Below are 56,390 nucleotides of genomic sequence, written 5' to 3'. Positions count from 1 at the left end.
CCCACTGGATCTTCGGTACCAACACCGACGGCAAGCGCGCCGCGCTCGAGGAATCGCTCGTCGGGCTGCAGGCCCGGTTCGACGAGGCCCGGCAGGCGTCGCAGGACATGCGGGATCTGCTGGAGGACAACCGGGAACGCGCGAAGGCCGCCGAGGCGTTGGCCGCGTACGGTTCGTGGACCGAGCTCAACTGGTGGTCGTCGCGTCGCGACGCCGACGAGTTGAACCAGCGCATCGAGGCCGTCCGCGGCAACCGGGTCGATCTCGCCGAACTCGAGGAGCAGGTCGACATCGCGCGCGCCGACTGGCGCGAGGCGGTCGCGCGGGTGGGCGCGATCAACGACCAACTGCGCCACATCGGTTCGGACTGGGACCGCTGGCTCGCCGAGCTCGAACAGTCCACCGACACCGATGCCATCAGCGACGACGACCGCGACTACCTCTCCGGAGTGCTGACCACCGTGCTCGAGGGCAGCGGCAAGGAACTGTCGATCGAGACCTACGGCGAGGTGCGGTCGGATCTGCGCAACGCCCTCGAAGCGGTGCAGGCCGACGCCAACGCCGATCGCGACAGTGCCGAGAACCGCATCGTGCGCGCCGCGGAGGCGTTCGTCCGGGAATGGCCCGCCGCCGCCAACAATCTGACGCCGACCATCGCCGGCGCGGAAGATCTGGTGTCGATCCACGCCGGGCTCATCGACCACGGGCTCGCCTCCACGCAGGAGCGGTTCCGACAGCTGATCACCACCGACATCTCACACTCGGTGTCGAACCTCTACAAGGAGATCGGCGACACCAACAAGCGGATCCGTCGCGGTATCGCGGAGGTCAACAGCGGACTGCGACGTGTCGACTTCAACACCGGCACCTATCTACAGATCGCGGTGCAGCACAACCCGACCGAGGAGGCCACCGAGTTCGCCCGCATCGTCGACGCGATGATGCGCGACGCCCCCGCGGCCCGCGCCGGCGACGGCGCGGTGTTGGCGCGGCAGTTCTATCGCATCAAGAACCTCATCATCGCGCTCACCGCCACCGACGCCGAGGGAAAACGCTGGTGCGACAACGTCCTCGACGTGCGCAACAGCTACTTCTTCTACGGCAAGGAGCTCGCGCGCCCGGCGGCCGGTGAGCCCGAGGACGACGATGCGCCGCCGGTGCACACCTACCGCAACACCGCGACGAACTCCGGTGGCGAGCAGGAGAAGCTGGTCGCGTTCTGTCTCGCAGCGGCACTGAGCTTCTCGTTGAGCAGTCCCGACGACCACCGGCCGGGTTTCGCGCCGCTCATGCTCGACGAGGCGTTCAGCAAGTCCGACGAGACGTTCAGCAGTCAGTCGCTGCGGGCGTTCGAGCAGTTCGGGTTCCAGCTGATCATCGCCGCACCGATCCGCATGGCCGGCATCGTCGAACAGTTCATCGGCCAGGTCATCCTGGTGGACAAGCGGATCGGCCCCGACGGCGCGCGATCGGACGCCCGCACCGCGACCTTCGGGGAGATCGCGACGGCACGGCAGCAGCGGTGATCGCGTGGTGACGTCGCCGGACCGGATCTCCCTCGAGCAGTGGAACCGCACCGTCCTGACCCGTCAGCATCTACTCGAGCGCGTCGACGACGACGCCGTGGAGGTGCTCGACCGCTGCGTGGGGCTGCAGTCGCAGGATCCGCGAGCGGCGTTCTTCGGACTGCATTCCCGGATCGTCGATTTCGATCCGGCTGAGCTCGACGGGCTGATGGTCGACCGCGAGGTGGTCCGGATGGCGTTGCTGCGCAGCACCGTGTTCTGTGTCGACGCAGAGGATGCACGCTGGATCCGTCCACTGGCACAACCGACACTGGACGCGGAACTGCGGACCAACCACCTGCGCAACATCGTCGCGGCCGACCCCGCCGCGGTGGCCGACCACGCACGCGAACTGTTGACCGACACCGAGATGTCCACCAAGGCACTGGGTGCCGCCCTCGTCGAGCGATTCCCCGGCGAATCGGCCCCGACCCTGTGCACGGTCGCCCGGTGCACCCTGCCGCTCGTCCAGGTCCCGCCGCGAGGACTGTTCGCCGGGAGCGGCGCCACCACCTACCGCCTCTTCGACGAGTGGGTGGGGCCCGGCGAGCCCGCCGTCACCGGCGCCGAGGCCGTGCACGACCTCATCCGGCTCTACCTGCGCGGCTTCGGGCCGTCGACGGTCGCGGGGATACAGAGCTGGTCAGGGCTCACCCGGCTCCGCGGGCCGATCGAGGCGATGGAACGCGACTGGGAACTCAACCGGCTGACCGGACCGGACGGGGAGGAACTGTTCGATCTCGACGGCCTCGACATCGCCTCGGCCGACGAGCCCGCGCCGGCCCGCCTGCTGGCCCCGTTCGACAACGTCGTGGTCGCCCAGGCCGATCGCCGCCGTGTCATCGACGAGGCCGTCTACAAGGCGATGGCCACCCCGAACGGTCGTATGCCGGGGTTCGCGATGGTCGACGGTCGGGTGGTCGGGTCGTGGCGTGTCGACGCCGCCGGTGCGGTGTCCGTCGAGTATCTCCTCGACGTTCCCGCGTCGCGGCGACGAGCGCTCGAGGGCGAGGCCGACGCGGTGTCGGAGTTCGTCCGGCAGCCCACCGACTAGCTCGCGACGACGCAGACCGTCAGGCGTTGGCCTCGCGGTGCAGCGCGGCCATCTCGGCGGCGAACATCTCGACGGGGCCCTCGGCCACGAGTCCGGGGGCCACGGTCGCGATCGGGAGCGGCGCCACCGGCGACGCGGGTGCACCCCACTCCTGCAACCATCCGGTGAGCTGTGCCGACGACACCGCGTAGACGATGCGTCCCAGTCCGACCCAAGCGTGCGCGGCGGCACACATCGGACAGTGCTCGCCGGAGGTGTAGACCGACGACCGGGCGCGCTCGTCGGGGGTGAGGTTCTCGACCGCCCAGAGTGCGATCGCCAGCTCCGGATGGCGCGTCGCGTCACCCCCACCGACCCGGTTGCGCTCGGCGAAGACCCGGCGTCCCTGCGCGTCGACCAGTACCGAACCGAACGGCTCGTCGCCCGTGGTCAGCGCTTCGCGGGCGAGCTCGACGCAGCGCCGCAGGTGTGCGAGGTCGTCCTCGGTGAGTGCCATGGTGTCAGCGTAGGCGGTCGACGGGCAGGCCCCCAGGCCTTGCATGCAACCTTGTATGCAAGGTGTTAGCGTCGTCGGCATGACCGCGAACACGGGACCGGTGGCCGCCGAGCGTGCGTACACCCACACCAAAGCGCAGATCATCAGCGGCGGTCTGGCCGGCGGGCAGTTGGTGAGCGAGGCCAAGATCGGCGCCGAACTGGGGATCAGTCGCACGCCCGTCCACGAGGCCTTCCTCCGCCTCGACGCCGAGCAGCTGATCGAACTGGTCTCCCGCAAGGGCGCGATCATCCGACCCATGACGCCGTCGGAGGCTTCCGACGTGCTCGCCATGCGACAGGGCATCGAATCCGCAGCGGCTGCACAGACATTCGCTACCGGTGGTCCCGGCGCCGAGATCCTCGAGCGCATCGAGGAGAACCTGCGTCGGCAGGAGGAGGCGGTCGACTCCGGTGATGTCCCGGCGTTCGTCGACGCCGACGACGACTTCCACGCCCTGCTGATCGAGGGTTCCCACAATCCGCTTGCCCGGCAGTTCTACGAGCAACTGAGGGCGCGGCAGCAACGCCTGCGCACGATGTATCTGCGCATCGACCCCGGAAACCTCGCGTCGTCGTACGCCGATCACCGCAGGCTGGCCGAGTGTTTCGTCGGCGGCGACCGCGACGGCTTCACCGCGGCACTCGTCGCCCACCTCGACCGCTACCAGGGGGCGATATGACCGTCGGTGCCCGTGACGCGGACGTCGATCCCGCGACCACTGCGACCGCGTCCCGCGGCAGGGCCTGGCTCCTCGTGTTCGGGACGCTGTTCGTGTGCGCGTGGTCGGGGAATCAGTTCAGTCCCATGCTTCTGCTGTACCGCGACACCGCCCACTACTCGGCGGCGACGGTCACGCTGTTCCTGGGCATCTACGTCGCGGGACTCGCCCCGGCGCTGGTGATCGCGGGCGCGGTGAGTGACCACGGCGGTCGCCGCGGACCGATGTCGTGTGCGGTGTTGTTCGGTGTCGCGGCCAGCGCACTGCTCGCGCTCGGCGAACTCGGATCGCTGCCGATCTGTCTCGGGCGGCTGTTCGCGGGCATGTCGGTCGGCACCGCCATGGCCGTCGGGACGAGCTGGCTCAAGGAACTGAGTCAGGGCCGATTCGATCCGTCGGCCGATGCCGGCGCCGGTGCGCGTCGCGCCTCGCTGGCCTTCACCCTGGGCTCGGCGCTGGGCGCCCTCGTCGCCGGCAGCATCGCCCAGTGGGGTCCGGTGCCCGAGGAGCTGCCCTACCTGATCCACATCGTGGTGGCCGTCCCGTTCCTCCTGCTGGTGCGCCGACCGCCGGAGACCGTGTTCGCCGGCGCTGTGCGACAACCACTCCGGGCGCGCATGACTGTGTCCTCGATGCGCAACCGCCGGTTCCTGCGGGTCGTCCTCGTGTGCGGGCCATGGCTGTTCGCGGCGTGCGCCCTGTCCTACGGGTATCTGCCGGTGTTGCTCGCCGACGCGACCGGCGGCCTGGGCCTCGCCTACGCCACCCTGCTGAGCGTCGTCGCACTCACCAGCGGCGCCCTCGTCCAACCCCTCGCCACACGTATCGACTCACCCACGAGTGCCCGCGGGATCGTCGTGTCGATGGCGACACTCGCCGTCGGACTCGTGGTCATGATCGCCGCCGTCGAGACCGGACAGGTCGTGGTCGGCGTGGCCGCCGCCGTCGTGTTCGGAATGGGTTTCGGCATCGGACTCGTCTCCGGGCTCCGCGAGGTCCAACGCATCGCGCCCGCCTCCGACCTGGCCCGCCTCACCGGAATCTTCTACGCCGTCGCCTATCTCGGCTTCGTCATCCCGACGATCCTCGCCGCGCTCACCCCGCCGTTCACGACGCTGTTCCTCCTCGGCGTCCTGCTCGCCGCGCTCGTGGTGTCGACGGCGGTCGTGGTCGCGTCCTACCGCAGGCACCTGCCGCGCAATGGTGCCGACGCGTCATCAACACTCGCCGGGTGAGTCCTCCGGCGAGGTGAGTCGGACGACTCGCGCCGGTGCCCCCACGGCGACCGCGTTGTCGGGGATGTCGGACAACACGACGCTGCCTGCGCCGATGACGGAGTTGCGGCCGATGGTGACACCGGCGCCGACGGTGACCGCAGCCGCCAACCATGAGTTCTCGCCTATGACGATCGGTGCCGCACGTTCCCATCCCTGACGGCGGCGAGCGTGGTCATCTATGGGGTGAAGGGCGGTGACCAGGTTCGCGCCCGGTCCGACTCGAACGTTCGCCTCGAGCGTGATCGCCGCGTCGTCCATGAAAAACGCGTTGCCGTTCACGAACACGTTGTCGCCCAGTCTGATGTTCGTGCCGTAGGTACAGCTGAACCTGGGGACGATCACGACTCCGTCCCCCACCGAACCTGTGATGAGTCGCATGACACGCTCTCGCCGGCCATCATCGGATCCGGGCGTGGCATTCCATTCGTCGACGAGATCGACACACCGTCGCCGTCGTTCGCGAAGGTGCTCGTCATCGAGGTACCACTCGCCACGCGCCAACCGGTCGGCCTGCTCACTCACGTCTGCGACCGTAGCCCGACCGCGTTCCGCGGAACGCGGTTCGGTCGAGTTGTCGGTGGGTGCCGATAGGGTTGTGGGAGTTGATAACCGCAGCTCGTCGGGGGTAACAGTGTCGGTCACAGCCATCGCGTCGAAACATTCGGATCCGTTCGATTCCGCCTCGCCGGACGGGTTGTCGGACGCGGAGTTGGCCGACAGGGTCGTCGGGTTCGCCTCGCAGATCGCCGCCTTGACCGCTCGCTTCGTCGAGTTGCTCCGCGAGTTCGACGATCGCGGCGTGTGGAGTGGTGTCGGGATCCGCTCCAGCGCGCACTGGCTGTCATGGAAGACCGGGATGTCGCTCCGCACGGCACAGGATCATCTGCGGATCGCCCACGCGCTGACCGATCTTCCCAGGGCGTCCGAGGCGTTCGCGGAGGGTCGCCTGTCGTACTCGAAAGTCCGCGCGATCACCCGTGTCGCGACCCCCGATCGTGAAGAAGAACTGGTGAATGTGGCGTTGTCGGCTACCGCGGCGCAGGTCGAACGACTGGTGCGGGGCATCGCGCACATCGACCGCGCCGAAGATGAGGCTGCAAGCGGTCGGATCGAATCATCGTCGCGGTGGAAGTGGAACGACGACGGGTCGTTGGCGGTGACGATGCGACTGTCCCCAGTCGACGGGGCCCGCTTCCTCGCCGGCGTCGTGCGTAGCGAATACGAAAGAACCCGCGTTACCGGTGATCCCGACCTCGACCTTCCTGCCGGCACCGAGGGCCTCGATACGGCAGCAGCGTCCCGAGATCTGTGGCGCGGAGTCCCCGCCGACATCTCCGCCGCGGTGGTCACCATGGCCGACACCGCGCGCACCGTCGTCGCGATGCCCGACTTCGCCCCAGGCGCGGAGATCGTCGTCCACACCGACGCAGATCACTCCGCCGATCCACATCTCGATACCGGACCCGCCATCGCCACGACCGAGGTCGACGAGGCCGCATGCGGTGGATCGACCCGGGAGATCGGCCACCAGCGATCTCGCAGCGGGAAACGCGGTGTAGCGCTGACATTCGGCCGTAGACGACGACTACCCACCAAAGCCCTACTGCGGGTGGTGCACGCCCGCGATCGCGGCTGCCGACACCCCGCCTGCGGACGCACCCGGCATCTCCACGCCCACCACGTCCGATTCTGGAGTCACGGCGGGACCACCGACCCCGACAACCTGATCCTGCTGTGCTCGATCCATCACCGCGCGCTCCACAACGGCGACTTCACGATTCGCGCACTCGGAAACCAAGAATTCAGCTTCCACCACCCCAGCGGCACCCCCATCGACACCGCACCCGAGACCCACGCCCCGGAAACGTGGCAACCGAACGCCTCGATCAGCAACACAGCCGTCGAACCCGTAGGCAGCGGAACCCTCGACCTCAGCTACACCCTCGAAGTGCTGTACGGCATCTGGGAATGGCGCGACGGCCAACACGTCGTCGCTGCCTGAACCGCGTTCCGCGGAACGCAGTCAGAACGTTCGAAGAAGCCGCATCCGGCTGATCATCCGGAAGGCGTCCGGGCGCGAGGCGACTGCCGAAGTGAGGAAGTCGTCGAGTGCATGTGCAGAGCAAAAGGTGACACACACGTCGCGGTCGGCGAGAACGTCGACGAGGTTTATGAAGCGCTGCTGGGCTTCCCGGTCAATCGCGCCGAACATCGGAACTCCGGTGACGGTCCAGTCGCCGTAAAGCGCTGACCACTCGATGTATTCGACGGTCGACAGTGGTGCGTCGCACACGTGGTCGAACGTGACCCGAAGGTGGCCGCCGCCTGCGGACACAACGGGAAAACGTCGGCCGGCCAGGTGCAGGTATGCATCGGCCGCCGCGGCATCGGCCGCGGCCGCAGACGAGACAATCCACCCGCCGGAGGCGAATCCGGAGCTGTGTGCGCGCCGACCGATGCGGTGGTCGACATTTCCGTCGAGGCGAGCGATAGCGAGATTCTCGGTGATCATGGCGATCCCGTCCTCCATGAGGTGGTGCCACACGGGGTTCGGGAGCAGGTCGTCAGGTTGGTAGTTCGACGTCACCAGGAGTGTGATCTGCTGCGTGAGAACATATTCGAGAACCCGAATGAGGAGTCGGGCGTCGCCGGGGTCGTGGATGTGCAACTCATCGAACACGAGGAGTCCGTGCGAACCGATGATGTCGTGGAGCGCTCGCCGGAGTGCCCCGGCGTCGCCTCGCTCTGCGTGGATACGCGCGTGTAAGAGGTGGAAAAATTCGTGCGAATGCACCCGCAGCTTCGGGGCGGCCGCGGCGTCGAACACCGCATCCACGATCCACGACTTGCCCCGCCCCACCGGCCCGTACACATAAGCACCGCGTGGTGTCGAACGATGTCTACGGCGTCGCCGCGGTCCCACGATGTCGGCGAGTTGCGCGACGAGCCGGTGCTGGTCGACGTCGAGAGTGAATCCATCGTTGTGAGCGGCCTTTGCGACCGCCGCGACGACCGGATCGTGCACCCTCGTCAGCCGGGGAGTTCGCCGGTGCGCGGGTTGCGCGCGGTGATGCAGTAGGGCCGCCCGGTCGGGTCGGCCATCACGGTCCAGTCGCCGTGTTCGGCGACGACCTCGGCGCCCCAGTCCTCGTGCCGGGCCACCTCCTCGGCGGGGTGGGTGCTGGCGAGGTCGACGTGACCGGCGATGGCCCCGGAATTGGTCGACTGCAACAGGATCCGCACCGCGAGGTGTTCCGGTCGGACGAGGTGCCGGAACTCGGGTCGGCCACTGCTGCCGCCGGCGACCTCCCATCCGGTCAGCGACTCCCAGAACGCGCACTCTCGATCGAATCGACGGGAGGGGATGTCGATCGACACCTGGTCGATGATGCTGATGGTGTCACCGGGCCAGCGGATGGGGCGCGACTTGCGGCTCTGTCCCTGCCACACCACCAGGCAGAACACGAATCCCGCCGGGGACGTCATGGTGATGCAGTCGTCGGCCCACGAGACGACGGCCGCCCCGATCTCCTGTGCGCCGGCGGCCGAGGCGACGATGTCGTCGACCGCGAGATCGAGGTGCACCCCGCCGACGCCGTGGTCGATCCGTTGGACCAGCAGATGCGAATCGCCGTGGAACGGCTCGAGAGAGGCGAACTGCCGCTTGTCGCCGCGCGGCGGGGAGACGGTGCTGCCGGCGATGGCGCGCCAGAAGGTGACCTCGTCACCGAACTCGTCGGCGGGGAAGTCGAGGACCAGCGACAGCCATCGCACCGAGGTGACCGCCATCAGCGCACCCGATGGCGAGAACGCCACCGCTCGAGGGTCGTGGCGTCGCCGGAGACCTCGATCTCGTCTCCGCGATTCCACAGTCCGAGGTAGAGGACGACGGCGGTGCCCCGCCACGTCGCCGTCGGCGACTCGGGCGCGCCGTCGGTGACGCTCAACGCCTCCGCCGACACCGACAGGGTCCAGGCGTGATCGGTGTCGGTGGTCTCGACACCGATCGTCAGCGGCTCACCGTCGTACAACTTCGACCGGCCGCGGGGGGCGAAGCGGACCAGCAACTCGTCGAGGCCGTCGGCGGCGAGGGCGGGATCGATGCCGACCGCGGCGGCCGTCGGGAGCGAACCGTCCTCGGCGGCAACGGCATCGACGGCGTGGATGGTGGTCTCGTGCGCCTGACGACGGGTCCAGAACTCCAGCGGGGTGCGGCCGGTGTCCATGAACACCCACGCGTCGACATCCGGATCGGCGGTCTCGAGGGTCGCGAGGAGTTCCCGTGCGCCCTCCACGAACCAGTCGGTGAGGTCGCTCGGTGCCACGCGGTCGAGCACGTCGGACTCCGAGGCGAACGGCGCCTCGGCGCCCAGGATCTGCGCCCGCGCCCACCGGTGCACCATCCCCTGGTGCGCCACCAGATCGGCGATCGTCCAGTCGGGGCAGGTCGGCACGAGGGCGGTGAGTCCGGCCGTGCGCGCAGACGCCGACAACCGGTGCGTCGCCGCGTCGATCACGGAACGGAACTCGTCGAGGGTCGGCCCACCGGACATGCCGATCAGTGTGGCACGCGAGGGCTCACAGCTGGGGGAGTACCTGTGCGGCCACGAGTTCGAGGTGGTCGAGATCGCCGAGATCGAGCGTCTGCAGATACATCCGGGTGACCCCGATGTCGGCGAACCCGCCGATGGTGTCGACGATCTCCGCCGGTGTCCCGGCGAGTCCGGAGGCGCGCAGGTCGTCGACGTCCCGTCCGATCGCCTCGGCGCGGCGGGCCACCTCGGCGTCGTCGCGACCACAGCACAGCACCTGCGCGGCCGAGTGCGCGATGGGCGCCGACCGCTCGACCGTCGCGCAGGCCTCGTCGATGCGGCGGTGCAGCGGCGCGGCGTCGGCGGCGGTCATGAACGGGGTGTTGAACTCGGCGGCGAACCGCGCCGCGAGCGCGGGGGTCCGCTTCTTGCCGGAGCCGCCGATGATGATCGGCGGGCCGGGCCGCTGCGTCGGCTTGGGAAGCGCGGGCGACTCGGTGAGCTGGTAGTGCTTGCCGTCGAAGGTGAACCGATCGCCGACCGGCGTCGCCCAGAGCCCGGTGACGATCGTCAGGTACTCCTCGAGGCGGTCGAACCTCTCGCCGAGCGCAGGGAACGGGATGCCGTAGGCGGAGTGCTCCTCGGCGTACCACCCCGCGCCGATGCCGAACTCGACGCGGCCTCCCGACATCGCGTCGACCTGCGCGACCGAGATGGCCGTCGGACCGGGGAGACGGAAGGTCGCCGAGGTGACCAGCGTGCCCAGGCGGATGGTGCTGGTCTCGCGGGCGATCCCGGCGAGGGTGATCCACGCATCGCTCGGACCGACCCCGTCGGGCACGTTCATCGCGAGGTAGTGGTCGGATCGGAAGAAGCCGGTGAAGCCGGCCGACTCGGCGGTGGTGGCCACCGCGAGCAGTTCGTCGTAGGTGGCACCCTGCTGCGGCTCGGTGAAAATGCACGTCTCCATCGCTCCAGCATGCCCCCTAGAGTGGCTGTCATGGACAGCACTGGCGGCAGCGGTTTCCCGGACACGGGCGGACACCGGCCATGACCGATCGGTGCCTGCCCCGGTTGCTGCGCCGACTGCGGCCGCCACAGGGCGACCGTGTCGCGGTGGTGCGACTCGAGGGTCACATCGGATCGGTGGGCGTGGGTCGCGGGGGCATCACCGCCGACGGTGTCGAGGGCGTGCTCAAGCGTGCGTTCACCGGCGATCGCGTGAAGGCGGTCGTGCTGGTGATCAACTCGCCCGGCGGCTCGCCCGCCCAGTCGGAGTACATCGCCGAACGGATCCGCCAGCTCGCCTCGGAGAACGGTGTCCGGGTGCTGGCGTTCTGTGAGGACGTCGCCGCATCGGGTGGCTACTGGATCGCCTGCGCGGCCGACGAGATCTTCGCCGCCCGGACCTCGATGGTCGGATCGATCGGGGTGGTGTCGTCGGGCTTCGGCGCGACCGAACTCATCGACCGCGTCGGCCTCGAACGCCGCATCTACACCGCGGGCGCGAACAAGGCCCGCCTCGACACCTTCTCCCCGGAGAAGGAGGAGGACGTGGCGTGGCTCGCCGGTATCCAGGGCGATCTGCACGCCGCGTTCATCGCCTGGGTGCGACAGCGTCGCGGCGCGAAACTGCAGGGCGACGACGCGACCCTGTTCAACGGTGACGTGTGGATCGGACGCAAGGCGGTCGACGTCGGGCTCGTCGACGCGGTCGGCGTGCTGCGGTCGGTGATCGCCGAGCGGTACCCCGACGCCGACGTCGAGGTGATCACGCCGCCCAAGCCGCTGCTCGCCCGCCTGACCGGCGGTCAGGTCGGTGTCGCAGCCGCCGTCGACGGGATGGTCGACGGCGTCGTGACCGGTGCGCTGTCCGCGGCCGAGACGAGGTCGCGCTGGTCGGCGTTCGGCCTGTGACCCGGTCGGCGGGCGGGCCTGTGAACAAGTACGCGCGTGCGGGAATTCATCCACAGGCGTCACCTTCCCGCGCAGGCCCGGGCACGTTCGCGACGACCCTCAAGTTGTGGATGAGGTTGTGGAAACTGTGGACAACCCCGCCTGGGACGCTTGTGAACGTGAGTCAGGTCACCTTTTCGGTCCATCTGCGCCTATTTCGTTCGCGGTCCTGAAGACCGGATTGCAGACTTCGCGCGCTCTGCCGCCGGTCGCGCCTGTGCACAGCCTGTGGACAAATTCGGTCGCGCCCGCCGTTCGGGCTCGACGTGCCACCATGGGACGCGTGGGTGCGCACCGGCGGTCGGGTTCTCGGATCGGCCTGTCGTGATCGATTTCTGCCCCCGCTGCCGTATCCAGGCACCGCACGACCCGCGTCGTTCGGGATGCCCTCGCTGCGGCGGAGCGCTCATGGTCCTCGACAGCCTCGATCAGATCCCGCCCCGCCCCGTGGCGGCCCCGGCGTCGCCCCGTCCCGATGCGCGCCCGGCGCCGACCGCACGGCGCAATCCCCGCGTCCGCTGGGAGGCCCGTCGGCCGCCCGAGGCGCGTCCCGCGCCCCGCCGTCCCCGACCGGTGGGACCCGGACCCACCCCCCGCTACGCGGCGCCGCCGCGCTGGGGACTCGTCGACGTCATCACCCCCGACGAGGAGCCGCGGCCGTCGCGCGCGGAGCGTCTCGCCGGATCGTTGTCGCCGCTGCTGCAGGCGACCGGATCGGTGCTGCTGATCGCGGCGGTCGCCGAGGCGTGGATCTACGCCCTACTCATCCGCAACCGCACCGCCCCGGTGGGTGCGACGACCGCCGGCTGGGCCTATGCCCTCACCTGGGCGCTCGGCGTCGTGTCGATCGTGATGGTGGTCGCGAGCCTGGTGTCGTTCATCGCCTGGCTGCGACAGCGCCGCTCCGAGGCGTTCGCCGCACATGACCGCCTCGATCCCCGACCGACCTGGCAACTGGTCGTCGGTTGCCTGGTCCCGGTCGTCAACGTCGTCGCGCCGGCGGTCTTCCTCCACGAACTCGCGCGATGCGGTCACGCGCTGCCCGCCGACCGCGTGCAGCGGGTCCTGCGTCTGTGGTGGGCGGCATGGGCCGCGCTGTCGGCGCTCGCGATCGCGACCCTGGCGATCCGCTATTCCTCGGACTCCATCCAGTGGGGCGCGAACGCGGTGCTCCTCACCGTTCTCTGCGATCTCGCCGGCGCGGCGTTCGCGATCGTGTCCTCGCGTCTGCTGGTCCGCGCCTTCGACGCCGATGCGCGCCCCGCACCGTCGAACCGGTGGCTCGCGGCATGAGCGGCCCGCAGCCCCTCCCCGGCGGGGACGAGCCCGGGGACCACGAGCCCTACGACCCCGAGGCGATCCCGCCCGACGCGCAGCTGACCGACGATCTCGCCGAGGTGTCGCGGATACGCAGGCAGCGTCGACCGGCCGTCGTCGCGCACCGCGGTGCGTCGGCCGATCGGCCCGAACACACCCTCGCCGCCTACGAGCTGGCGCTGGCGCAGGGCGCCGAGGGTCTCGAGTGCGATGTGCGGCTCACCCGCGACCACCAGCTCGTGTGCGTGCACGACCGCACCGTCGACCGCACGTCGTCGGGGACCGGTGTCGTGAGCGAGATGACGCTCGCGCAGCTGCGGGAACTCGACTTCGGCAGCTGGCATGCGCGCGGCGCGCCGGCGTCGGTGCTGACGCTGGCCGAACTGCTCACCCTCACCCTCGACTGGCCCGACCCGGTGCGGTTGTTCATCGAGACCAAACACCCGGTCCGGTACGGCGCACTCGTCGAACAACTGCTGCTGGCCGAACTGCACCGGTTCGGTGTCGCGGCGCCGGCGTCGGCCGATCACAGTCGCGCCGTGGTGATCTCGTTCTCCCCGGCGGCGGTGTGGCGTGTGCGACGCAACGCGCCGATGCTGCCGACCATCCTTCTCGGCGAGACCGCGCGGCTCCTCGGCGGCAGCGCGGCGACCGCTGTGGGCGCGACCGGGATCGGACCGTCGATCGTGACGCTGCGCGATCATCCCGACGCCGTCGACCGCGCCGCGGCGTCGGGACGGGCCACCTACTGCTGGACCGTCGACGAGTACGCCGACGTCACCCATTGCGCCCGCATCGGCGTCGATTTCCTCGCCACCAACCACCCCGGACGGGTGCGGGAGTGGCTGGAGCCGGGGCGGCGCTGAACCCCGCCTGCGCGGGGTAATAGATTCTGGACCCATGGCCAAGAAGAGCAAGCGCGGAACCGGACGTCCCGGCAGTGATCGAGCCGAGCGGGTCGCCGCCCGCAAGGCGCGGCAGGCGCAGGCCCTGGCCGCACCGGCCCGGCCCTTCGCGGGTCTCGCCGCCGAATGCGACATCGTCGCCCTCCGCGCGTTCGTCGCGTCGGCGACCGCCTCGGTCACCGTCCACGGTGAGGCGGGATCCAACGCGGTGTCGCTCGCGACGATCCTGCCCGGCGCGGTGCAGGCCCTGACCCGCGACCTGGGCGGCTCGGTCGAGGGCCTCGTGGCCCTGCAGACAGAGTTCGAGGGTTCCGACATCCCCGGCGAGCTCGCGCACGCCCTGCGCTGGGCGAGCCGCGCCGAGGCCGGTGCGCCCTACGAGCCGAGGCCCGAGGACACCGACGTCGACGGTGCAGAGGCAGACGGGGAGGCCGACCTCGCCGCCACCTTCGGCGCCGACACCACCCTCGACATCACGCTGCACGACGACTTCTCGTGGTGGTTCGCCGATTCCGCCGACATCTCGCCCGACATCGCCGCGATGATCGAGCAGGCGTCGGAGTCGATCCTGCCCACCGCGCGCATCGTCGGAGAGAACCTCTCCGGCGCGCCGTGGTGGGTCGACGCCGGCGAGCGGGCGCACGTCCGCTGGGTGCGGCCCGAGGCCGAGGACGACGTGATGACCGCGCTGGCGCGACTGCACGCGGCGGGCAAGCTCACCCTCGGTGAGGGATCGAAGTTCGCCGGGTCGTTCCGCACCCACGGTCTGCTGGTGCCGGTGTTCGACCTCGACAACGAGATGCACCACGAGGAGTGGACCGCCCCGTGCGCACGCTTCGAGGCCGACCTCGCCGACGCCTTGGCGCAGACCGGTGACCTGACCGGCGAACAACGCCGCTCGCGCGACGGCATCCGAGGCCGCCAGGTCACCCTGCGATGACCGGGAAGGCGTTGCGGCGCACGGTGACCCTGCAGAAGCGGGGCCCGGCCGCAGCGATCGTGCTGACCGACGACGAGGTCGCCTCGTTCGGCGGCACGAAGACACCGCCGGTGCGTTTCACGATCGGTGGCATCACCGTCGCCGGTCGTGTCGGGCGGATGGGCGGGGAGAACCTGCTGGGGCTGAACAAGGCCGTGCGTACCCAACTGGGGGTGGAGGCCGGCGACACCGTCGACGTCGCGATCGAACTCGACGACGGCCCGCGCGAGATCGAGATCCCGCCCGCGCTGGCAACGGCTCTCGACGCCGACCCTGCTGTGCGCGCGGCATTCGACGCGTTGGCGCCGTCGCGTCGCAAGGAGCACGCCCGCGCGGTCGCCGACGCCAAGCGCGACGAGACCCGGGACCGCCGGATCGCGGCGATCGTGGAGGGATTGCGGAGCAGCTGAGTCAGATCGCGCCGCCGGCGATCGACGGCGCGGTGGCGTCGGCCTCGGCCGCGACGTTGAGTTCGCGCTGCACGAAGGTCTCGAGGTCGAAGGTGTTGCCGTTGGCGCGCTCGGCGACGGTCTGCAGGGTGGTCATCACCGCGACCTCCTCGACCTGCTCCTTGAGGAACCACTGCATGAACTGCTCACCGAGGTAGTCGCCCTCGTCGCGCGCGGTCTTGGCCAGCGCGATGATCTGGTCGGTGACCGTCTGTTCCTGGTGCAGCGCCAGCTTGATCGGCTCACGGAAATCGCTGAAATGGCTTTGCGGAGCGGCGATCCCGGGGACCTCCACGGCCATGTCGCGGTCGAGGAAGTACTGGATGATCATCATCGCGTGGTTGCGTTCCTCGACCGACTGGCCGTAGAAGTGCTTGGCCAGCTGCGGGAGGTCCTCGTTGGCGTAGAACGAGGCGAGCGCGATGTACTGCTGCGACGCGGCGAACTCGTGGGCGATCTGCTCGGCGAGGAGCTGATGGAATGCGGACACGGGGCTCGCTGCTGAGCGTGTGGTGACGGACATGGCGACGAGACTAGGCTGTCCGATTTGCCCTGTCACCCAAGTTCGCCCTTACTGAGGATGCACTTCCCCGATCTCAGCTGATCGCACCGGTGTTGGTACTCAACAGGTTCTCGGGGATCGGTGAATCCTTCGCGATCAGGTCGAAGAAGGTCGTCGTGTCGTCGTCGGGGGCCAGGGCGTCGCCGTCGTCGGTGCTCTCCGAGCCGCCGGTGGGTGTGGTGGTCGTCACCGGACCGCCGCGCAGCGCCCACCCCAACATCGCGAGATTCCAGATGTGGTCGCCGTTGTCGACGGTGAGCGTCGAGACGGTTCCGCTCACGAAGGGGAACAACCGGAACGGGTTGGCGATGGTGGAGAAGCTCGCGGCCTTCGACATCAGTGCGGTGAGGAACTTGCGCTGGTTCACCACGCGTTCGAGGTCGGCGTTCGGGAACGCCCGCGTGCGGACCAACCCCAATGCCTGACGGCCGTTCAGATCCTGACAGCCCGCGCGCAGGTTGAGGCCCGCCTTGGGATCACGCAGCGGTTGGTCGAGGCAGATGTTCACCCCGCCCACCGAGTCGACGAGGGTGTCGAAGCCGCCGAAACCGATCTCCGCGTAGTGGTCGATGTGCACGCGGGTGAACGTCTCGATGGTCTGGACGAGCAGCTTCGGGCCGCCGAAGGTGAAGGCGGCGTTGATCTTGTGCGGCCCCTGACCGGGGATGGTGACGAAGAGATCGCGCGGGATGCTGACGATGGTCGCCTTCCCGCTGTTCGGGATGTGCACCAGCATCATGGTGTCGGTGCGGCCGAGGTCGCCGTCGACGTCGCCGGTGGTGAGGTTGCGCTTCTGCTGCTCGGTGAGACCGGCACGGGAATCAGAGCCCACGAGAAGCCAATTGGTGCCCGGGGTGTCGCGGACACGGTCGGGATAGGAGCCCAGTGCGTCGACCCGGTTGAGTTTCGAGTCGTAGTAGAACGTGAGTCCCACCAGTGCGACCACGATGACGAGCAGCAACGTGAGCAGGGTGCGGCCGATGCGTGGGCGACGCAGACGGCGCCGTCGGGGTGGTCGTGGAGGCGGGCCCGCCGCGCGCCCGGGTGGCCGGTTTCGTGGCGGACCGGGTGGGCCGGGTCGGTCGAGTCGGGGGTCGCGCCGGAATCCCTGGGCGTCGGCCGGCGTGCGACCGCGTGGCGGGGGAGGCGGGGGTGGTGCCGGCGCGCCTCGGCGTGGTGGGGCGTCGCGGAACGGTTCGGGTTTCTGGGGAGGCGCGTAGCCGTCCACACCCCGTGCGGGACCCGGACGGGGCGCGGCGGGCCGTGGGGGGTGGTCCGGTGTCTCCGACCAGGCGCGCGGCGGGCGTCGATCACCGCCGCCGTCGCCGCGTCGGGGCCCGCCCGGTTCGCGGGGCCGCCGGATGAAGGGCCCCTCCTGGTCGCTCACAGGCACGACTGTACGGAGCCGGGCGACGTCGGGGCGGTCACTGCAGCCAAGTGAGATGGTCCCGCAACAGTGCATATCCGACGAACGCGACGGTGTCGATGAGGGCGTGACCGATCACCAGCGGCCACGTGCGCGATGTCAGCTGGAAGAAGCGGCCGTAGACCAGGCCCATCACCACGTTGCCGAGACCGCCGCCGAAGCCCTGATAGAGGTGGTAGCTGCCCCGCAGCAGCGCCGAGGCCAGCAGAGACCGGTTCTCACCCCACCCGAGCTGCCGCAGCCGGGTGATCAGATAGGCGACCACCAGCACCTCCTCGGCGCCGGCGTTGCCGACGGCGGAGATCACCAGGACCGGGAGGCGCCACCACGTCTCGGTGAGGTCGCTGGGCAGCACCTGGGCGTTGACGCCCAGCTCGCGCGCCACCAGATAGAGGCCCAGACCCGGCAGTCCGATCCCGGCGGCGAGTGCCGCACCCCAGGCGACGTCGCGGCGTGTCGGACGGCGCGTGATGCCGGCTCGGTGCAGCGCGACGCCGCCGCGGTAGATGAGGTAGACCGCGAGCGCGGCGATCGCGAAGAGTTTTGTGGCGGCGAGGAGTTGGCGTGCGAGGTCGATGTAGTCGATCGTCGACGTCGACTGGTTGAGGGCGACCGTGCTGTTGCCGATGCCCCCCGACCGCAGCTCCGCCTCGAGCAGTGACAGCGCCGAGTACGCGCCGGAGAGCCCGAAGGTGAGGATGACGACGATGCTGATTTCGGCACCGATGAGCCGACGCTGCGTGCGGTCGGTGACCACCTCGACGTCGGCGGGTCGCGCCGGGGTCAGCAGCGTTCGGATGGGTGAGGGCACCTCGCCACGATAGAGACGCCGCCTGTGCTCAGTCGGTGATGCTGTTCAGGTAGGGGCAGCCGGCGAGCGCGCGCAGGGCCCGGGACAGGGCCATCACGTCGGTCACGGGGCGGTCGAACGACAGGCGGGTGTCGAGGTCGCCGGTCTCGCCCTCCACCCGGAAGCGGATGCCCCAGCGGTCGATGCCGAGCGGTCGCACACGACCGTTCCGCAGGTGTCGCGGCAGGCGGCGGACGAGTTGTTCGATGACGTCGGAGTGGTCGGAGTCGAGGTGGGCGATCCAGTCGGCCTCGTACTGCCAGAACGGGTCGGGCGTGGCGCGGGTCAGTTCGTCGGCGGCGACCGCGGCCGCGCCGGTCGACGTCGCGATGACGGCGCCGGTCAGTTGCAGACGCAGCATCGAGAACCCGTGGCCGAGGTCGAGCAGTTCGTCGGCGGGATGTTCGAGGGCGATCTCCATGGCGAGGTCGCGCTCGAGGTCGGCGGGCACCCGGTGCAGGACACCGTTGAGCCAGATCAGCGACCGCACGCGTTCGCGGAGTTCGATGGGTGCGCAGTCGGTGACCTCGATCATCGCCGGGACTCCGTCGGAGCCTGCCCGGGTGGCGGCCATGGCGTCGGTGTCGGAGCCGATGAGGACGAACGCCTGCCCGTCGAAGAGGTGCACCATCGTCACCGGCGACGGCTCGGCGCCTTCGATGGCGACCATCGCGGCGGTCACGTGCATGCACGCGGTGCGGATCGCCTCGGCGTCGGTCGGGCGGTCGGTCACGGTGGTTGCCATGGCGGATCCTCTTCTGGCGGGAGCTCGTCGAGACGTGGTTAAGGTAACCCTAACCTAAATCAGCGTCTCATGAGGAGCAGGGCGGCCGATCTCTCGAAACGCGACCCGTCACGCCGCCTCGAAGACCATGTCGTGCGGCCAGGTGATGTCAAAGCGCATGTTCGGCGCCGGAGTATCAGGTGGGTTCCGGTATCGCTCGAGAAGTTCGTCGAGACGGTGCAGGTGGTTGGCGCGGAGAGCATGGGGTGGGTCGGTGTTGCGTCGCCAGCCGTAGCGGCCTTTGTCGGGGCCGTCGGTGATCTTCTCTGTGGTCCACTGGTGCGGTTCAGTGCCGACGGTCCGGTTGTGGGGGCCGCATGCGGGTGCCATGTGGGTCGAGTCGGTGAGGCCGCCGTCGGCCCAGTCGTTTTCGGCGTGGTGCATTTCGGTGTGCGCGAACGGTGTTGGGCAGTCGTCTTTGCTGCAACCCTTGTACTTCCCGAAGGCCATCAACCGTTGCGACTGCGATGCCAGCCGACGAGACCGGCCGAAGAACAGCGGCTCGTCGGTGACGTCGCTGAACACGGCGAGGTGGGTCTGGGCGTTTGCGGCGAGCTTGACCACGTCGGAGATGGGCAGATCGCTGCCGGTGGCGGTGCGTGCGATTCCGGCGTGCTCACGCAGTTGAGCGTCGGTGATGGACACGATGATCTGCGGTGGCAGTCCGCGATGTGACCCGCCGAGGAGACCGCCGTTGACTGCGGCGTCGAGTAGAGCTTTCAGCGCATCGTGATTGCGTTGGGACTGCGAGCGGCAATCCCGATCGGCAGCGTCCCGCAGCAGGGCTGGATCCACATCGGAATGATCGCCGCGGGGTGACTGGTCGTCGTCCGGGTTGTTCATGCCGGGCGCCGCCCACTTGGCGAGTACGACGTCGAACAATGCGCGGGTGATCGGATCCAACGTGGCGGTGAGTTTCGACATCAGCTGCGAGTCCTGGCAGCCGAGATTCAGGTTCCGGTTCCGGGCACGATCGCGGTCGTCGGTGAGGGTCCCGTCGGGATCAAGGTGAGCGAGGATCCGCACGCCCGCGGCGGCGATCTCTTTCGGCGTCAGTGTGGTCGCGAACTCGGCCAGGGTCTGCTCGGCGAAGGCGCGGTGCTCGGGTTCGATCGCGGTGGGGATCTTGGCCATCACGTCGAGTACGGCGTGGACGTGGTCGGGGCCGATCGAACCGGCGGCGAGTTCCCGAGCGGTGTTCGGGCACACCGGTGGGAGCTTCTCGCCGGTCATCGCATGCATCGACTCGAGGGCCTGCACTTCTTTGAGACGTTTCTTCGGTTGCGTGACGCGCAGTTTCGTCTGTAGGAACTCGGTCAGGGTCACGCACCCGACAGTGCGGTGCGCGTCGCGGTCGGAGACCTCGAGGATGCGGCGGTTACCGGTGGACTGGAGTTGGCGGACAGCGGTTTCGTGGGTGATCGCCAGTTGTGCGACTGTCTCGTCGTCGTAGGCGTCTGAGGTCTCGTCGGCGATCTCTTTCACGAGGGATTGCAGGGCAGCGTATTTCGCAATGAGATCACTCACGAACGGCCCCTCCCCAGGTGGTTCTGTACATCCAGGTTAGCACGGATGTTCGAAACCTGGGAGGTTAAATTCAGTGAATAGTGTTGAACGCTGGTGTATTTCGCTGTTCTGATTGCGATTACTACCGCTGACGGTGCGGAAGCCGGTCGTCGAGTGTGCGTTGTCTCGTCGTCGGCTCACGCCGGGCGGTGAGCACACTCGACGCCCGTTTCCACACAGTCAGCACGACCACTCGCCCGGCCGCCTTCGCGCGGTCAGCGCAGCCCGTCCCGGTCGGTCGTACAGTCTTCCGGTTGCGGGCAACGACGTCGACTAGGCTCGTGATGTGTCCGACCTTCGTCCGCTGCTGCCCGAGCCTTCCGGCGCGGTCGCGTATTTCGGTCCGGCGGGGACGTTCACCGAGATGGCCCTCGATCGTCTGATGGACCGCGTCGGCTGGACCGATCCGGAGCGTTCCACGCAGTCGAGCCCGGGTGACGTGATCGAGGCCGTCCGGTCGGGTGCCGCAAGCCACGGGTGCGTCCCGATGGAGAGCTCCGTGGAGGGTGCGGTACCCGCGACGATGGACGCGCTCGCCGCCGGCGACGGCGTGCAGATTCTCGCCGAGACGGTTCTCGACATCGCCTTCACCGTCGCTGCCGCCCCCGGCCGGGCCGGTGACGACATCGCGACCATCGCCGCATATCCCGTGGCGGAGGGTCAGACCCGGGAGAGCCTGCGCCGACTGTTCCCGTCGGCGACGGTCATCCCGTCCTCGTCGAACGCCGCCGCGGCGGCCGATGTCGCGGCCGGTCGCGCCGACGCCGCGTTGACGACGGCTCTCGCCGCCCGTAACCACGGCCTCACCGCCCTCGCCGAGAACGTCGCCGACGCGGCCGACGCCACCACACGTTTCGTGCTGATCGGGCGACCGGCGCCCGTCCCGGCGCGCACCGGTCGCGACCGGACCGCGGTGATCCTGAACCTGCCCGACGTCCCGGGGTCGCTCGTGCGGGCGATGAGCGAATTCGCCACGCGCGACATCGATCTGATGCGAATCGAATCACGACCACGACGCCACTCGGCGGGTTACCACTTCTTCCTCGACGCCTCCGGACACATCGACGACCCTCTGATGGGACACGGGTTGGCAGGACTGCACGCCTTCGCCGAGAAGGTGACCTTCCTGGGGTCGTGGCCCGCCGAGCGTGCGACCGGCGCGGCGTCACCCGACCACTCCGACTCGCTGCGATGGGTCGAGGCGTTGCGCCGGGGTGAGCACTGATGGGGTCGTTGCACCTGGTGCGGCACGGGCAGACGACCTCCAATGTGATGGCGCGCCTCGACACCCGGCCCCCGGGCGCGGGTCTCACCGATTTCGGTGCGCGACAGGCTGTTCTGTTCGGACTCGAACGCCCCGACGCAGGTCCCGCCGCGCTCTACAGCTCGGTCGCACGGCGTGCTCGGGAGACCGCCGAACTCATCGGGACGGTGTGGGGGATCGAGGCCCGGTCCGTCGACGATCTGCACGAGGTGCAGGTGGGCGACCTCGAGGACCGCAACGACGACGACTCGGTGCGCGCGTTCCGTGACCTGATCGCCGACTGGTTCGCCGGTCACACCGATCGGCGGGTCGGCAACAGCGAGAGCCTCGACGACCTGCTGCGTCGGTACGTCCCGGTGATCGAATCACTGCGCGACGCCCACGCCGACGCGCCCGGCGACGTGTACGTGGTGAGTCATGGGGCCGCGATCCGACTGGTCGCGGCGCATCTCTGCGGCGTCGACCCGGAGTTCGCCCTCGAGCACGGATTACCCAACACCGGGTCGATCGAACTCCTCTGGCGCGACGACGCCTGGACCTGTGTCCATTGGGGTGGTGTAGACCCGGTCCGCCCGGTCGGCGCCGCCACCGTCGACCCGATGGGCTGAGCGCCGCCGATTCACGCTGCGGGTCTCAGCCCCACCCGTGGGCGTGCAACCAGGCGTCGTCGATGCCGAAGTGATGCGCGATCTCGTGGACGACCGTGATCGCGACCTCGGCGACCACCTGGTCGCGGTCGGTGCACATCGACAGCAGCGGCTCGCGGTAGATGGTGATGGTGTCGGGCAGGGCGCCGCCGTAGGTGGTGTCGCGCTGGGTGAGCGCGATGCCCTCGTAGAGCCCGAGCAGGTCGGGTTCGTCGGGGTGGTGGCCCTCCACGAGCACCACCACGTTGCTCATGGCGTCGGTGAGTTCGGTGGGGATGGTGTCGAGCGCGTCCGACACCAGCTCCTCGAACTCCCGATCGGACATCTCGACCGTCATCGCACGGGTCCGTTCGCGACTCGCAGGTTCATGGTCGTCAGCCCTCGGGGGCCGGGACCTCGGTCGGGTTGGGGGAGATGCCCTGCGGCAGCGGGACCGGGGTCGGGTTGAGCCGACCGGGCGGTTCCACCGGCGGCGGCACCGGCACCTTGCCGTTGATGAGGAGGTTGGGTTTGCCGTCGCCGACGAGAGTCGCGAATCCGCCACGGTCGGGCAGACCGACGTAGCAGACCGCGGTGCGACTGCCCGAGAGCCAACTGACCTGGCTGATCGTCGACCACTGCACGTTGAGCGTGGTGTCGGTGAACGCCTTCTGGGTGCCGAAGAACCCGGTCGTCATCTTGGGGCAGACACCCGAGAGGAAGCGGTTCTGGGTGGCGAGGTCGGGCCAGGGCTTGCCCGCGCCGGGGGCACCGAACTGCTCGGCCAGGCCCACGAGCCCGGTCACCTGGAACGCGTGCTGCTCGGCGCAGTTCACCGGATCGGTGGGTTGCCGCGACTGCAGGTTGATGCCGATGCAGGTGCCGATCGGCCACTGCGGCGCCTGGTCGAGATCGGCGACACGACCCAGGAACGGCTGCAGACGACCCGTGGAATCGGCCGCCTGGATGCCGCAGCGCAGGGTGCGTTCGCCGTCGTCCCACTGACGCTGCGAGGGGTAGAGCATGCCGACCGAGAAGCGCCCGTTCGGATCGAAACGACCGTTCAGGTACGAGTTCACCTGGTTCGGACAGTACTGCTCGCGCAGCGCGACGAACTGTTCGCGACTCGGCCAGGGCGCGGTGTCACCGAACTGATTCGCCGCGACAGCCGTCAGGTCGACGACCCCGGCCACCTCGAAGAAATGCGACCCGCCGCACCCGATGGCGGACGGGCGGCTCGGGTCGTTCTGCGGCCAGGTGAGGCACGTCCCGGGGGTCGAGCGGTTGAACGCGTTGGCCTGCGGGCCGCGGGCCTCGGCGCCGATCGCGGTCTGGTCGATCGATCCGGCGTCGGAGAACCCACCGATCGCCGCGACGATCGCCGCCGCGGCCAGGGCGCCCAGCACGACGGCCCCGAGCACGGTGCGCATCGGGTGCGCGGTCAGCCATCGGGTTCGACCTGTCGCCGGTCCGGCGGTCACCGTGTCCTGCGGTGCGCGGGCGTCCTCGGGCTCGGGGGCCAGATCGTGATCCGTTCCCTCGGGAGCGTCGTCAGGCGCGGCGTCACCGGTCGACTCGTTCTCGGCCGGATCCGTGTTGTCGAAGGGTTCCGGCGAGGTGTCGTCGGTCGACAGCTCGTCGTCGGGCCGCCCGTCGTCGGACGGGGTGTCGTCGGGGGCGGGGGGATCGGTGGGCGCAGACATCGACGTCCATCATGCCTGTCGCCGGGCGGCGTCCGGCCGATACCGTGGACCTCGATGTCTGCACCCGACGAACCGACCCCCGACCAGCGCGACGACGCCGACATCGCCGAGCTGGCGGGTCGCCTGTTCGACATGGCGCGTGGCGGGCACACCGCGCAGCTGGTCGAGTACGTACGCGCCGGCGTGCCCGCGAACCTGACGACCGGCACCGGCGACACCCTGGTGATGCTGGCCGCCTACCACGGGCACGCCGCGACGGTCGCCGCCCTCGTCGGTCTCGGCGCCGAGGTCGACCGCGCCAACGACAAGAACCAGACCCCGCTCGCCGGCGCGGTGTTCAAGGGGCACGACGACGTCGTCGAGACGCTTGTCGCCGCGGGCGCCGACCCCGACGCCGGCACCCCCACCGCCCGCGACGCCGCCGCGATGTTCGGCCGCGACGACTACACGGCGCGGTGGCGGTGATCGGGCACTGACCGGCGCAGGGTCAGCCAGTAGGGTTCTGCAGGTGATCGACCTGAAACTGCTCCGGGACGACCCCGACCTCGTCCGTACCTCCCAACGCAAGCGCGGGGAGGACCCCGCGCTCGTCGACACGCTGCTCGACGCCGATGTCACGCGCCGCTCCGCGATCGCCGACGCCGACGCGCTGCGCAACGAACAGAAGACGCTCGGCAAGTCGGTCGGCAAGGCCTCCGCCGACGAGAAGCCCGCACTGCTGGCCCGCGGCAAGGAGCTCGCGGAGAAGGTGAAGGCCGCCTCGACCGCGCAGTCCGAGGCCGAGGCCGTCGTGACCGCGACCCACCGGGCCATCGGCAATGTCGTCGCCGACGAGGCGCCGGCCGGCGGCGAGGACAACTACGTGGTGCTCGAACACGTCGGTGAACCGACCGCCATCGATAACCCGAAGGACCACCTCGAGATCGGTGAGTCGCTCGGCCTGCTCGACATGGAGCGCGGCGCGAAGGTGTCGGGCTCGCGGTTCTACTTCCTCACCGGGCAGGGCGCGCTGCTCCAGCTCGGACTGCTGCAGCTGGCGGCGCGGTTGGCGACCGCCAACGGGTTCACGATGATGATCCCGCCGGTGCTGGTGCGACCCGAGGTGATGGAGGGCACCGGTTTCCTCGGTGCGCACTCGGCCGAGATCTACCACCTCCCCGACGACGACCTCTACCTCGTCGGGACCTCCGAGGTGCCGATGGCCGGGTACCACATGAACGAGATCCTCGACCTGTCGAACGGGCCGAAACGCTATGCGGGATGGTCGAGTTGCTTCCGCCGCGAGGCCGGCAGCTACGGCAAGGACACCCGCGGGATCATCCGCGTCCACCAGTTCGACAAGGTGGAGGGCTTCGTCTACTGCAAGCCCTCCGACGCCGAGGCCGAGCACCAAAAGCTGCTGGGATGGCAGAAGGAGATGCTCGCCGCCATCGACGTGCCCTACCGCGTGATCGACACCGCCGCCGGTGATCTCGGATCGTCGGCCGCGCGGAAGTTCGACTGTGAGGCGTGGGTGCCCACCCAGGAGACCTACCGCGAGCTGACCTCGACGTCGAATTGCACGACCTATCAGGCCCGTCGACTCTCGGTGCGGTACCGCGACGAGAACGGCAAGCCGCAGACCGCCGCGACGCTCAACGGCACCCTGGCCACCACCCGGTGGATCGTCGCGATCCTCGAGAACCACCAGCAACCCGACGGCACCGTGCGACTGCCCGAGGCGCTCGCCGCGTCGGTCGGGACCGACGTCCTGCGTCCACCGAGCTGATCGCGTCCCCATGTTGATCGCCGGAGTCCTCGCAGCGCTGTTCGCGTCGATCGCCTACGGGGTGTCGTCGGTACTGCAGGCCCACGGTGCGCGCAGCAGCCACGACGCCGCGTTGGCCCGCGGCGAGACCGGTCTCTCGACCGAGTCCGGTGCGCCCACACTGCGATCGACCGTCATGGCGATGCTCACGGTCTACTTCATCGTCGGCACGGTGATGGACGTCGCGGGCTTCGTCGGCGGCGCGGTGTCGGCGCGGTTGGCGCCACTGTTCCTGTCGCAGACGATCATCAGCGCGAACCTCGTCATCACCGCCGTTCTCGGCATCTTCGTGCTCAAGATCCGGCTGCACACCCGCGACTGGGTGGCGATCGGTGTGGTGCTGCTCGCGCTGTGCGCGCTGGGGGTGTCGGCGAAGGAGAACCCCCGCCAGACGGAGTCGATGCTCTTCCACTGGGTGCTGCTCACGTTGACGGCCGCACTCGTCGTCGTCTCGATCGCTTTGGTGCGGTGGCTGGGATCGCGCGCGGCGATCGCGGCGGGTCTGGCCGCCGGTGCGCTGTTCGGCGCGGTCGCCATCTCGGTGCGCGTGCTCGACGGACTCGACCCGTTCTCCCTGTCGACGGTGTTCACCGACCCCGCGCTCTACGCGCTGGCCCTGGCCGGCGGCGGTGGCTTCTACCTGCACACCGTTGCGCTGCAACTGGGCTCGGTCAACGGCGCGACCGCGGCACTGGTCGTCGGCGAGACCGTGGTCCCCGGTGTGATCGGCGTGATCTTCCTCGGCGACGAAACCGTGAACGGTCTGGCGTGGCTCGCCGTGCTCGGGTTCATCGCCGCCGTCGTCGGTGCGGTCACCGTCGCCTGGTCGGGTGCCGTGGAGGCCTCGGCGCAGGCCGAGGCGGCGGAATAGCGCCTCCACTCCGGGGGTTGGACGGCATGCTGTCCCGCGTCATCGCCGAAGCCAGGAGTCGACTGCCATGCCTCTCGTCCACATCCACCTGATCGAGAACCGACGCACCGCCGAGCAGATCCGCACGCTCGCCGACACCGTGCAGGAGGTGTTGCTCGACCACTTCGCAGCCCCGCCGCGGGATCGCTATCAGCTCATCACCGAGCACAAGCCGGGCGGCATCATCGCCGAGGACACCGGACTCGGATTCGAACGCACCGACGACATCGTGCTCATCCAGATCGTGCAGCAGGGCCGCGACACCGATCAGAAGCAGGCGACCTACCGCGCTCTGGCCGACCGGCTGGGTGCCGAATGTGGCCTGGCCGGAACCGATCTCATCGTGTCGGTGGTCGAGAACACCCAGGCCGACTGGTCGTTCGGCAACGGGATCGCCCAGTTCATCACCGGCGACCTCTGATCGTCCGACGAGGTCAGGCACGCGCCCTGCGGCCGGCGGTGCGGGTCTGGCCGGGCGTCTCACCGATGACGCGGCGGTAGCGTCGCGAGAAATGGGCGTGATCGGTGAAACCGAGTTCGACTGCGAGCGTGGACAGATCGGTCTCGGGTTCGGCGTGGAGCCGGGTGGCCGCGTCCTGCATCCGCCGGCATTCGATGAGTTGTTTCGGGGTGAACCCGGTGTGCCGCCGCACCACACGCTCGACCGTCCGCACCGATGCGTGTACGGCGTCGGCGAGCGCGGTGGCGGTGGTGATGTCGGTGCGTTCCTCCGCGGACACCACTGCCGACGTGGCCAGGCGGCCGGCGTCGTCGACACGGTCGGCGAGCGGCGTGAGCCACTCCTCGAGTACCTCGCGCAGGAGGTCGCCATCACCGTCCCCCGTCATCACCTCGGCGAGTCGCGCCGACGGCGCGCCGTCGAAGGGGATGTCGGCACCGAGGAGTGCGGTGCCGGTGAGATCGGTGAGCAGCGGCGTCGCGGCCGGGCGGAACAACACCCCCACCGCCCATCCGACACCGCGCAGGGTGCGCTCGGTCACGTGGGGTTGCGGTCCGTAGAGGCCGGTGTGGTGGGCGCCGTGCACCTGGGGCCCGGCCTCGACGACGACGTTGACCGCCGGATAGTTGAGCACCCGTTGCGTCACGGGCATGTCGAGTCGCCACCGCACCACCCAGACATTGCGCACGAGGTCGGGCAGTCCGAGTGTGAAGCGGTCGAAGACGACGCCGGGTGATCCCGGGTTGAGGTGTCCCCGGGACGCGATCGCGTGGTGGATCTCGGGCGGTCCCATCGTCGGACAAGTCTGTCGCATACGTACAAGACCCGCCAGCTCTCGACGCCGACGATGAAAGCCATGATCACATCCGAGAGCACCCCAGCAGAGAAGACCACCGCCGCGACCGGCGACCACACCACCGACGGCCGCCCCCACGTCTACTCGTCGCTCACGCCCTTCATCGTGGTGAGCCCGGCGCGCGACGCGATCGAGTTCTACCGCAGTGTGTTCGGCGCGACCGTCGCGGGCGTCACCGACATCGACGGGTCCGTCGCGCACGCGGAATTGCAGTTCCCCGAGGGGCGACTGCAGCTCGGCGAGCCGAGCCCGACCTACGACCTCGCCGCTCCCACACCGGGTTCGCCGGCGATCTACTCCCTCGCCGTCTACGTCTCCGATGCCGACGCCGCCGTCACGCGGGCGGTCGACGCCGGAGCCACGGTGCGCGAGCAGCCCATGACGTTCGTCTCCGGTGACCGCTTCGCGTCGGTGCTCGACCCGTTCGGTGTGCGCTGGTCGGTGATGACCCGCGTCGAGGACCTCAGTCCGCAGGAGAGCGAACGACGCGTGGCGGACTGGGCCGCATCCCAGTCGGGCTCGTAGCCTGCGACGTCAGTCCAGGGCCGCCGCGATGAGCGTCGCGGCGGCGTCGCGTGCGTGTCGTGCCGCGGTCGGGTCGGCGACGATCGCCGAGGTCGTCTGCGCACCCTCGGCGAGCAAAACGAGCTGGCGGGCCAGGGCCGGTGTGGCGCCGGCCTTCTCCACCAGGTCGTCGACGTAGATCTGAAAGCTCTCCTTGTGGGCGCGCGCCGCTGCCGCGACCTCGGGCGACGATCCGCCGAGCTCGCCGAAGGCGTTGATGAAGGCGCAGCCGCGGAAGTCGTCGGTCACGAACCACTCGGCCAGGAAGTCGAACACCGCGAGCAGCTTCTCGCGCGGCGACGAGAGCGGGGCGGCCACGCGGTCGAGCCCCGACACCCACATCGCATGGCGGTGGTCGAGCACTGCCAGCACGATCGCGTCCTTCCCGGGGAAGTCGGCGTAGAGCCGTTTGAGGGAGACACCGGCCGACTCGCGCAGTTCGTCCATGCTGACCTGCTGGATCCCGCGCTCGTAGAACAGCCGGTCAGCGGCCTCGACGATGGCGGTCCTCGTGTCCATGACGGCAGTGTACTTGCCGTGAGAACGAGCGTTCTGTAGTGTAGGCGGTGTCGGAGAACGTTCGTTCTCTACGACCGTCGATCAGGACTTCGCCGAGGAGGCAGTCATGGGTTACATCACCACCACAGGTACCGAGAACTCCGCTCCGATCGAGCTCTACTACGAAGACCACGGCAACGGGCAGCCCGTCGTGCTGATCCACGGTTACCCGCTCGACGGGTCGTCGTGGGAGAGGCAGACCACCGCCCTCCTCGACGCCGGCTACCGCGTCATCACCTACGATCGGCGCGGGTTCGGCAAGTCGAGCAAGCCGACCATCGGCCACGACTACGACACCTACGCGGCCGACCTGAAGGCCGTCCTCGATCAGCTCGAACTGAACCAGGTCGTTCTGGTGGGCTTCTCGATGGGCACCGGCGAGGTGGGGCGCTACCTCGGCAAGTACGGCTCGTCGCGCGTGGCCAAGGCCGTGTTCCTCGGATCGCTCGAGCCCTACCTGCTGCAGACCGACGACAACCCGGCCGGCGTCCCGCAGAGCGTGTTCGACGGTCTCGCCGACGCGGTGAAGGCCGACCGCTACGCGTTCTTCACCGACTTCTTCACGAACTTCTTCAACGCCGACGACTACCTCGGCAACCGACTGAGCGAAGAGGCCCTCGCCGCGAACAAGCAGCTCGCCTACAACGCTTCGGCGTGGGCGTCGGTCGCGGCGCAGCCGACCTGGCTGACCGACTTCCGTGAGGACATCCCCAAGATCGACGTGCCGTCGCTGATCGTGCACGGGACCGCCGACAACATCCTGCCGATCGACTCCACGGGCCGGGAGTTCACCAAGGCGCTTCCCGACGCCGAGTACGTCGAGATCGAGGGCGCCCCGCACGGACTGCTGTGGACCCACCACGCCGAGGTCAACAAGATCCTGCTGGACTTCCTCGCCCAGTGAGAACCTTCCCTGCGAAGTAGCGGTTCGTCCGCACACCGGCCGCACTCGAGACCCGGGTGCGGCCGGTTCGCGTCGTGGCACATGTCATCGTGGGTGATGGCCCCACAGACGGTGACCGCGGCGACGCTGGGCGCGTGGGTGTTCACGGTGAACGGGACCCGGTGGGACTCGGTCGTCGAGATCGCGAGGGAGCGAGGCTCTCTCGCCACCCGCTGCGTCGCGGCGAACTACCGCAAGGACGTGATGGCCGCGGGCCAGCGCGCACTGCTGTGGGCGAGCGGGCCGGCGTCCGGCCCGCGACCGCGGGGCATCGCCGGACTCGGGTGGATCACCGGTCCGAGCGAGATCGACCCGGAGAACGATTCCGACCGGCCGTCGTGGCTCGCCCGCACCGACATCCGCCTCCTCCCCGACGCCGAGCGTGTCCGGGCGACCGACCTCGGTGAGATACCCGGCCTCGCCCACATGGAGATCCTGCGTCTCCCGCAGGCGAGCAACCCCTCGTGGGTCACCCGCGACGAGTTGGCACTGATCGAGCCACTGCTTCCGCGATGGCCGAGTATGCCCGGCCGCGGGCGATCCGCCCACGGTTGATGAGCCACGCGAAGAATGTTGCGTACGGCGAACTTTCGGCCTTTCGTTACTTTGCGTCGCTGAACTTTGTCGCCTGAACGAGTGAACAAATGACTGATTTGACAAAACAAAAGTGAAATCGACGTAACACGGCACGTCGAGGTCTAGCTTCACCCTCATCACTGGAAGTCTCGAGGGAGTTGTCGTGGGAATTCACAAGGCGTCGCGGGTGTCGAAGTCCGTCGGTAAGGCGGGCCTGGCGGGCACTGCTGCCGGTGCGGTCGTGACCACGGCAGCAGCCGCGGTTCTGATGGGGGCGGGAGTCGGATCGGACCCGACGTCGTTGACGGTGGCGGCGGGTGCGAACGCGTCTGTCGACCATGCTCTGAGTCGTGTCCACGCCGAGGGTGTGGTGCTGACGGGCAAGACGTTGCAGATGTTGTCGTCGTTGCCGACGGGGTCGTCGGTGGTGGTGCCGAATCAGTCTCCGGTGCAGAGTGGTTCGACGGGTGTGAACGGTTCGTCGTCGGTGCCGCCGTTGTCAGGGCAGGGGTCGTCGCCGGTGCAGTTGTTCGTTCCGACGGGCGGTGCGGGCGGTTCGGGTCCGGTGTCGCAGGCGTCGGTGTCGCGGTTCAGCATGTTCTCTCCGGATACGACGTGGACGCCGTTGCGTACGACGGCGGGTTCGTCGTCGACGGCGTATGCGTTCGTACCGGCGGCGGGGACCGATCCTGCTGCGGGTTTGGGGATGTTGATCCGGGTGTTCATCGGTGATGGCGCTGATGCTCCAGCGGATTGTGTTGCGGCGGCGTGCAATGGCGGTAACGGTGGACTGTTGTTCGGCAACGGTGGTCGTGGTGCGAACGGCGGTGCGGGCGGTAACGGTGGACTGTTCGGCAATGGTGGCGCCGGTGGCGCGGCGACGGTTGCCGGCGGCACGGGTGGTGCGGGCGGTAATGCGGGCTTCTTCGGGACCGGCGGTGCAGGCGGAGCGGGAGCAGCCGGGGCGACCGGACTCGCCGGTGGTGCCGGCGGCGCCGGCGGTCGCGGCGGATTCGTGTTCGGCAGCGGTGGAACGGGTGGTGCCGGCGGTGTCGGTGCGGCCGGGACGGCCGGTGCCGCGGGCACCGCAGGTGGAGCCGGTGGTGTCGGTGGTGCCGGTGGCGGTCTGATCGGCAACGGTGGCCAGGGCGGTGCCGGAGGTCTCGGCGGCGCGGGCGGTGCGGGTGTCGACGGCACCGCCGGTGCGGCGGGGACCGGTGCGGGTGCTGCGGGCGGAGACGGTACGGCCGGCACAGCGGGCGGCGCGGGTGGTCGTGGCGGGAACGCCGGTGCCGGTGGCGCATCGAGTCTGTTCGGTGCCGTCGGCGCGGTGGGCGCGAACGGCAACGGCGGCATGGGTGGTTCGGGTGGTCGCGGCGGCAACGGCGGTGCGGGTGTGAACGGCGCCGACGGCACTGCGGCAGTCGGGGCCGGTGGCAACGGTGGCGACGGGCAGGACGGTGGCGCCGGCGGCAAGGGCGGCTCCGGTGGTGCGGCGGGCGCAGGTGGCGCGGCGGGCACCGGTGGGACCGGTGGATCGGCCGGCGCGAACGGCACCGCGGGCGGCCTCGGCAACGGCGGCGCGGGCGGCAACGGCGGCCTGGGTGCGGCCGGAAACGCCGGCGGCACAGGGACGTCGGGTGCGGTGGCCACCGCGTCGGGTGCTTCGGGCAACGTCGGCGGAGCCGGTCTGACGGGCGGCAACGGCGGCAGGGGCGGTAACGCGGGCATCGGAGGTGCCGGTGCGGTCACCGGTGCCGACGGTCAGAGCGGCAGCGGCGGTGCGGCCGGTAACGGTGGCACGGGCGGCGCGGGATCGAACGGTGTCGACGGTGCGGCCGCGACGACTCCCGGCGAGGCCGGTCAGGCCGGAGGTGCGGGCGGCGCCGGAGGTGCAGGCGGTGCCGCGGGTTCCGCGGGTGCCGCGGGCACGGGCGCCGGAGGAACCGCGGGTGCCGCGGGCATCCAGGGCGTCGGCGGCGCGGGCGGCAACGGTGGCGTCGGAGGTGCAGGCGCGAACGGTGCGACCGGCGATCCCGGCGCGGCTCCCGTCGGATTCGGCGCGAACGGCACCACCGGCGGCACCGGTCAGACAGGCGGAAACGGCGGCCGCGGAGGCGATGCCGGTATCGGCGGTGTCGGCTCGGTCAACGGCAGCGACGGTCAGAGCGGCAGTGGCGGTGCGGCCGGCAACGGCGGTCAGGGCGGCACCGGATCGAACGGCAACGACGGAGTGGACGGTATCGACGGCGTCGTCGCAGGCGAGTCGGGAACCGATGCGGGCAGCGGAGGCAACGGTGGCGCCGGCGGACTCGGTGGCGCGGCGGGTACTGCCGGGGCCGCAGGTACGGGCGCCGGCGGTGTCGCGGGTGCAGCGGGTCAGGCCGGAATCCAGGGCAACGGCGGTGCCGGCGGCAACGGCGGAACCGGTGGTGCCGGCGCCGACGGCCAGGACGGCACTGATGGAGCAGTCGTCACCGGGACGGGCACGCGCGGCAACGACGGCACTGCGGGCACGGCCGGCGGCGACGGTGGACGCGGCGGGAACGCCGGCATCGGTGGTGCCGGGACCGTCGCGGGCGCAACCGGTGTCAACGGGACCGGTGGCGCAGCCGGCGACGGCGGGAACGGCGGCGACGGGTCGGACGGAGCCGACGGCGCGAACGGCGCGAACGGTCTCGGCGCGGGTGGCGCGGGCAGCGCGGGCACAGCAGGTGGTGCGGGCGGCAACGGCGGCGCGGGCGCGGCTGCGGGCACGGCGGGCGCATCCGGCACAGGCGGTTCCGGCGGTGCGTCCGGCGCAGCCGGTGTCGCAGGCATCGAGGGCGTCGGCGGCGACGGTGGCGACGGCGGTCGCGGCGGAAACGGTGTTGCCGGAGCCAACGGCGTCACCGGTGTGAACAACGGAGCAGCACAGAACGGCGGCGCCGGTGGCGCGGGTGGCAACGCAGGCGCTGCGGGCACCGGCTCGACGAACGGCTCGGCCGGGACCAACGGGTCCGGCGGCGACGGTGCTCAGGGTGGTAACGGCGCCGCGGGCACGAACGGGGCCGGGGGTGCGGCCGGCACCGCCGGCACCATCAACGGCGGCACGGGCGGTGCGGGCACGGCAGGTGGCGCCGGTGGAAACGGCGGCGCCGCAGGTGCTGTCGGCACCGGGGGTACCGGCGGCTCGGTCGGTGTCCAGGGCAACGGCGGCAACGGCGGCGCGGGCGGTACCGGAGGTACCGGCGGCAGCGGTCGGGCCGGGACGAACGGCGGAACCGGGTCCGCCGGATCGGGCGAAGGCATCTTCTCGGCTCCCGGCAACGGCGGTACGGGTGGTAACGGCACCGTGGGCGGCAACGGAGGCGCCGGTGGTGTGGGCGGCGGAGGCGGCGCGGCCGGTACCGGGCTCGTCAACGGCACGGCCGGAGCCAACGGCAACGGCGGCACCGGCGGTATCGGTGGCGTGGGTGGTAACGGTGGAACCGGCGGCACCGGCGGGAACGCCACCATCAGGAACGGCGGCAACGGCGGCAACGGTGGGACCGGGGCGGCCGGCGGCATCGGTGGCACCGGAGGTCTCGCGGGATCGGGCGGCGCAGCCGGATCCGGGACGGTGGGCACGGCAGGCGTTGCAGGGAACAACGGCGCCGGCGGCAACGGCGGTGCGGGCGGCACGTCGACCACAGGCAACGGCGGTACCGGCGGTACCGGCGGCGGCGTGGCCGCGACAACCGGAAACGTGGCCGGTGGCAACGGGGGAGCCGGTGGCTCGTCCGCGGCGAACACCGGTGGCACCGGCGGCACCGGAGCAGGCGTCTCGACGACCAGTGGTCGTGCCGAGGGCGGCGACGGCGGGCAGGGCGGCAGCGGCGGCGTCAGGGGCGGGGCCGGTGGAGTCGGCGGTGCGGGTACCTCGACCGGCGCAGGCGGGCAGGGCATCGGTGGTGACGGCGGCAACGGCGGTGCGTCAGCGGCGGGTGCCGGCGGAACGGGTGGCGCCGGAGGTACCGGGTCGGGTTCGACCGCGACCGGTGGCGCAGGAGGTAGCGCAGGAAGCAGCGGCGGCGTCTTGACCACCGGATCGACCGGCGGCGCCGGTGGCGCGGCCGTCGGAAACGGGCCGTCGGCGACGGGTGGTGCGGGAGGCACGGGAGGCACGGGTGCATCCGGCGTTGCCGGCGGAAAGGGTGGAACCGGCGGAACCGGTGGCACGGCCTCGAACTCCAGCGGAAACGCCACCGGAGGTGCGGGCGGAACCGGCGGTGCCGGAGGCTCCGGATCCTTGGCGGTCACCGGCGGCGCCGGAGGCAACGGTGGAACCGGTGGATCGGCCACCGCTCCGGGCGCCGGAACGGCGACCGGTGGCACCGGTGGTGCGGGCGGCAAGGGAGCGGGAACCGCGTCCAACGGCACCAAGGGCGCCAACGGCACCGGCGTCGGGTGATCGTGTACTCCACCCCACCGGGGGCGGAGCCTCATCAGTGACCTGACGGTTCGCGCTACGCACCGGCCGCATCCGATACCTCGGGTGCGGCCGGTCTGCGTGGGTGCTTGGGAACCGAAAGTTGTTGTACAACCTAAAGATTTGCACAAAATATGCAAACCGTTTCTAGGGTTCGCCGTAAGAGCGAGATCAGACTGTTCGAGGGAGTTGTCGTGGGAGTTCACAAGGCGTCGCGGGTGTCGAAGTCCGTCGGTAAGGCGGGCTTGGCGGGCACTGCTGCCGGTGCGGTCGTGACCACGGCAGCAGCCGCGGTGTTGGTGGGATCAGGGCTCGGGTCGGACCCGGCCACACTCACCGCCGCGGCGGGGGTCGACGCCTCGACGGTCAGCGCTCTGAGCCGCGTGCACCTCGAAGGCGTGGTCCTCACGGGCAAGACCCTGCAGATGCTGTCGTCGTTGCCCACGGGGTCATCGGTGGTGGTGCCCGAGCAGGCACCCCAGTCCACCGCGACCGGCAGCACCTCCTCGGTACCGCCGTTGTCGGGAACCGGTTCGTCGCCGGTCACGCTGTTCGTCCCCTCGACCGCCACCGGTGGTTCGGGTCCGGTGTCGCAGGCGTCGGTGTCGCGGTTCAGCATGTTCTCTCCGGATACGACGTGGACGCCGTTGCGTACGACGGCGGGTTCGTCGTCGACGGCGTATGCGTTCGTACCGGCGGCGGGGACCGATCCTGCTGCGGGTTTGGGGATGTTGATCCGGGTGTTCATCGGTGATGGCGCTGATGCTCCAGCGGATTGTGTTGCGGCGGCGTGCAATGGCGGTAACGGTGGACTGTTGTTCGGCAACGGTGGTCGTGGCGCGAACGGCGGTGCGGGCGGTAACGGTGGCCTGTTCGGCAATGGTGGCGCCGGTGGTGCGGCGACGGTTGCCGGCGGTACGGGTGGTGCGGGTGGTGACGCTGGCTTCTTCGGGACCGGCGGAACCGGTGGCGCGGGAGCAGCCGGGAAGGTCGGTGCGGCAGGGCAGGCCGGAACCGCGGGAGGTGCCGGAGGCGCTGGTGGTCGAGGCGGTGTGGTGATCGGCAACGGAGGCGCCGGCGGTGCCGGCGGTCTCGGTGGTGCCGGAGGTACGGGTGTCGACGGTGTCGCGGGTGCGGACGGTACCGGTGCGGGCGCCGCCGGCGCTGATGGTGGCACGGGTACCGCTGGTGGTGCGGGTGGTCGTGGCGGGAACGCCGGAGCCGGAGGCGCTTCGGGCTTCTTCGGCGCGGTCGGGATGGTCGGTACGAACGGCAGCGGTGGGGTCGGCGGCTCGGGCGGCGCCGGAGGTGCGGGTGGTGCGGGGATCGATGGCACGGCCGGTACGTCGGCGACGACTCCCGGCGGCAACGGCGGGGATGGTCAAGACGGTGGCGCCGGTGGCAGCGGTGGTGCCGGTGGCGTGGCGGGCAGCGGTGGCGCGGCGGGTACCGGGGGAATCGGTGGGGCGGCAGGCCTGAGCGGCACTGCCGGCACGCGAGGCGTGGGCGGCAATGGCGGCGCGGGTGGTTCGGGTGCAGCGGGCGCGAACGGATCGACCGGTGACGCCGGTGCGGCTGTGAGCGGCACGGGGACGAACGGCAACGTCGGTGGTGTCGGCCAGGCGGGTGGAAACGGTGGTCGCGGCGGGAACGCCGGCGTCGGCGGCTCCGGCTCTACAGCGGGTACGACGGGCGCAAACGGCTCCGGAGGTGCGGCCGGTAGCGGCGGCGCCGGCGGAGCAGGATCGGCAGGAACGAACGGCGCGAACGGAATCGACGCGACGACTGCCGGCGGCTCGGGAACGAATGCACAGGACGGTGGCAACGGCGGTGCCGGCGGCGCGGGCGGTGCTGCGGGTGTGGCCGGCGTCGCGGGAACGGTGGGGTCCGGCGGCGCGAACGGTGCCGCCGGGTCCGCGGGCGCGCAGGGCGCGGGCGGTGCCGGTGGCAACGGCGGAGTCGGCGGTGCGGGCTCGGCCGGCGGGGTCGGTGCTGCCGGGGCGAACGGCACGGGTTCGGGTGCTGCCGGCGCCACCGGTGGAACCGGACTGACCGGAGGCAACGGTGGAGCCGGAGGTGCCGCCGGGCTCGGCGGAGCGGGTTCGACCACGGGTGCCGACGGCGCGAGCGGTAACGGCGGCGCGGCCGGCAGCGGCGGTACGGGTGGAGTCGGCGGCAACGGCGCGCGAGGCGCGAACGGGACGAACGCGACGACCGCGGGCGCCTCCGGTACCGCGGGCCAGTCCGGTGGCGCGGGCGGTGCCGGTGGCGCGGCCGGCGCGGCGGGGATCGCAGGCACGGCGGGCGCCGGGCGGGGAGGCGTGACCGGCGCAGCCGGAGCCACAGGCGCTCAGGGTGCGGGCGGCAACGGCGGAAGCGGCGGAACCGGTGGTTCGGGCGCTGCCGGAGGCGTCGGCGCGACGGGCGCTGTCGCGGTCGGAAGCGGGACCAACGGCAACGTCGGTGGTGTCGGCCAGGCGGGCGGCAACGGCGGGCAAGGCGGCGCCGCCGGTGCGGGAGGCGCGGGATCGGTTGCAGGACAGGCCGGATCGAGCGGCAATGGTGGGTCGGCTGGAGCCGGCGGCAAGGGTGGTACCGGATCGAACGGGACCGACGGCGCGGACGGCGCGGAGGGCACGCCCACCGGTGGCAACGGCGCGGCCGGTCAAGACGGTGGCATGGGCGGCGCGGGCGGCGCCGGTGGCGCGGCCGGTGTCGCCGGTGCGGCTGGCGCCGGGATAGGCGGCGTGGCCGGAGCGGCTGCGGCCGCGGGAGTCCAGGGCGACGGCGGAAACGGTGGGAAGGGCGGCAACGGCGGAGCGGGTGCGAACGGTGGAATCGGTGACGCCGGCACCGTGGTCACCGGTTCCGGCGCGAACGGGAACGCCGGCGGAGTCGGCCAGACAGGTGGCAACGGCGGTCGCGGTGGAAACGCCGGTGGCGGAGGTGTCGGAACCGTCGCAGGGACCGCGGGAATCAACGGAAACGGCGGAGCGGCGGGCAACGGCGGCCGGGGAGGTGCCGGCTCGAACGGCACCGATGGCGTCGACGGGACCGACGCGACGACGCCCGGCGGTTCGGGCACCGACGGGCAGGCCGGTGGAATTGGCGGCGCAGGCGGTGCCGGCGGAACCGCGGGCACCGCGGGCGCAGCCGGAACCGGAGGTACCGGCGGGACGGCCGGAGCTGCCGGGTCCGCGGGTCTCCAGGGCGTGGGTGGTGCCGGTGGTGATGGCGGCACCGGTGGATCCGGCGCGAACGGCGCGACCGGAGGTGTCGGCGCGGCTGCGGTCGGAGCCGGGTCCGCGGGCAACACCGGCGCGATCGGTCAGGCCGGCGGTAACGGCGGGCGCGGCGGGAACGCCGGTCTGGGCGGCGCCGGCTACACGACGGGCGCAGCCGGTCGGAGCGGCGACGGGGGTGCGGCCGGTGACGGCGGCCAGGGCGGTGCGGGATCAGCAGGCACGAAAGGCGCTGACGGACAGTCGGTTCAGACTGCGGGCAGCGCGGGTACCGACGGACACCGCGGGGGAACGGGTGGCGCCGGCGGTACCGGCGGAGCGGCGGGTGTCGCGGGCGCGGCCGGCGATGGGACCGGTGGAGTGAGCGGGGCGGCCGGAGTGGCAGGTCTGCAGGGCGTCGGCGGGGCCGGCGGTGACGGCGGCCGTGGCGGTGACGGAACCGACGGAGTCCGGGGCTCGACGGCGGCAGCCGCTGTCGGCGCGGGAGCGAACGGGAACACCGGCGGCGCAGGCACGAACGGTGGCAGTGGCGGTCGCGGCGGCGACGCCGGCATCGGCGGCCAGGGGTCGACGAACGGTGCGGTCGGTGCGAACGGTGTCGGCGGCGCGGGCGGCGACGGAGGCCAGGGCGGAATGGGTTCGCGCGGTAACGACGGTGCGTCCGGCCGAGACGCCTTCGTGCCCGGAGATTCGGGAACGGCTGCCCAGGACGGGGGTCGTGGAGGCGCCGGTGGCAGCGGTGGGCTCGCGGGCCTCGGCGGCGCGTCCGGTGTCGGCGGCACGGGCGGCGGCGCCGGTGCCGACGGCACGAAGGGAACCGACGGTGTGGGCGGGGCCGGTGGCAACGGTGGCAACGGCGGCAACGGTGCCGACGGCGCCACCGGTACAGCGGGCAGGACGACCACCACCATCGCCGGCGCCAATGGCAACACCGGCGGCGCAGGGCAGTCCGGTGGCAACGGTGGTCGAGGCGGGAACGCGGGAGCCGGTGGAACCGGTGTGGTGACGGGCCTGTCCGGCCGAGCAGGCAACGGCGGCTCGGCCGGTGACGGCGGGATGGGCGGCGCAGGTTCCGACGGTAACGACGGGGCACGCGGAGCCGACGGCGTCGCGCTCGGGAGTGCGGGATCTACGGGCGGTTCCGGAGGAAGCGGCGGTGCCGGTGGCGTCGGCGGTGCAGCAGGAACGGCGGGCGCTGCCGGATCGGGAGGCGGCGGCACGAGCGGACTGGCCGGCACAGCCGGGATCCAGGGCGTCGGCGGCAACGGCGGTGACGGTGGGCGCGGCGGCAACGGTGTCAGGGGCGGTGACGGTGTCGCCGGATTCAACGGCGGCGCGGCCCAGAACGGCGGCGCCGGTGGGTCGGGCGGCAATGCCGGTGCCGCGGGCACCGGTTCGACGAACGGGACGGCCGGGGTGAACGGCTCCGGCGGCAACGGGGCAAACGGCGGCAACGGTGCGGCCGGAGCGAACGGACTGAGCGGTACCGCCGGTATTGCAGGGAACATCAATGGCGGCCAAGGCGCCGCGGGGACCGCCGGCGGTGCCGGTGGAAACGGTGGCGCCGCGGGTATCGCCGGAACCGGCGGTCGGGGCGGGACGATGGGCGTGCAGGGTAACGGCGGAAACGGGGGAGATGGCGGAACCGGTGGTATCGGTGGCGCCGGCCTCGCGGGGGCGAACGGCGGCAGCGGTCGTGCAGGAATGGACGCGACAGCAGCGAATCCGGCCGGGACCGGTGCCGGGGCCGGAGGGCCGGGTGGAGCAGGGATCGCCGGCGGTAACGGTGGCGCGGGTGGCGCGGGTGGCGCCGGCGGGAGATCGGGCACGGGCCTGGTCAATGGTGTGGCCGGGGCAAACGGAAACGGCGGTGCCGGCGGGATCGGCGGTACGGGCGGCAATGGCGGTATCGGCGGCGTGGGTGGCAACGCGCTGACGGGGATCGGTGGTGGCGGTGGTGAAGGCGGCGCCGGCGCGGCCGGAGGCATCGGAGGAACCGGAGGCCCCACGGGAGGCGGCGGACGTGCCGGGACTGGTGTCGCGGGGACTACGGGTATGGACGGCGCGAACGGCATCGGCGGCGCCGGCGGTAACGGCGGCGACTCCACGAGTTTCACAGGCGGAGTCGGAGGTCGCGGTGGTCAGGTCACCGCCGATCGCGGTGATGCAGTGGGCGGCGATGGAGGGAACGGCGGACAGAGTGGCGCGGGTAGTGGCGCAGGCGGGCGGGGCGGCGACGGTGGCGCCGGGGTGTCAAGGGGCGCCGGTGGCCGCGGCGTGGGCGGCGACGGTGGAACCGGGGGTGGTTCGGTCGGCGTGGGCAGTACTGCAGGGGCAGGCGGCACGGGAGGTGTCGGCATCGGCGCGACCGCCACAGGCGGCGACGGGGGCGCAGGAGGAGCCGGTTCCACGCGTCAGGGCGGAACGAACGGCGGCGACGGCGGCGCGGGCGGTCGGGCTTACGGCATCGGACCGGGGACCGCGACGGGAGGGCAGGGCGGGGCCGGTGGTGTCGGCGGCAGCAACACCGTTGGTTCGGCCGGTCCCACTCGCAGCGCCGGCGACGGTGGCGATGGAGGTACCGGGGGCGCGGCCGACAACGGGGTGGGCAACGCGGTCGGTGGAGCAGGCGGTGCGGGTGGCGCCGGCGGCACAGCAAACCCCGCACGCAACGGCGGCGACGGTGGAAACGGGGGGGCTGGCGGCAACGCCTCCGCACCGGGCGCGGGAACGGCGACCGGTGGCGCCGGCGGCGCCGGTGGTGCCGGATCGGGGCCGCAGGCGTCGGACGGCACCAAGGGCGCGAACGGAACTGCGACCGGATGAGTCCGCGCGTGACCTCCGACGGTGACACGGGCGGCCCCGGGACGGTTCGCTGGGCGTCGGAAGGTACAAAGGGGTCCAACGGAAGTGGGGTCGGATGAGTCAGCAGTCGCAGCACGGTCGTGTTCCCGACAGTCGGAGGCCGACGATCATTGCTCTCGTCGCGGCGGTGATCGCCATGGCGTCGATCGTGGTCGCGGTGTTCGCACTCGTGCAGGGTGGATCGGACGACGACGCGCCGAGCTACTCCGACGCGCAGCGCTCCAGCGACACCCGCACGGTGTGCGATGCGTTCGCGCTGAACCTGAAGGCGGTGTCCATCCAGACCGGGGCACAGGCGCCCGCGGGTGAGTCGGGTGTCTCGGCGGCCGCGGCGAACGCACGGTTGGCGTTGTTCGCGGCGTCGGTGAACCTGAGCGACGCCCTCGAGTCCGCCCCGGCGGCGCCCGACGCACTCCGCTCGGCGGTGACCGATCTGGCGAAGCAGTACCGCACGGTGGCGACGCAGTATCTCGCCGGCGCGACCACGACGTCGTCGGAGGTGACGACCGCCGTGCGCGCCGCGGGCACGGCCGCCACCACGGTCTCCGACACCTGTAAGTAGGGCGCCGCAGACCGCATCAGGACGGTCGAGCGCGGAGCTATCCGCGTGATGACACGGGGAAGAGACCGAGCAGTCGACGCCCTGACGCGAGGGACGGCGCCGCGGCCACCCGGACCTCGACCAACGATGGGAACAGCGCGCGCACAGCATCTTCGAAACGATCGGTGAGGGTGACGTCGGACGCGGGGCAGTGTGCGCACGTACCGCCCAAGGACACGGTGACGACACCGGCAGCGACATCGACGATGTCCAGTGCGCCGCCATGGGACCGGATGAAGTCACCCACCTCTCCGGCGAGCACTTGCCCCACGGCAGCGCGCAACACGTCGTCGGCCGACCCGGCCGACGCTCCTCGCCACTGGTCCGCAGTGGTGAGCGCCTCGCTCAGGGCAGTGCGGATCGCCGCGCCGTCACGACGCCAGGATCGACCGTCGCGCAGCGCGATACGCAGAGCTGTGGGTTCCGCGGTCATCGATGTGATGACCCCGTCGTCCACCCACGCCTGGATCGACGCCGGCGCAACCGCGACCTCGCCGACGAATTCCAACGTGCCGGCGGGCAGCACCCAGCGCAGTTCCTGCGGTGACCCTGGGATGGCCTCGGGGTGGATCGGGACGGTCATGTCACCGCCGCCACGATCGTGTGTGCGGCGAAGGCCATCACCCACGCGAGCACGAACATGTACCCGAACGCGATGGCGGGCCATTTCCAGGTCCCCGACTCCCGACGCATCACACCGATCGTCGACATGCACTGCAGTGCATAGAGGAAGAACACCATCAGCGCGGCCAGCACGGGCGGGGTGAACAACGGTTCGCCGATCCGCTCACCGCTCGTGACACGCATCGTCTGCAGGGCGTTGCTCGGGTCGTCGGGGTTCTCGGCGGCACCGACCTGGCCGAGTGTGGCGACAAAGGTCTCGCGCGCCGACAGGGACGCGAGGATGCCGATGTTGATGCGCCAGTCGAATCCGAGCGGCGCGAACACGGGCGCGATGAACTTGCCGACCGCCGCACCGGCGCTGTGCTCGATGACGTACGAGGACGTCGCTGCGTCGTCGTTCGGATCGATCCCGGCGGCGCGGAAGTCGCTGTCGCCGCGGGTGGGCAGGTTGAGGAGCAGCCACAGCGCGGCCGTGGTGACGAGGATGATGACACCGACCTTGCGGACGAATCCCCTGCAGGCGTCCCACACCGACAACGTCATCGACCGCACCGAGGGCAGGCGATACGGCGGCATCTCCATGTAGAACGGCAACAGGGGTCCGGTGCCGCGGCCGATGCGGGAGAACAGCCATGCCGTCGCCATCGCCGACACCGCGCCACCGAGATACAGCGCGAACATCACGACACCCTGCGCACCGAACGGCCCGACGCGATCCGACGAATCGACGAGCAGTCCGGTCAGCAGGATGTACACCGGTAGCCGCGCCGAACAGGTCATCAGCGGCGCGGCCATCATGGTGGCCAGCCGATCTCGGGTCGACGGCAGCGTGCGTGTGGCCATGATCCCCGGGATGGCGCACGCCAGCGACGACAACAGCGCCACGAAGGCGCGGCCCTCGAGGCCGGCGACCGACATGATCTTGTCCATCAGGAACGCCGCACGGGCCATGTACCCGACGCCCTCGAGAAGGGCGATGAGGATGAACAGCAGCGCGATCTGCGGGAGGAAGACGAGAACACCGCCGACGCCGCCGATCATGGCGTCGCCGAGAAAGCTGGCCAGCCAACCGATCCCGATGTTGTCGCGGACCAGGCCGGCGAGGTAGTCGAAGAACTGCTGCACGTAGTCCTGCAGCGGTGCGGCGACGGTGAAGATGACCTGGAAGAACGCGAACATCGTCGCGAAGAACACCAGGGTGCCCCAGACGGGATGCAGCAGAACGGCATCGATGCGACGCGTGCGGTCGTCGAGCCTCGGCAACCGATAGCGCGACGCGCCCAACACCGACTCGATCCACGCCGTCACCTCGGGTCCGTCGGCCGGCGGTGGGAGAGCGGGGGTCGTCCACCGATCGGGGTGGGGGAGCAGTTCCCGCAACGCGCCGAGTTCACGCCGGCGTCCACCGACGACGGCGACCACGGGCACGCCGATGGCGCGGGAGAAGGCATCGACGTCGATCGACCCCTGGCGCCGGGTCAGTTCGTCGGTGAAGGTCAGGACGACGCACACCGGGAGGTCGGTGCCGAGCACCTGCGCCAGCATCCCCAGTGACCGGCGCAGAGTGGTCGCGTCGAGCGTGACGACGAGCCCGTCGGGGGTGTCGGTCGTGATGTCGTCGGGGTCGAGGATGTCGGCGACGATCTGCTCGTCGGGGCTGATCGCATCGAGACTGTAGGTCCCCGGCAGGTCCTCGACGAGAACGTCGTGCTCGCCGACCTGCGTGCGCCCCTCGTAGCGGGCGACGGTGACACCGGGATAGTTGCCGGTCTTGGCGCGCAAGCCGGTGAGCGCGTTGAAGAGCGTCGTCTTGCCCGAGTTCGGGCTGCCGACGAGGGCGAGGCGTGCGTCGGAGGAGTGGTCGTCGAGTGACCCCGCGCCACCGTGCGGTCCGCAGCTCATACGCCCCCACCCCCTCTCGTCGATCCGAGTCAGGTAAGGCTCTCCTGGACTCCTCGTCCACCACAGTAGCGCCGGGTCGACACGTGCTGTGTGCTGCCGAGACCGGTTGCCCGACTTGCCCGAATGTCCGCGTCGCGAAGTCGATCGACACCCTCCGGACATCGCCGCGCCGACCCACGTTCATCTCCATCGATCACCGTCGGCGCATGAGACTCATGACCCGCCTGGCCACCCTCGCGTTCACCGTCGCCGCCGCCGTGGCGGCGACACCCGGCTCGGCCGGAGCGATCGACTTCGGGAGCTCGGGGCTGGGCAATGACGGCGGCACGTACACCTATGCCGTGATCGGCGACGTCCCCTACGGCCAGGCCCAGATCGATGTCTTCCCGCAGTGGATCGCCCAGATCAACGCCGACAGTGCGGTCGACATGACCTTCCACGTCGGTGACATCAAGAACGGTTCGACGACGTGCACCGACGACTACTTCGCGATGATCCGGAAGGATTTCGACACCTTCCGTCGCCCGTTCCTCTACACCCCCGGCGACAACGAGTGGACCGACTGTCACCGCGCCAACAACGGTGCCTACAACCCGCTCGAACGCCTCGCCGCGGTCCGCAAGACGTTCTTCCCGCGTCCCGGTCGCACCCTCGGACAGCAGTCGCGCCCGGTCGCCTCGCAGGGCGGCGTCGGGTTCCCGGAGAATGTGTCGCTGGCGCAGCGCGGAGTCGCGATGGCGACGTTGCACGTGGTCGGCAGCAACGACGACCTGCAGCCGTGGACGGGCATCGGCAAGACCGCGGCCACCCCGGAACAGATCGCCGAGGAGACCGCGCGCATGAATGCCGCTGTGGCGCAGGTGCGCAGCAGCTTCGCCGTGGCGAAGGCCCGCAATTATCGGGCGGTGTCGTTCTACACCCAGGCCGACATGTTCGACCCCACCTACGAGGTCACCCAGAAGGACGATTCCGCGTTCACGCCGCTGGTACGCGCACTGGTCGAGGAGTCACGCAGTTTCGGCAAGCCGGTATACCTCTTCAACGGCGACAGTCACGTCTACAACTCCGACACCCCGTTGGCGACCGGTTCGAAGTGGTTGTCGTTCTACGGCGTCACCGGTGCGGCCGACAATCTCACGCGGGTCACCGTCGACGGGTCGTCGAACAACAAGGACTATCTGCGGGTCTCCATCTCGGCGCCGAGTGACCCGAAGGTGCTCAACTGGACCCGGGTTCCGTACATCGTGCAGGCCGCGGGCTGAGGTCAGCCGACCGCGACGACCTTGATGCAGTCGGCCTGGCGACGCCGGAGTGCGATCTCGTACCCGGCGACGCGTACGACGACGGGACCGCGCATCGGGGCGCGACGCACGGCGACGACCTCGGCTCCCGGCGCGAACCCGAGGTCGAAGAAGCGGCGGGCGGCCGACGGATCGGCGTCGGCGCACAGGCGCGACACCACTGCAGAGCGGCCCAGCGGCAGGGCGCTGATGGGGACCTCGCCGAGCGAGGCCTCATCAGCGGCGATGGAGCGCGAGCGGAGACGGTCCGTCGTGATCGACATGTCGCCTCCCCGATCGTCGTGGCAGGCAAGTGAGCCTTACCTAGCTGAGATGAGGCAAGCATAACCACGATCCATGACCCTGCGCCAGGTCCTCGATGAGCGTCGGTAACGATCTGTCCGGTACGGGCGATCTGGGTGTACACCTGTCCGACGACCCGAGGGACCGACCATGACGAGGATCGCGACCCTTCTGACCGCTGCCGCGGCAGCCGTGCTGTGCATGGGACTGATGGCGGGCTGTTCGTCGGACTCCTCCGACACCGCCTCGCCGACGTCCACGGTGACCGTGACGGCGTCCACCACGTCGGCGTCCGGCAGCGGATCAGCGGACGCGGATACGCCCGACACCGCGCCCGCCACACCCGGGGAGGCCGTCGGCCAGACACGCATCCCGGCCGTCACCGCCGTGCCCGCCTCGGAGTTCGCCGAAGGTGACTTCTCGTCGTTCGCGTCACCCACCGGCACGATCCAGTGCCGAGCCGTCGACGCCACCTTCAACTGCCAGACCGAAGGCCGGCCGCACACCGTGACCACCGCGTCGCTGTGCAACTTCTACCCCGGTGACGAGCAGGGCCGCGCGGTGCGTTTCGGATGGTTCTCCGGAGGCCCGGCGCCGTGCGCGACGATCATCCAGGGCGAGGGCTACCGGTCGCCGCACACGCTGCAGTACGGCCAACGGGTGACGTTCCCGGCCATCGCAGGCCGGACGATCACCTGCTCGTCGGCGACCAACGGGATCACCTGTACCCAGGTCGGCGGCTCGGGTGCCCGCGGGTTCGTCCTCTCCGCGGACTCGTTCACCGTTCTGTAGTGCCCAGCATCAACAGCGTCGAGGTGGCGCTGGCGACGAGGCGGCCCTGCGCGTCGTGCACCTCGGCGCGGACGGTGGCCGTGGTGCGGCCGTGGTGTTCGACCTGCGCGCGCACGCGGATCGGCCCGGTGTCCGGGGCGATGGCCCGGATGTACCGACAACTCAGGTCCAGCGTGGTGAATCGGCGGTTCTCCGGGTTCACCGTCATCAGGGCCGAACCGAACGCCGCGTCGATCACCGCGGCGATGAGCCCGCCCTGAATGGTTCCGAAGGAGTTGCAGTGGAATTCGCGTGGCTCGAGCTCGAGGACCGCCCACCCCTCGCCCGCGTCCACCGGCCGATAGTCGATGGTCGACGACGCCGGACTCAGTGGCAGCGCACCGGCGATCTGGGCGTGCACCTGCTCGATGCCGTGCAGCTCGGCATGGGCACGTCCGGCCGGCGGCGTCCACGTGTACTCGCGATGCGCCTCGGTCACGCGTGAAGGGTAGCCGCCGCGGCGAGATACGCCGATCATCGCCGAGGGGGGTTGCCCAGCTGTCGTTGGAATGCCGCGCCCAGGATGTCACCCACCTGCGCGACGAACGCCTGACGGACCCGGGGGTCCCCGGCGATCGTTCCGACGTCGGTCGTCGAACAGCCGCTGCGAGCGGGTTTCCCGTCCAGGCGGTCGTTCATCCACAGCATCGCGGGCAGGAATCCCGCCACCGCGAGCGTCAGGTGTTCGCTGAAATGGTCGCGGAGGTAGTCGACCTGTCCGCCCCGCGAGCAGTAGGTGTCCACGAGGGTGTCGACCGGCCCGACGGGGACCAGCCAGTCGGGGTGTGACTGGTAGACGAACAGCGGCATAGCCGGTGTCGCCCGACCCATCCGCAGGTTCCCCAGGACTTTACGGGGAACCGGCTGGTCGAGAGGGTCACCGGGCACGGCGAACAGCGAGCGGACCGGCAGGAAGGGGAGGAGCGCGGCTTGATACGCGACACATAGAGGGTTTTTCACGGCCAACAGCGCGCGGGCGGCGGGCGTTGCGGTCCGATCGAGGAATCGGGCCAGTTCGGGATACTCCCGGCTGACGCCGATGACACCGCCGACGATGAGGCCCGAGCCGAGATTTCCGTCGGCGAGATCGACCAGAGCGCGGATGTCGGCGGGTACGCCACCCTCGGCAGCCGCGGTGACGTGTAGTTCCGGTGCATACGTCGACTGCAGTTCGGCCGCCCAGCCGGTCGCGATGGCTCCTCCCGAGTACCCCATCAGGCCGATCCGAGCGTCCGAGGCGAGGCCGAGCGGATCGAAGGCGCGGGCGGCGCGGATGCCGTCGAGCACGATGCGACCGGCGAGAGGACCGACGGCGAACGCCGACTGCGGGCCCTCGTGGTCGGGGACCACCACCGACGAGCCGGTGGCCAGCAGCGACGCGATCTGGAGGACCTCGAGTGATGAGTTCACCGTGCCGCTGACCGGCCCGGGGACAGAACCCTGTTGCAGAACGTAGGACGGCGCGCAGTACTGAGCGGTCGAGTCCTCCGCGGACTGCCACGACACCAGGCGTCGGTGCGATCGCTCACCGGTGCCGCGGGGCGAGATCAGTGTCGCGACCGAGGCGATCGGCTCATCGCGTGTGTTCGACGAACGGTAGGACACCTGCCATGCGTCGACGGCGAACGGGACGATCGAGAAGGCGGCCAGACTGATCCGCCGGGAGGCGAGTATCTGCCCGGGGCGTGCTGCCGCGACCCGGGCAGACGGCGGTGCGTAGAACGCCGGATCGAGTTCGGGCGGCGGCGGGACCGTCCCGAACCGCGGCGGCGATGCGACCTGCGGTGTGGTGGTGTCAGGCGTCTGGGGTGCTGCGCTCGCCACCGGGACGAGAACGGTCCCCATCGCCACCCCCACCACGCAGGCCGCGGCGACGAACCAGGTCGCACATCGCCGGAACCACGGATGATCAGATGATCGCTGCACGATGGGCCCCTTCGCCATAAAGTGAGACGCCTGTGTCTCACACGTTGGCCGAAAGCTACCTCAGAGTGAGCCAGGCCACAAGGAGGGCGGGTCCGCGTGGTCGCTCAGGTGCGGATGAAGGCCGACAGGATGTCGGCGAGTATGTCGACCACCCGGTCGAGATCGGGACGATCGTGTCCGGTGGTGCTCCAGCGGTGGACCACGGCGGTCAGGGCCCCGACGAACCCGATGGAGCGATAGGCGCCGTCGGTGTCGTCACCCGGCGAGTGGCCCACGTGCTCGCGAAGGGCCGATCCGATGAAATCGATCCACACCTCACGTCCGGCGAGACGATGCGCTTCGACTCGCGGGCTCACGCCGACCACTTCCACGAACACGATCGCGGCCCGGCGACGGTCGGTGCCCAGCGATTGCATGAACGCGGTCATCGCCACCCGTGCGAGCGTGGGTACATCGCTGGTGGAGGCACGGCTGAGGTCGGTCTCGATCTGTGCTCGAGCCTCGGCCTGGATGAGGTCGTAGGCGGTGAGCAACAACGACTCCCGGTCGGCGAACTCCTCGTAGAACTGCCGTCGCGACAGACCGGCCTCGCTGCACAGGGTGGTGATCGAGCTGCCGGCGTATCCGGAGGTCCCGAACACCTCGATCGCCGCGTCGACGAAACGACGGCGACGCTCCACCCGTCGGTCGGCCACCGATCGACCCCCGTACGTGCGGGTCGATCCGGGCTCCGTCACGTCTCGATCTTGTTCGCGCGCAACTCGTGTCCCTTGGAGGTGAGGCAGCGGCCGGTCGGCAGATCCCACGACCACCCGTGCAGGTTGCACGTCAGCTTCCCGCCCTCGATGACCCCGAACTTCGAGAGGTCGGCCTTGAGGTGCGGGCAGCGCCGCTGGATCTCCCAGCCGTCCTTCTCGATCGACGCCGAATCGTCGTGCGCCTCGGAGAACCACCCGTCGGCGTAGGCGATGCGTTCGGCGGTCAGGCATTTGAAGAAGGTGTAGAGGAACTCGTTGTAGCCGCCGATGCGCCACGTGGTGAACCGCGTCGACAGGAAGATCGTGTTCACCCAGTCGGGCTCGTTGTCGCGCAGCACAGTGCGCACCAGCTCGGGCGCGATGCGGAAACCGTAGCGGTACTTGCCCTCACCCTCCTTCGGCTCGCGCACCGTGCGGTTGGGGAAGTCGAGCACCACGACACCCGCCGAACCCATGTCGAGACCGACCGGATAGCCGATCCCGTCGCAGATCAGGTCGCTTCCCGCCATGATCGGTTCGAAGAGATCGCGCAGCGCGGGCAGCATCGGCTCGCCGTCGGCCGGGGCCCACGACGCCTTCGCCTCGGCGATCACCGGCGCGAACTTCGCGGCCATCTTCTCCAGGTACGCACCCTTGTTCGCGCCGAACACCTGCTCGGGCGGATAGGGGTGCGACACCTCGACGAGCTCGGAGCCGCGCAGTTCCACCGTCGAGCCCGACACCATCATCAGGCCGCGGTGCTTCGTACCGTCGTCGGTGCCGTGCTCCACCATCTGATCGAGGAAGGTGGCCTGGTCGGGGAAGATGCTCGTGACATCGGGCGTGCCGTCGGCGTCGGGCACGTCGTTCAGATAACGCAGCCCCTCGTCGAGGAACATCGGCGGACCGGCCGAGGGCACCACCCACGTCGCGCCGACCTGCTCGATGTACGACCGCGCCCGGTCCATGCCGCGCTGACGTTTCTGCGCCGCGAAGTTCGCCTTCGTCTTGCGTGGGATGTCGTAAACCATCGGGTACCAGATGGCGCCGGAGTACTGCAACAGGTGGATGTCGATGTGGCCGAACGCATCCGAGATGACATCGAGATCCACCGGGCGCGCGTCGTTCATGTTGAAACACGTCGTCTCGCCGTCGGAGACGATGAGGCCGCTGTCGCCGATGGGTCCGTCGGCCGGCGCACGCAGCGCCACGATCATGACGTCGAGGCTGCCCTTGTCGTTGGTGACGGTGGTCGTCACCGAGTCCTCGGTCTCGACGAACGTGTGGAACCCGAGTGCCTCGAGCTCGCGCCGCAGATCGGGCACCGGGTAGTCCGGCAGCAGGACGGTGGCGTCCTTGTTCACGTTCTCGGCGAGGTTGCGCGCATCGAAGTGGTCGCGGTGCAGGTGCGACACGTACAGGTAGTCGCAGTCGCCGAGCGTCTTCCAGTCGAGCTCGGAGTTGTCGGGGAACGGGAACCACGAGGCGAAGTAGGCGGGGTTCACCCACGGGTCACACAGGATGGACCCGGCCGCGGTCTGGATGTGGAATCCCGCGTGTCCGATGCTGGTGACCTGCACTCTGCGCCTCACTCTCGATTCCGCGGCCCCGAAACCGAGGCGCACCTCCAGGGTAGAGGCGGACGCTACTGTCATCCGCATGGAACCTGCCTACGACACCGTGATCGCGATCGCCCGCTCCATGTGGGCCGCGCAGGGTCTGAAGTTCACCGTCACCGGCGCCGAGAACGTCCCTTCCTCCGGTGGGGCGGTCATCGCGATCAACCACACCGGATACCTCGACTTCACCTACGCCGGGCTCCCGGCGTTCCTCCACGGCCGCCGCAAGGTGCGGTTCATGGCGAAGAAGGAGGTGTTCGACTCGAAGGTGTCGGGGCCCATCATGCGGGCGCTGCGCCACATCCCCGTCGACCGTGGCGCCGGCGCCGAGAGCTACCGCGCGGCCGTCGAGTACCTGCAGCGTGGCGAGCTCGTCGGCGTGTACCCCGAGGCGACCATCAGCCGCAGCTTCGAGATCAAGGACTTCAAGACCGGTGCCGCACGCATGGCGCTCGAGGCCAACGTGCCGATCGTCCCGACCGTGATCTGGGGTGCCCAGCGCGTCTGGACGAAGGGCCACCCGAAGCGGATGGGACGCTCGAACACCCCGATCAGCATCGGCGTCGCCCCGCCCATCACCCCGAGCGGTACCCCCGAGGAACTGACCGCCACGCTGCACCAGGTGATGACCGCGACGCTCCACGAGATCCAGGACGCGTACGGTCCGCACCCGGCCGGGGAGTTCTGGGTGCCCGCCCGCCTCGGCGGTGGTGCGCCCACCCTCGACGAGGCCAACGCGATGGACGCCGAGGAGTCGGCCGAGCGGGCGCGCAAGCGTTCCGATCGCGGCTGATCGATCAGAGCATCGCCGTGCTGGACTGATCGCCGCCGGCCCGTTTCGCGGCGTACATCCGCGTGTCGGCCTGCCGGATCGCGATGTCGAGGGCGTCGGGCGAGGCGACGACACCCGATGCGGTGACGATCGCGGCCCCGACGCTGACTGTGACGGGCACGGGATCGTCGGCGGCCGACAGACGCGCCGGCAGTCCGGCGATGTACTCCGCCAACTCGTCCGGGGTGCCGCACATCACGATCATGAACTCCTCGCCGCCGGTGCGTCCGGCCACCGTGTCGGGGCCGAGGGTGTCGTGCATCCGCCGTGCCAGTGCCCGCAACACGTCGTCGCCGGCGAGGTGCCCGTAGGTGTCGTTGACCCGCTTGAAATCGTCGATGTCGACGACCACCGCCCCGAGTGCCAGCCCCGAGAGCGCAGCTCGTTGTCGCAGCGTGTCGAGCGCGACCTCGACCCCCCGTCGGTTGCGCAACCCGGTGAGGGGGTCGATCAGCGACTGTCGGGCGTCGATGGACAACACGTTCCACGCGACATGCGCGGCGACGGGCACCATGCAGACCGCGGTGACCAAGACCAGGACCCCGGCCGCGTTCGCATACGGATCGAACAACCGGGCCTCGTGCACGCGCCATCCGCTGTAGCCGATGACCGCGGTCGACCACGCGAGGTGCGCCAACACCCAGCGTGAGCTGACGAAGAACGTGCACATCGCACCGTTGAGGACGAACAGTGCACACCCGAAAGCCATCACCAGCGGGCTGTAGAGGACGAGCACCAGGGTCAGGCCCACGTCGCCGAAGATCGCGAACCCCACGAAATAGCGTCGCGCCTGCGCATTCGTCGAGGGCAGCGGCGCGAGGAACACCGCCGCGATCATCACCGCCTGCACCACCAGCACGGCGACCGCGATCACCGCATTGGTCCCGTGCGGACCCTGCGGACTCATCAACAGCAGCACCGAACACACTGCGATGAGCGCGGTGTTGCCGGCGAGGACGAGACGCATCGGCAGGTTCAGGGGGAGCATCGAGTGGTGCTCGACGATCCAGGCGTAGTCGTGCGACCCGGTCAGCCAGCGACGACCGAGGGCGACGGCACCGGTGGACAGCGGACGCGCGGGCTGCCCATCGGTACGGGATTCGCGGGGTGTGGGCATCGTCGGCTCAGATCACCGCCAGGCTGACCTGATCGCCGCCCGCCCGCTTCGCCTCGTACATCAGGGCGTCAGCGATGCGCAGCGCGTCCCGGAAATCCTCGGCGGCCGATCCCGTCGGGGCCGGGGTGGTCAGGACGACGGCACCGACACTGACGGTGATCACCGTCTGCGCGTCGACGCTCTCGTCGGGATCGACCGTCACGCGCAGCCGCGGCGCGAGACCGGCGACATCGGCGCGGATGGTGTCGGCGACGCCGCTGCGCACCACCATGAACTCCTCACCCCCGCTACGGCCGTGGAGACCGTCGGCATCCGTCGCGGCGCACATGGTGTCCGCCAGACGTCGCAGCACGTCGTCGCCGACATCGTGTCCGAAGGTGTCGTTGATGCGCTTGAAGTGGTCGACGTCGACCACGACGACGGCGATCCCCGCGCCCGCCGCCCGCGCCGCACTCCACACCTTCTCCAGCGACGCCTCGATGCCGCGGCGGTTGAACAGGCCGGTCAACGGGTCGCGCACCGACTGGCGCGCGTCGACCGACAGCAGGGTCCACGCGATGTGCGACGACACCGGTACGCCGCACACGGCCATCACCATCACCACCACCGCCGACGCGATCGCCCACCCGTCGACGAGACCGGTCTGGTGCACCCGCCAGGCCATGACGAGGATGAACGCCAGCGAGAACGTGAGGTGGGCCAGCAGCCACCGCGAACTGACGAAGAACATGCACATCGCGCTGTTGAGTACGAGCAGTGCGCATCCGAACGCCCCGTCGATCGCCGGCAGCGTGAGCATCACCGTGGCCACACCGATGTCGCCGAAGAGGACGAACCCCACGAAGTAGAGCCGGGCCCGAGCACCCGTGTGGGGCAACGGGATCGTCAGGATGAACCCGATCACCAGGACCTGCAGGATCAACACGACCAGCGCGACACGTGTCCCGGTGTCGCCCTGGGGTCCACGGGAACTGAGCAGCGCGAACACCGAACTGGCCGCCAGCATGGCCGTGTTACCGGCGAGGGTCAGGCGGATCGGCGTGACCAGCGGCCGCATCGAGTGGTGGTGGACGATCCACAGGTAGTCATGGGGCCCGAGCAACCACATGAGCAGCGCGCGTCCGAAGCCCTCGGCGCCGAGCACGGGCGCAGTGTCGAGACGCGAGGTCTGACGGGACTGGAGCACGCGGTTTGCTTTCGGGTCGTCGAGGTCAGCCCCCCGACGGGCTCGGCCCACATCATTGCACTCCGACGGCCCGCGACGGGTCGATAGGCTGAACGTATGGAACCCGTCTACCGGACGCTCGAGATCGCGGCACATGCCCTGGTCCGGGCGCAGGGGATGCGGCTGTCGGTGCGTGACGAACACAAGTTGCCCGCGACCGGTGGGGTGGTGCTGGCGGTCAACCACACCGCCTACGTCGACTTCCTCGCCGCAGCGCTCGGTGTCTACCGCGCAGGGCGGCGCGCCCGCTACATGATCAAGTCGGAGATGATGGACAACCCGCTGGTCCGATTCCTCATCACCCACACCCACACGGTCCCGGTGGACCGATCGGCCGGTGCGCAGGCCTATGCCCAGGCCGTCGAGAACCTGCGCGAGGGCTACGTCGTGGGCGTCTACCCGGAGGCCACCATCAGTCGCAGTTTCGAGCTCAAGGAGTTCAAGACCGGCGCCGTCCGCATGGCGGCCGACGCGGGCGTCCCGATCGTCCCGGTGATCGTGTGGGGTGCGCAGCGGCAGTGGAGCAAAGGTGTCCCGCGGGACATGGGTCGCAGCCGCATCCCGGTCTCGGTGCGCTTCGGTGACCCGCTGCACGTCGGTGCCGACGCCGATCCGGTCGCCGAGACCGCGCGTCTCAAGACGCAGATGTCGGAGCTGCTCGACGCCGTGCGTGCCGACTACGGCGACCACCCGGCGGGCGCGCCGTGGGTGCCCGCGTCGATGGGCGGGAGCGCACCGACGCCGGCGCAGGCCCACGAGATCGAGGACGCCGAGGCCGTCCGCAAGGCGGAGTTGCGCGAACGCAAGCGTGTCGAGCAGGCCGCCCGCGAGAAGGGTCGTGGCTGACATGCGACGTACCCGGTTCGGGCCACCGTCACTGATCGTCAGCGATGTCGACGGCACCCTCGTCGACAGTTCCGAGAACGTGCGCCCGTTGACCCGCCGCGCCCTGCGGCGCGCGGCCGAGGAGGGCACGTCCTTCGTGCTCGCGACCGGACGACCGCCCCGCTGGATCGCACCGATCGCCGAGCAGCTCGACCATGTCACCTACGCGGTCTGCGCCAACGGCGCGATCGTCTACGACGTGACCTCCGACGTGGTCCTGCAATCGGCCACCCTGGCGCCGGAGGTGCTCGCCGAGATCGCCGAGATCGCGCGCCGCGAGATCCCCGGGTGCGGTCTCGCCGCCGAGCGGGTCGGCGAGAGTGCCCACGATTCGGCGACCGCACCGTTCGTCGCCGCGGCCGGGTACGTCCACGCCTGGCTCAACCCCGACCACGTCGAGGTCGGCGACGACGACATCGTCTCGGCTCCGGCGGTGAAGATGCTCATCCGCAAGCCCGGCGCGTCGAGCGACGCGATGGCCGCGGCCATGACCGCCGCCGTCGGTGACCGTGCCGCGGTCACCTTCTCCACCGACAACGGCCTCATCGAACTCGCCGTGCCCGGCGTCGACAAATCGACCGGTTTGCGACGTCTGGCCGAGATCGCTTCTCTCCCGGTCGATTCGGTGATCGCGTTCGGCGACATGCCCAACGACGTCGAGATGCTGCGGTGGGCGACGCGCGGTGTCGCGATGGCCAACGCCCATCCCGCGGCGCGGGCCGCCGCCGACGAGATCACCACCAGCAACGACAACGAGGGCGTCGGCCGCGTCCTGCACCGCTGGTTCGCCTGATCCGGGCGCGGGCCGCCCGACCGAGGTCGACAGGTGGGTCCGATTCGGGGACACTGTGGTCGTGAACACAGCACAGGATCGCCGCCCCACCGCCCGCACGATCGCATTCGGTGTCGCCACGACGGCCGCCGCTGCCGGACTGGTCGCCGCCGGCGCCGGAGTCGCCTCGGCCGCACCGTCGGCCCCCGAGGGGTCGTACACCAAGACCTTCACCTCGCGGTACTACCCGACCCCGCAGAGCGCGGTCATCGGTGCCGAGATCAACCTCTACCTGTTCAACTCGGTCCGCCTCAACGGCAACCAGGCCTGCTCCGAGCAGCGCAACCCGGTGGTCAAGCCCGACCGGCCCACCGGCTGGACGGCCACCATCACCGCGATCTGCCTCCGCGACGCGGGCACCGGCAACTCGAACC

General features: G+C 70.2%; 52 protein-coding genes and 1 pseudogene (2 of these 53 cut by a window edge). 28 read left to right on the top strand and 25 right to left on the bottom strand.

Going from position 1 to position 56,390, the window contains the following annotated elements; genetic code table 11:
* Both ACQ7HM_RS04900 and ACQ7HM_RS04895 read left to right on the top strand, forming a co-directional pair.
* Window positions 1–1,526, top strand: the 3' portion of a protein-coding gene (locus ACQ7HM_RS04900) for an ATP-binding protein (protein ID WP_434215095.1). It extends 1,876 nt beyond the left edge of the window; 1,526 of the gene's 3,402 nt are visible here — the last part of the coding sequence; its start codon lies beyond the left edge, outside the window; its stop codon occupies window positions 1,524–1,526.
* 4 nt (window positions 1,527–1,530) lie between these two features.
* Window positions 1,531–2,619 (top strand): winged helix DNA-binding domain-containing protein, encoded by a 1,089-nt coding sequence (locus ACQ7HM_RS04895; protein WP_434215094.1) that lies wholly within the window; start codon window positions 1,531–1,533, stop codon window positions 2,617–2,619.
* A 19-nt stretch (window positions 2,620–2,638) separates the two neighbouring features.
* On the opposite strand, the gene ACQ7HM_RS04890 is transcribed toward ACQ7HM_RS04895, so the two are convergent.
* Window positions 2,639–3,115, bottom strand: coding sequence for a nucleoside deaminase (locus ACQ7HM_RS04890; RefSeq protein ID WP_434215093.1), 477 nt, complete (start codon window positions 3,113–3,115; stop codon window positions 2,639–2,641).
* A 79-nt stretch (window positions 3,116–3,194) separates the two neighbouring features.
* On the opposite strand from ACQ7HM_RS04890, the gene ACQ7HM_RS04885 reads away from it, so the two are divergent.
* Window positions 3,195–3,836: a GntR family transcriptional regulator gene (locus ACQ7HM_RS04885; protein WP_434215092.1), complete on the top strand. Its 642-nt coding sequence runs from the start codon at window positions 3,195–3,197 to the stop codon at window positions 3,834–3,836.
* Window positions 3,833–5,110, top strand: coding sequence for an MFS transporter (locus tag ACQ7HM_RS04880; protein WP_434215091.1), 1,278 nt, complete (start codon window positions 3,833–3,835; stop codon window positions 5,108–5,110). The genes ACQ7HM_RS04885 and ACQ7HM_RS04880 overlap by 4 nt, the downstream gene beginning before the upstream one ends.
* On the opposite strand, the gene ACQ7HM_RS04875 is transcribed toward ACQ7HM_RS04880, so the two are convergent.
* Window positions 5,093–5,494, bottom strand: coding sequence for a DapH/DapD/GlmU-related protein (locus ACQ7HM_RS04875; RefSeq protein WP_434215634.1), 402 nt, complete (start codon window positions 5,492–5,494; stop codon window positions 5,093–5,095). The two genes, ACQ7HM_RS04880 and ACQ7HM_RS04875, sit on opposite strands and share 18 nt — an antisense overlap.
* A 69-nt stretch (window positions 5,495–5,563) precedes the next feature.
* Window positions 5,564–5,800 (bottom strand): annotated as a pseudogene (locus ACQ7HM_RS04870) (hypothetical protein); the annotation flags it as partial.
* Between ACQ7HM_RS04870 and ACQ7HM_RS04865 the strand changes: the two are divergent.
* Complete coding sequence (locus ACQ7HM_RS04865) at window positions 5,784–7,154, top strand: DUF222 domain-containing protein (protein WP_434215090.1); 1,371 nt, start codon at window positions 5,784–5,786, stop codon at window positions 7,152–7,154. The pseudogene ACQ7HM_RS04870 and the gene ACQ7HM_RS04865 sit on opposite strands and share 17 nt — an antisense overlap.
* Window positions 7,155–7,175: 21 nt before the next feature.
* Here ACQ7HM_RS04865 and zapE read toward each other — a convergent pair whose 3' ends face one another.
* The 4 genes from zapE to ACQ7HM_RS04845 are packed head-to-tail and all read right to left on the bottom strand — an operon-like array spanning window position 7,176 to window position 10,654.
* Window positions 7,176–8,177, bottom strand: coding sequence for a cell division protein ZapE (gene zapE / locus ACQ7HM_RS04860; RefSeq protein WP_434215089.1), 1,002 nt, complete (start codon window positions 8,175–8,177; stop codon window positions 7,176–7,178).
* A gap of 5 nt (window positions 8,178–8,182) precedes the next feature.
* Window positions 8,183–8,941, bottom strand: a complete 759-nt coding sequence (locus ACQ7HM_RS04855) for a VOC family protein (protein ID WP_434215633.1) — start codon at window positions 8,939–8,941, stop codon at window positions 8,183–8,185.
* Complete coding sequence (locus tag ACQ7HM_RS04850; RefSeq protein WP_434215088.1) at window positions 8,941–9,705, bottom strand: maleylpyruvate isomerase family mycothiol-dependent enzyme; 765 nt, start codon at window positions 9,703–9,705, stop codon at window positions 8,941–8,943. The genes ACQ7HM_RS04855 and ACQ7HM_RS04850 overlap by 1 nt, the downstream gene beginning before the upstream one ends.
* Before the next feature lie 25 nt (window positions 9,706–9,730).
* Window positions 9,731–10,654, bottom strand: a complete 924-nt coding sequence (locus ACQ7HM_RS04845) for an LLM class F420-dependent oxidoreductase (protein WP_434215087.1) — start codon at window positions 10,652–10,654, stop codon at window positions 9,731–9,733.
* 80 nt (window positions 10,655–10,734) lie between these two features.
* Here ACQ7HM_RS04845 and ACQ7HM_RS04840 point away from each other — a divergent pair, with 80 nt between their 5' ends.
* The 5 genes from ACQ7HM_RS04840 to ACQ7HM_RS04820 all read left to right on the top strand — a co-directional run bounded on the left by ACQ7HM_RS04840 (window position 10,735) and on the right by ACQ7HM_RS04820 (window position 15,251).
* Window positions 10,735–11,601, top strand: coding sequence for a S49 family peptidase (locus ACQ7HM_RS04840; RefSeq protein WP_434215086.1), 867 nt, complete (start codon window positions 10,735–10,737; stop codon window positions 11,599–11,601).
* 447 nt (window positions 11,602–12,048) lie between these two features.
* Window positions 12,049–12,933 carry a DUF4328 domain-containing protein gene (locus tag ACQ7HM_RS04835; protein ID WP_434215085.1) on the top strand — a complete coding sequence of 295 codons (885 nt, stop codon included), beginning with the start codon at window positions 12,049–12,051 and terminating at the stop codon, window positions 12,931–12,933.
* A complete protein-coding gene (locus ACQ7HM_RS04830; protein ID WP_434215084.1) occupies window positions 12,930–13,823 on the top strand; it encodes a glycerophosphodiester phosphodiesterase in 894 nt (297 codons plus the stop codon). The genes ACQ7HM_RS04835 and ACQ7HM_RS04830 overlap by 4 nt, the downstream gene beginning before the upstream one ends.
* 34 nt (window positions 13,824–13,857) lie before the next feature.
* On the top strand, window positions 13,858–14,802 hold the full coding sequence (locus ACQ7HM_RS04825; RefSeq protein WP_434215083.1) for a DUF5926 family protein: 945 nt from the start codon (window positions 13,858–13,860) through the stop codon (window positions 14,800–14,802).
* A complete protein-coding gene (locus ACQ7HM_RS04820; RefSeq protein ID WP_434215082.1) occupies window positions 14,799–15,251 on the top strand; it encodes a YdeI/OmpD-associated family protein in 453 nt (150 codons plus the stop codon). The genes ACQ7HM_RS04825 and ACQ7HM_RS04820 overlap by 4 nt, the downstream gene beginning before the upstream one ends.
* Window position 15,252: 1 nt before the next feature.
* Here ACQ7HM_RS04820 and ACQ7HM_RS04815 read toward each other — a convergent pair whose 3' ends face one another.
* From ACQ7HM_RS04815 to ACQ7HM_RS04795, 5 genes are all read right to left on the bottom strand, one after another.
* A complete protein-coding gene (locus ACQ7HM_RS04815; protein ID WP_434215081.1) occupies window positions 15,253–15,813 on the bottom strand; it encodes a ferritin in 561 nt (186 codons plus the stop codon).
* A gap of 73 nt (window positions 15,814–15,886) precedes the next feature.
* Window positions 15,887–16,813, bottom strand: coding sequence for an LCP family protein (locus ACQ7HM_RS04810; RefSeq protein WP_434215080.1), 927 nt, complete (start codon window positions 16,811–16,813; stop codon window positions 15,887–15,889).
* A 463-nt stretch (window positions 16,814–17,276) separates the two neighbouring features.
* On the bottom strand, window positions 17,277–18,089 hold the full coding sequence (locus ACQ7HM_RS04805) for a CPBP family intramembrane glutamic endopeptidase (protein WP_434215079.1): 813 nt from the start codon (window positions 18,087–18,089) through the stop codon (window positions 17,277–17,279).
* Window positions 18,090–18,117: 28 nt separating this feature from the next.
* Window positions 18,118–18,873, bottom strand: a complete 756-nt coding sequence (locus ACQ7HM_RS04800) for a DUF2470 domain-containing protein (RefSeq protein ID WP_434215078.1) — start codon at window positions 18,871–18,873, stop codon at window positions 18,118–18,120.
* 108 nt (window positions 18,874–18,981) lie between these two features.
* Window positions 18,982–20,439: a DUF222 domain-containing protein gene (locus ACQ7HM_RS04795; RefSeq protein ID WP_434215077.1), complete on the bottom strand. Its 1,458-nt coding sequence runs from the start codon at window positions 20,437–20,439 to the stop codon at window positions 18,982–18,984.
* Window positions 20,440–20,764: 325 nt separating this feature from the next.
* On the opposite strand from ACQ7HM_RS04795, the gene pheA reads away from it, so the two are divergent.
* Both pheA and ACQ7HM_RS04785 read left to right on the top strand, forming a co-directional pair.
* Window positions 20,765–21,703 (top strand): prephenate dehydratase, encoded by a 939-nt coding sequence (gene pheA, locus ACQ7HM_RS04790; RefSeq protein WP_434215076.1) that lies wholly within the window; start codon window positions 20,765–20,767, stop codon window positions 21,701–21,703.
* Window positions 21,703–22,350 carry a histidine phosphatase family protein gene (locus tag ACQ7HM_RS04785; RefSeq protein WP_434215075.1) on the top strand — a complete coding sequence of 216 codons (648 nt, stop codon included), beginning with the start codon at window positions 21,703–21,705 and terminating at the stop codon, window positions 22,348–22,350. Before pheA ends, ACQ7HM_RS04785 begins: the two co-directional genes overlap by 1 nt.
* 25 nt (window positions 22,351–22,375) lie before the next feature.
* Here the strand turns inward: ACQ7HM_RS04785 and ACQ7HM_RS04780 are convergent, their stop codons facing one another.
* Window positions 22,376–22,726 carry a metallopeptidase family protein gene (locus ACQ7HM_RS04780; RefSeq protein WP_434215074.1) on the bottom strand — a complete coding sequence of 117 codons (351 nt, stop codon included), beginning with the start codon at window positions 22,724–22,726 and terminating at the stop codon, window positions 22,376–22,378.
* Between the two features lie 37 nt (window positions 22,727–22,763).
* Window positions 22,764–24,071, bottom strand: coding sequence for a septum formation family protein (locus tag ACQ7HM_RS04775; protein ID WP_434215073.1), 1,308 nt, complete (start codon window positions 24,069–24,071; stop codon window positions 22,764–22,766).
* Window positions 24,072–24,125: 54 nt separating this feature from the next.
* On the opposite strand from ACQ7HM_RS04775, the gene ACQ7HM_RS04770 reads away from it, so the two are divergent.
* The 4 genes from ACQ7HM_RS04770 (at window position 24,126) to ACQ7HM_RS04755 (ending at window position 27,209) form a co-directional block, all read left to right on the top strand.
* Window positions 24,126–24,536 carry an ankyrin repeat domain-containing protein gene (locus tag ACQ7HM_RS04770; RefSeq protein ID WP_434215072.1) on the top strand — a complete coding sequence of 137 codons (411 nt, stop codon included), beginning with the start codon at window positions 24,126–24,128 and terminating at the stop codon, window positions 24,534–24,536.
* 43 nt (window positions 24,537–24,579) lie between these two features.
* A complete protein-coding gene (serS, locus tag ACQ7HM_RS04765; protein ID WP_434215071.1) occupies window positions 24,580–25,839 on the top strand; it encodes a serine--tRNA ligase in 1,260 nt (419 codons plus the stop codon).
* A gap of 10 nt (window positions 25,840–25,849) precedes the next feature.
* Window positions 25,850–26,749 (top strand): hypothetical protein, encoded by a 900-nt coding sequence (locus ACQ7HM_RS04760; protein ID WP_434215070.1) that lies wholly within the window; start codon window positions 25,850–25,852, stop codon window positions 26,747–26,749.
* A gap of 67 nt (window positions 26,750–26,816) precedes the next feature.
* On the top strand, window positions 26,817–27,209 hold the full coding sequence (locus ACQ7HM_RS04755; RefSeq protein ID WP_434215069.1) for a tautomerase family protein: 393 nt from the start codon (window positions 26,817–26,819) through the stop codon (window positions 27,207–27,209).
* Between the two features lie 13 nt (window positions 27,210–27,222).
* Here ACQ7HM_RS04755 and ACQ7HM_RS04750 read toward each other — a convergent pair whose 3' ends face one another.
* Window positions 27,223–28,041 carry a helix-turn-helix domain-containing protein gene (locus ACQ7HM_RS04750; RefSeq protein ID WP_434215068.1) on the bottom strand — a complete coding sequence of 273 codons (819 nt, stop codon included), beginning with the start codon at window positions 28,039–28,041 and terminating at the stop codon, window positions 27,223–27,225.
* Between the two features lie 63 nt (window positions 28,042–28,104).
* Between ACQ7HM_RS04750 and ACQ7HM_RS04745 the strand changes: the two genes are divergently transcribed.
* Window positions 28,105–28,629, top strand: coding sequence for a VOC family protein (locus ACQ7HM_RS04745; protein WP_434215067.1), 525 nt, complete (start codon window positions 28,105–28,107; stop codon window positions 28,627–28,629).
* A gap of 9 nt (window positions 28,630–28,638) precedes the next feature.
* Here the strand turns inward: ACQ7HM_RS04745 and ACQ7HM_RS04740 are convergent, their stop codons facing one another.
* Entirely contained in the window at window positions 28,639–29,187 is a 549-nt protein-coding gene (locus ACQ7HM_RS04740; protein ID WP_434215066.1) for a TetR/AcrR family transcriptional regulator, read from the bottom strand.
* A 106-nt stretch (window positions 29,188–29,293) separates the two neighbouring features.
* Between ACQ7HM_RS04740 and ACQ7HM_RS04735 the strand changes: the two genes are divergently transcribed.
* The 5 genes from ACQ7HM_RS04735 to ACQ7HM_RS04715 all read left to right on the top strand — a co-directional run bounded on the left by ACQ7HM_RS04735 (window position 29,294) and on the right by ACQ7HM_RS04715 (window position 41,864).
* Entirely contained in the window at window positions 29,294–30,130 is an 837-nt protein-coding gene (locus ACQ7HM_RS04735) for an alpha/beta fold hydrolase (protein WP_434215065.1), read from the top strand.
* Between the two features lie 96 nt (window positions 30,131–30,226).
* Window positions 30,227–30,724, top strand: coding sequence for a hypothetical protein (locus tag ACQ7HM_RS04730; protein ID WP_434215064.1), 498 nt, complete (start codon window positions 30,227–30,229; stop codon window positions 30,722–30,724).
* Between the two features lie 184 nt (window positions 30,725–30,908).
* The gene (locus tag ACQ7HM_RS04725) at window positions 30,909–35,177 is read left to right on the top strand and encodes a PE family protein (RefSeq protein ID WP_434215063.1); all 4,269 of its coding nucleotides are present in this window, start codon (window positions 30,909–30,911) and stop codon (window positions 35,175–35,177) included.
* A gap of 212 nt (window positions 35,178–35,389) precedes the next feature.
* A complete protein-coding gene (locus ACQ7HM_RS04720) occupies window positions 35,390–41,263 on the top strand; it encodes a PE family protein (protein ID WP_434215062.1) in 5,874 nt (1,957 codons plus the stop codon).
* 94 nt (window positions 41,264–41,357) lie between these two features.
* Window positions 41,358–41,864 carry a hypothetical protein gene (locus ACQ7HM_RS04715; RefSeq protein ID WP_434215061.1) on the top strand — a complete coding sequence of 169 codons (507 nt, stop codon included), beginning with the start codon at window positions 41,358–41,360 and terminating at the stop codon, window positions 41,862–41,864.
* 37 nt (window positions 41,865–41,901) lie between these two features.
* On the opposite strand, the gene ACQ7HM_RS04710 is transcribed toward ACQ7HM_RS04715, so the two are convergent.
* Complete coding sequence (locus tag ACQ7HM_RS04710; RefSeq protein WP_434215060.1) at window positions 41,902–42,486, bottom strand: NifU family protein; 585 nt, start codon at window positions 42,484–42,486, stop codon at window positions 41,902–41,904.
* Complete coding sequence (gene feoB, locus ACQ7HM_RS04705; RefSeq protein ID WP_434215059.1) at window positions 42,483–44,429, bottom strand: ferrous iron transporter B; 1,947 nt, start codon at window positions 44,427–44,429, stop codon at window positions 42,483–42,485. Before feoB ends, ACQ7HM_RS04710 begins: the two co-directional genes overlap by 4 nt.
* Window positions 44,430–44,635: 206 nt before the next feature.
* Here feoB and ACQ7HM_RS04700 point away from each other — a divergent pair, with 206 nt between their 5' ends.
* The gene (locus tag ACQ7HM_RS04700; protein WP_434215058.1) at window positions 44,636–45,691 is read left to right on the top strand and encodes a hypothetical protein; all 1,056 of its coding nucleotides are present in this window, start codon (window positions 44,636–44,638) and stop codon (window positions 45,689–45,691) included.
* Window positions 45,692–45,693: 2 nt separating this feature from the next.
* On the opposite strand, the gene ACQ7HM_RS04695 is transcribed toward ACQ7HM_RS04700, so the two are convergent.
* Window positions 45,694–45,993, bottom strand: a complete 300-nt coding sequence (locus ACQ7HM_RS04695) for a FeoA family protein (RefSeq protein ID WP_434215057.1) — start codon at window positions 45,991–45,993, stop codon at window positions 45,694–45,696.
* 169 nt (window positions 45,994–46,162) lie between these two features.
* Between ACQ7HM_RS04695 and ACQ7HM_RS04690 the strand changes: the two genes are divergently transcribed.
* Window positions 46,163–46,804 (top strand): hypothetical protein, encoded by a 642-nt coding sequence (locus ACQ7HM_RS04690; protein ID WP_434215056.1) that lies wholly within the window; start codon window positions 46,163–46,165, stop codon window positions 46,802–46,804.
* Here ACQ7HM_RS04690 and ACQ7HM_RS04685 read toward each other — a convergent pair.
* From ACQ7HM_RS04685 to ACQ7HM_RS04670, 4 genes are all read right to left on the bottom strand, one after another.
* Window positions 46,791–47,282: a PaaI family thioesterase gene (locus ACQ7HM_RS04685; protein ID WP_434215055.1), complete on the bottom strand. Its 492-nt coding sequence runs from the start codon at window positions 47,280–47,282 to the stop codon at window positions 46,791–46,793. The two genes, ACQ7HM_RS04690 and ACQ7HM_RS04685, sit on opposite strands and share 14 nt — an antisense overlap.
* A gap of 35 nt (window positions 47,283–47,317) precedes the next feature.
* Complete coding sequence (locus ACQ7HM_RS04680; protein WP_434215632.1) at window positions 47,318–48,688, bottom strand: lipase family protein; 1,371 nt, start codon at window positions 48,686–48,688, stop codon at window positions 47,318–47,320.
* A gap of 185 nt (window positions 48,689–48,873) precedes the next feature.
* A complete protein-coding gene (locus ACQ7HM_RS04675) occupies window positions 48,874–49,506 on the bottom strand; it encodes a TetR/AcrR family transcriptional regulator (protein WP_434215054.1) in 633 nt (210 codons plus the stop codon).
* The gene (locus tag ACQ7HM_RS04670; RefSeq protein WP_434215053.1) at window positions 49,503–51,086 is read right to left on the bottom strand and encodes a Rieske 2Fe-2S domain-containing protein; all 1,584 of its coding nucleotides are present in this window, start codon (window positions 51,084–51,086) and stop codon (window positions 49,503–49,505) included. Before ACQ7HM_RS04670 ends, ACQ7HM_RS04675 begins: the two co-directional genes overlap by 4 nt.
* A 79-nt stretch (window positions 51,087–51,165) precedes the next feature.
* Between ACQ7HM_RS04670 and ACQ7HM_RS04665 the strand changes: the two genes are divergently transcribed.
* Window positions 51,166–51,918 (top strand): lysophospholipid acyltransferase family protein, encoded by a 753-nt coding sequence (locus ACQ7HM_RS04665; RefSeq protein WP_434215052.1) that lies wholly within the window; start codon window positions 51,166–51,168, stop codon window positions 51,916–51,918.
* Window positions 51,919–51,922: 4 nt separating this feature from the next.
* Here the strand turns inward: ACQ7HM_RS04665 and ACQ7HM_RS04660 are convergent, their stop codons facing one another.
* Entirely contained in the window at window positions 51,923–53,074 is a 1,152-nt protein-coding gene (locus tag ACQ7HM_RS04660) for a diguanylate cyclase domain-containing protein (protein ID WP_434215051.1), read from the bottom strand.
* A 7-nt stretch (window positions 53,075–53,081) separates the two neighbouring features.
* Window positions 53,082–54,260, bottom strand: a complete 1,179-nt coding sequence (locus ACQ7HM_RS04655) for a diguanylate cyclase (protein ID WP_434215050.1) — start codon at window positions 54,258–54,260, stop codon at window positions 53,082–53,084.
* A 96-nt stretch (window positions 54,261–54,356) separates the two neighbouring features.
* On the opposite strand from ACQ7HM_RS04655, the gene ACQ7HM_RS04650 reads away from it, so the two are divergent.
* The 3 genes from ACQ7HM_RS04650 to ACQ7HM_RS04640 form a co-directional block, all read left to right on the top strand.
* Window positions 54,357–55,145: a lysophospholipid acyltransferase family protein gene (locus tag ACQ7HM_RS04650; protein WP_434215049.1), complete on the top strand. Its 789-nt coding sequence runs from the start codon at window positions 54,357–54,359 to the stop codon at window positions 55,143–55,145.
* A gap of 1 nt (window position 55,146) precedes the next feature.
* A complete protein-coding gene (locus tag ACQ7HM_RS04645; protein ID WP_434215631.1) occupies window positions 55,147–55,977 on the top strand; it encodes an HAD family hydrolase in 831 nt (276 codons plus the stop codon).
* A gap of 61 nt (window positions 55,978–56,038) precedes the next feature.
* A protein-coding gene (locus tag ACQ7HM_RS04640) for a hypothetical protein (protein ID WP_434215048.1) crosses the window boundary here: on the top strand, window positions 56,039–56,390 show its 5' portion. 14 nt of this gene lie beyond the right edge of the window; only the first 352 of its 366 coding nucleotides appear in the window; it begins with the start codon at window positions 56,039–56,041; its stop codon lies off the right edge, out of view.

This window comes from Williamsia sp. MIQD14 (genome assembly GCF_051025635.1).
Taxonomy (GTDB): Bacteria; Actinomycetota; Actinomycetes; order Mycobacteriales; family Mycobacteriaceae; genus Williamsia_A.
Note: the sequence above shows the minus strand (reverse complement) of the source record. Positions and strands in the feature narration are given on the sequence as shown.

What these genes read in the sequence shown, in the direction of transcription:
- ACQ7HM_RS04890 (WP_434215093.1), bottom strand. Translation starts at nt 3,115, where the DNA reads ATGGCACTCACCGAGGACGACCTCGCACACCTGCGGCGCTGCGTCGAG.
- ACQ7HM_RS04885 (WP_434215092.1), top strand. Translation starts at nt 3,195, where the DNA reads ATGACCGCGAACACGGGACCGGTGGCCGCCGAGCGTGCGTACACCCAC.
- ACQ7HM_RS04880 (WP_434215091.1), top strand. Translation starts at nt 3,833, where the DNA reads ATGACCGTCGGTGCCCGTGACGCGGACGTCGATCCCGCGACCACTGCG.
- ACQ7HM_RS04855 (WP_434215633.1), bottom strand. Translation starts at nt 8,941, where the DNA reads ATGGCGGTCACCTCGGTGCGATGGCTGTCGCTGGTCCTCGACTTCCCC.
- ACQ7HM_RS04850 (WP_434215088.1), bottom strand. Translation starts at nt 9,705, where the DNA reads ATGTCCGGTGGGCCGACCCTCGACGAGTTCCGTTCCGTGATCGACGCG.
- ACQ7HM_RS04845 (WP_434215087.1), bottom strand. Translation starts at nt 10,654, where the DNA reads ATGGAGACGTGCATTTTCACCGAGCCGCAGCAGGGTGCCACCTACGAC.
- ACQ7HM_RS04840 (WP_434215086.1), top strand. Translation starts at nt 10,735, where the DNA reads ATGACCGATCGGTGCCTGCCCCGGTTGCTGCGCCGACTGCGGCCGCCA.
- ACQ7HM_RS04835 (WP_434215085.1), top strand. Translation starts at nt 12,049, where the DNA reads ATGGTCCTCGACAGCCTCGATCAGATCCCGCCCCGCCCCGTGGCGGCC.
- ACQ7HM_RS04830 (WP_434215084.1), top strand. Translation starts at nt 12,930, where the DNA reads ATGAGCGGCCCGCAGCCCCTCCCCGGCGGGGACGAGCCCGGGGACCAC.
- ACQ7HM_RS04825 (WP_434215083.1), top strand. Translation starts at nt 13,858, where the DNA reads ATGGCCAAGAAGAGCAAGCGCGGAACCGGACGTCCCGGCAGTGATCGA.
- ACQ7HM_RS04820 (WP_434215082.1), top strand. Translation starts at nt 14,799, where the DNA reads ATGACCGGGAAGGCGTTGCGGCGCACGGTGACCCTGCAGAAGCGGGGC.
- ACQ7HM_RS04815 (WP_434215081.1), bottom strand. Translation starts at nt 15,813, where the DNA reads ATGTCCGTCACCACACGCTCAGCAGCGAGCCCCGTGTCCGCATTCCAT.
- ACQ7HM_RS04800 (WP_434215078.1), bottom strand. Translation starts at nt 18,873, where the DNA reads ATGGCAACCACCGTGACCGACCGCCCGACCGACGCCGAGGCGATCCGC.
- ACQ7HM_RS04785 (WP_434215075.1), top strand. Translation starts at nt 21,703, where the DNA reads ATGGGGTCGTTGCACCTGGTGCGGCACGGGCAGACGACCTCCAATGTG.
- ACQ7HM_RS04780 (WP_434215074.1), bottom strand. Translation starts at nt 22,726, where the DNA reads ATGACGGTCGAGATGTCCGATCGGGAGTTCGAGGAGCTGGTGTCGGAC.
- ACQ7HM_RS04775 (WP_434215073.1), bottom strand. Translation starts at nt 24,071, where the DNA reads ATGTCTGCGCCCACCGATCCCCCCGCCCCCGACGACACCCCGTCCGAC.
- ACQ7HM_RS04770 (WP_434215072.1), top strand. Translation starts at nt 24,126, where the DNA reads ATGTCTGCACCCGACGAACCGACCCCCGACCAGCGCGACGACGCCGAC.
- ACQ7HM_RS04760 (WP_434215070.1), top strand. Translation starts at nt 25,850, where the DNA reads ATGTTGATCGCCGGAGTCCTCGCAGCGCTGTTCGCGTCGATCGCCTAC.
- ACQ7HM_RS04755 (WP_434215069.1), top strand. Translation starts at nt 26,817, where the DNA reads ATGCCTCTCGTCCACATCCACCTGATCGAGAACCGACGCACCGCCGAG.
- ACQ7HM_RS04750 (WP_434215068.1), bottom strand. Translation starts at nt 28,041, where the DNA reads ATGGGACCGCCCGAGATCCACCACGCGATCGCGTCCCGGGGACACCTC.
- ACQ7HM_RS04745 (WP_434215067.1), top strand. Translation starts at nt 28,105, where the DNA reads ATGATCACATCCGAGAGCACCCCAGCAGAGAAGACCACCGCCGCGACC.
- ACQ7HM_RS04740 (WP_434215066.1), bottom strand. Translation starts at nt 29,187, where the DNA reads ATGGACACGAGGACCGCCATCGTCGAGGCCGCTGACCGGCTGTTCTAC.
- ACQ7HM_RS04735 (WP_434215065.1), top strand. Translation starts at nt 29,294, where the DNA reads ATGGGTTACATCACCACCACAGGTACCGAGAACTCCGCTCCGATCGAG.
- ACQ7HM_RS04730 (WP_434215064.1), top strand. Translation starts at nt 30,227, where the DNA reads ATGGCCCCACAGACGGTGACCGCGGCGACGCTGGGCGCGTGGGTGTTC.
- ACQ7HM_RS04715 (WP_434215061.1), top strand. Translation starts at nt 41,358, where the DNA reads ATGAGTCAGCAGTCGCAGCACGGTCGTGTTCCCGACAGTCGGAGGCCG.
- ACQ7HM_RS04710 (WP_434215060.1), bottom strand. Translation starts at nt 42,486, where the DNA reads ATGACCGTCCCGATCCACCCCGAGGCCATCCCAGGGTCACCGCAGGAA.
- feoB (WP_434215059.1), bottom strand. Translation starts at nt 44,429, where the DNA reads ATGAGCTGCGGACCGCACGGTGGCGCGGGGTCACTCGACGACCACTCC.
- ACQ7HM_RS04700 (WP_434215058.1), top strand. Translation starts at nt 44,636, where the DNA reads ATGAGACTCATGACCCGCCTGGCCACCCTCGCGTTCACCGTCGCCGCC.
- ACQ7HM_RS04695 (WP_434215057.1), bottom strand. Translation starts at nt 45,993, where the DNA reads ATGTCGATCACGACGGACCGTCTCCGCTCGCGCTCCATCGCCGCTGAT.
- ACQ7HM_RS04690 (WP_434215056.1), top strand. Translation starts at nt 46,163, where the DNA reads ATGACGAGGATCGCGACCCTTCTGACCGCTGCCGCGGCAGCCGTGCTG.
- ACQ7HM_RS04680 (WP_434215632.1), bottom strand. Translation starts at nt 48,688, where the DNA reads ATGGGGACCGTTCTCGTCCCGGTGGCGAGCGCAGCACCCCAGACGCCT.
- ACQ7HM_RS04665 (WP_434215052.1), top strand. Translation starts at nt 51,166, where the DNA reads ATGGAACCTGCCTACGACACCGTGATCGCGATCGCCCGCTCCATGTGG.
- ACQ7HM_RS04660 (WP_434215051.1), bottom strand. Translation starts at nt 53,074, where the DNA reads ATGCCCACACCCCGCGAATCCCGTACCGATGGGCAGCCCGCGCGTCCG.
- ACQ7HM_RS04650 (WP_434215049.1), top strand. Translation starts at nt 54,357, where the DNA reads ATGGAACCCGTCTACCGGACGCTCGAGATCGCGGCACATGCCCTGGTC.
- ACQ7HM_RS04645 (WP_434215631.1), top strand. Translation starts at nt 55,147, where the DNA reads ATGCGACGTACCCGGTTCGGGCCACCGTCACTGATCGTCAGCGATGTC.